Raw genomic sequence first — 57,671 nt, forward strand, 5'->3', positions numbered from 1 at the left:
TAATTTTTCACACAACTCTCTCCTTCAATGATGATTGGCGTAATTGTAACACAATTTAACACACTAGAGGAATGGCTTGTTTTAAAATCTTCCCTTTTGTTGCTTTTTGCCCTATTTAACATACTTTCTTAAAAAAGCTATAAAAAAAGCTTCCTTTTTCAAGGAAGCTTACTTCGAACGGATAATGGAAATCGCCGGGTCTCCTGCGAGCAATTCCATCAATGAAGTCACTTTTTCAATGGATACTTGATCGATCAAACGGAGCACTTCATCATATGGCTGATGCTTTTCCAGCAGCAATTCATTTTTCCCGTTGCGGCTCATGCGGGCACTTGTGCTTTCGAGCCCAAGCATAATATTGCCTTTCATCTGCTCTTTTGAATCGGTCACTTCTTCCAAAGTCAGGCCGTTTTTCCGCATGTCGAGCAGCGAAGAAACGATGACTTCCTGAAGTTCAGGCATTTGCTCATTGGACGTTCCGCCGTAAATAGCAAGCGCACCGTGGTCGGAATAGGCCGAGTGGTAGGAGTAAATCGAATAAGCCAATCCGCGTTCTTCCCGAATTTCCTGGAACAAACGAGACGACATGGAGCCTCCGATGATATTATTCAAAACCACAAAATTATAGATGTTTTCGTCCTTTATGGACAAGCCCGGGTACCCTAAGCAAAGATGCCCTTGTTCGGTTTCTTTATGCTTTAACGAATGTCCCGCTGTAAAGCCGGGGAACCGGTACTGCTTGTCGTGGCTTTTCCGCTGGAATGAACCAAACAGCTGCTCGATCAATTCGATCAATTGAGGCGTGATACTCCCGGCAACCGAAATCACGGTATTTTCCGGTGTGTAATGCCGTTCCATAAAGCGCTCGATTTTGTCTTTCGTAAAACTCTTCAAAGTATGGACGGTCCCCAAAATCGGAGCTCCCATGGAATGATGCGGATACATCACTTTCCATAATTGTTCATGGACGTCATCGTCCGGCATATCTTCCGTCATGCTGATTTCTTCAATGACCACTTGGCGTTCCTTGTCGATTTCAGCCGGGTCCAATTTTGAGTGGAAGAACATATCAGCCAAAACCGCGACTGCGTGCTCCGCATGCTGGTCCAGCACCTTGGCGTAATAGCAGGTATATTCCTTTGACGTGTAGGCGTTGATGTCTCCGCCGATCCGGTCGAATTCCCGCGCAATTTGTTTGGCGGTCCGGGTTTCTGTGCCTTTAAACAGCATGTGTTCGATAAAATGCGTCATGCCATTTTCTTCCGGCAGCTCATCGCGTGAACCCGCTTTTACAAATACACCTACTGCAACAGAACGAAAATGCGGAATCGATTCGGAAACAATTCGAAGCCCGTTGCTGCATACATGTGTAGTTACCAATCCATCATTCCTCCTGATACGAAAAAATTGCCAACATATGCTGGCAATTTCGTTTGCTTATTGATTTGCTTGTTCAGTTGCTTCTTTTTCTTCTTTTAACACCACTTTGCGTGAAAGGTTTACACGGCCTTGGCGGTCAATTTCGATTACTTTGACTTTGACTACATCATCCAATTTCAAGACGTCTTCCACTTCTTTTGTCCGTTCTTCCTGGATTTCGGAAATGTGGAGAAGGCCGTCTTTGCCTGGGAAGAGCTCCACAAAAGCACCGAATTTCTCAATGCGTTTTACTTTGCCTTCGTAGTATTCGCCCACTTTCGCTTCGCGGACAATGTTTTCAATCATCGCTTTCGCTTTAGCGTTCATTTCCTGGTCAACCGAAGAAATGAAGATGGTGCCGTCTTGTTCCGTGTCGATTTTAACGCCTGTTTCATCGATGATTTTGTTGATCACTTTGCCGCCAGGTCCGATAACGTCGCGAATCTTGTCCGGGTTGATCTTAACCATGATGATTTTAGGAGCAAATTTGGACAGCTGTTCCCGCGGTTCTGAAATTGTCGCAATCATTGATTCCAGGATGTGGATTCTTCCGATTTGGGCTTGCGTCAATGCTTCTTCCAGAATTTCACGCGACAATCCGTCAATCTTGATGTCCATTTGAAGAGCTGTAATGCCTTTGGCAGTACCGGCTACTTTAAAGTCCATATCGCCAAGGTGGTCTTCCATGCCTTGAATATCTGAAAGCACCGTATAGTTCTCGCCTTTTTTAACCAATCCCATCGCAATTCCGGCAACCGGTGCTTTAAGCGGAACTCCAGCGTCCATCATGGCAAGCGTTGATGCACAAATACTGGCTTGGGAAGTGGATCCGTTGGATTCCAGAACTTCTGCAACCAGGCGGATTGTGTAAGGGAATTCTTTTTCATCTGGAATAACAGCTTCAAGAGCCCGTTCACCAAGCGCACCGTGGCCGATTTCACGGCGTCCCGGTCCGCGCAGGAATCCAGTTTCCCCTACTGAGAACAACGGGAAGTTGTAATGGTGCATAAAGCGTTTTGTATCTTCGATTCCAAGGCCGTCAATAATTTGAACGTCGCCGAGTGCGCCAAGCGTACAAATGCTCATTGCCTGCGTCTGGCCGCGCGTAAACAAACCAGAGCCGTGCGTGCGGTTTAAAATGCCGACTTCAGAAGACAATGGGCGAATTTCTGAAGGTGTACGGCCATCCGGACGGACTTTTTCATCCGTGATCAAACGGCGGACTTCGTCTTTAACCATTTTATCAAGGATTTGGCCCACTTGTTTTTTCACGTCTTCATCCGCTTCAGCGTATGATTCCATGACACGGTCTTTAACAGCTGCAATCGCTTCGTTGCGCGCCATTTTTTCAGCTGTTTGCACAGCCGCATTCATATCGTCTTCAGAAAGCGCTTTGATCGCTTCTGTTAAAGTAGGATCCAATTCATACAATTGAATAGCCGTTTTTTCTTTGCCGACTTCTTCAGCAATTTGTTCCTGGAAAGCAATCAATCGCTTGATTTCTTCGTGGCCGAACATGATGGCTTCAAGAATCGCTTCTTCTGAAACTTCTTTCGCTCCAGCTTCCACCATATTGATCGCATCTTTCGTACCGGCAACGGTCAAGTTCATGGAACTTTTCTCCAGCTGGTCGTTTGTCGGGTTGATGATGTATTCGCCATCGATCATGCCGACGATCACACCGGCAATAGGGCCGCCAAATGGGATATCAGAGATCATCAATGAAAGAGATGATCCGAACATTGCCGCCATTTCAGAAGGGCAATCCTGATCGACAGACATGACCATTGAAATCACTTGGACTTCGTTGCGGAAGCCGTCAGGGAACAACGGACGGATAGGGCGGTCAATCAAACGGCTTGTCAAAGTCGCTTTTTCAGAAGGGCGGCCTTCCCGTTTAATAAAACCTCCTGGAATTTTGCCGACTGCATATAAACGCTCTTCGTAGTTCACTGTGAGCGGGAAGAAATCGGTATTTTTTGGAGTTTTAGATGCAGTAGCCGTGGACAATACTGCCGTATCGCCATAACGGATCAACGCTGCGCCATTGGCTTGTTTCGCTAATTGGCCAACTTCAACCTGCAATTCGCGGCCTGCCCAATCAAATGTATAAACTTTTTTCGTTTGCTCCATAATCGAGCTCCTCTCTCTTACACTGTTTCATCATTCTCTTTATCCCGCTTTCACGGTCAGCAGGCCTCCCGCAGGAGATCCAGTGGCCGTAAAAGCCCGATTGGATCAACTCGTAATCAGCGGGAACAAAGAAACTTCCTGCTGATTAAAGTTTCTCTTTATGTATCCAATAGTAGTGTATCAAAAAAGCATTCACTGTGCGATTGAATGTTTTAATTTTTATCCATAAAGAAAAAGCGGGACGAATCCCGCTTTTACTAATTGCTATTATCGGCGTAGGCCAAGTTTTGCGATTAACTCGCGGTAACGTTGTACATCGTTTTCGCGCAAGTATTTCAACAAGTTACGACGGCGTCCAACCATTTTGAATAGACCACGACGTGAGTGGTGATCTTTTTTATGAGTACGCAAGTGCTCATTTAAGTTGTTGATGTCTTCTGTAAGAATGGCGATTTGAATATCTGCAGACCCAGTATCTGTGTCATGCACTTTGAATTCATTGATCAATTCATTTTTACGTTCTTGAGTGATTGCCATACTGTTCCACCTCCTAATTTCTAATATCCCCTATTACTGAGCAACCGTTGGTGAATCGATTTGCCAAGCAATGGTTCGTACTTTTAGTACTTTTAAATCATAGCATAACAGCTTTTCAAAATCAACCGGTCACCTTAGTTTAAGCTTTTGAAAAACTGGATCGCTGTTTCCTTGTCTTTCTGAATCTGCGCTTTCAATTCATCAATGCCGGAGAATTTCTGCTCGTCCCGGATTCGCCGGTACCAATCCACATCCACCATTTCGCCGTAGATCGTTTTGTCGAATTCCAGAATGTAGACTTCCACCGTCTGCTTTTTCACATCCGGATTGTTGAACGTCGGTTTGTAACCTACATTGCAGACACCGTTATACTCGATTCCCTGCACCCAGATCCTTACCGCATATACGCCCCGCCCCGGCACATATGATCCGATTTCCGGTTCGACATTGGCTGTGGGAAAACCGATTGTTCTGCCCCGTTTGTCGCCGTTTACGACAGTCCCGGAAATCCGGAATGGCCGGTTCAGCAGACGGCACACTTCGCCTACATCTCCGCTTTTCAGCAAACTGCGGATCCGTGTTGAACTGATTTTCTCTGCTGCGTCGACTTGCTTATCAATCGTGGTCACACTGAATTGGCCTTGGCCGGCTTCTTCCATCACCTGCATATTGCCCTTTCCTTTGGAGCCGAATGAAAAATCAAATCCTGCAGTAACGTGCACGGCGTTCAATTCTTTAATAAACGTTTCAATAAACTGCTCCGGCGTCAGCTGGGCAAAATCAGAAGTGAAACGGACCACGAAACAAACATCCAGCCCCATGTTTTCCAAAATCTCCAGCTTCTGCTGCATCGGCGTAATGTAAAAAACCTCTTCTTTTCTTCCGCCAAGCACTAGAGACGGATGAGGATCGAATGTCATGACAGCGGATTTCACTTGGCGCTTTTCCGCTTGAGCGATCGCTTCTCCGATGACCCGCTGATGCCCTTTATGTACGCCGTCAAAAAAACCGAGCGCCAAGGAAATGGGCCCAAGCTCTTTTTCCGGTTTGATGTGGTTAGGGTAGCTTAAATGAATGATTTCCATATTACACCTCGTCGATACTCGGGATTCCGAACATTTTTTCAGGCTTCATTTTATCCGCTCGCTCAGGATGCTTTTTATAAAGCGCCAATGGCTGTCCGTTGACCGTCAATACGAGAAAATTCTCTGCCTCCAGCAATGGATGCTTATCCAGAACTTGTCCGTTCTTGATGGCAAAGATGTCTTTCTGATCAATTTCGGCAAACGGAAAATTGCTTAACCCGTAGCTCAGCGGTTTTAAAACAGAGCTGATATCTCCATTTTGAGCAAGTTCGGCCACTTCGGCAAGTGTTACGCAGTCTTTTGCCGCAAATTTCCCCGACTCGGTCCGCGTCAACTTCGACATATGTGCAGGGTAGCCGAGTGCTTCGCCGATTTGCACGGCCAAAGTCCGGATGTAGGTTCCTTTCCCGCATTGGATGCGAATCGAGAATTTCAGCTCTTTGCCGCTCCATTCTGCTTGTTCATCCAGCAGTTCAATGGAATCGATCCGGACGATGCGCTCAGGGCGTTCCACTTGAATGCCTTGGCGGGCATATTCGTACAACTTTTTCCCATTTACTTTTACTGCCGAATACATCGGCGGGATTTGCTTGATTTCACCCGTCAAACTTTCGAGTGCTTTCAGAAGATCGCTTCTATTCAGGTGCTTCTCGGACTCGTCGGCATCAACTGTTGCACCGCTTGCGTCTTCCGTTTCAGTAGAGTAGCCGATGGTCACTTCAGCTTCATAGGTCTTGCCCTGGTCTGTAATGTATTCCGCCACTTTGGTCGCCGTCCCGATGCAGATCGGCAGCACGCCGTCCACATCCGGGTCAAGCGTGCCGGTATGGCCTACTTTTTTGGTTTTTAAAATTTTTCTCAGTTTGAACACACAATCATGGGAAGTCATCCCTTTTTCTTTCCATAAAGGCAGCACACCATTCATTGCCATTTGCTTCAGCCCCTTGCTTGATATGTATAAAAAAAGCCTGCTAATCATGAAATTAGCAGGCTCCAGTTTAACCAATGCTTCGCGCCAGCCTAAAATGTCCTGGGCGAATCATTTTTTACTGGTTTTCTTTTGGTTCTTGAATGTCACGGAGTAATGAATCAATTCGATTACCGTATGCGATAGATGAATCAAATTCAAACGACAATTCCGGCGTCTTGCGCAAACGGATCCGTTGTCCGATTTCCGAACGGATAAATCCTTTTGACTTCGACAAACCGAGCAAAGTCTGTTCTTTCACTTTTTCATCACCCAACACACTGATGTAGACAGTGGCCTGCTGAAGATCGCCTGTTACTTCGACATCTGTCACCGTGACAAAGCCGATTCTTGGATCTTTCAGTTTGCGGCTGATGATTTCGCTCAGTTCTTTCTTCATCTGCTCGCCTACACGATTTGAACGCATCGTCATTGTATATTCACCTCGTTCTTACAAATATTCTTGTTGAACTTCAAGGCATTCCCAGGCGGGGTTGCTTTCCAAGTATTGCAATACTTGCGCCATTTCCTTATCCGCCATCTCTTTTGAGGAAGAAACGGTAACAAAGGCGATGCGGGTCCGTTGCCATACATTCTGGTGATCAACTTCCGCAGCTGAAACGTTGAATTTCTGTTTGGTGCGGGTCAGCATGCTTTTTAATACTGACCGTTTTTCTTTCAATGAATGCGCAACCGGAATGAAGAATTCACATTCCATGTATACGATCATTTGCGTTCGATTTCTTCCATAACGAATGCTTCAATAACATCGCCTTCTTTGATGTCATTAAAGTTTTTAATGGTAATCCCGCATTCGTATCCTTTGGCAACTTCTTTTGCATCATCTTTGAAACGTTTCAGCGTATCAAGTTCGCCTTCGAATACCACGATGCCTTCACGGATAACACGTACACCGCTGTCTCGAGTGATTTTGCCTTCCACTACGTAACTTCCGGCAATCGTGCCCACTTTAGATACTTTGAACGTGCTGCGAACTTCAGCCTGCCCAATGATTTTTTCTTCGAATTCAGGGTCCAATAACCCTTTCATTGCGAATTCAATTTCTTCGATTACTTTATAGATGATGCGGTGCAAACGAATATCGACGCCTTCTGCTTCTGCAGCGCGTTTCGCATTTACATCCGGACGGACGTTGAAACCGATAACGATTGCATTCGATGCAGCCGCTAGGGAAATATCGGATTCGGTGATGGCACCGGCTCCTGTATGAATGATTTTCACATTGACGCCTTCTACATCGATTTTCATCAATGAAGCCGCCATTGCTTCAACTGCACCTTGAACGTCAGCTTTGACAATCAGGTTCAATTCTTTCATTTCCCCTTGTTTCAACTGGTCAAACAAATTATCAAGCGTGACGCGTGTTTTTTCAGAACGCTGTACTTGAAGCGCTGAAGTTGCACGGGTTTCACCGACTTGGCGAGCTGTTTTCTCATCTTCAAATACGACAAAACGGTCACCGGCTTGCGGTACATCATTCAATCCTGTAATTTCAACAGGAGTCGACGGGCCCGCATCTTTCACACGGCGGCCAAGGTCATTGACCATCGCACGTACGCGGCCAAATGTATTTCCGACAACAATCGGATCTCCAACATGCAAAGTACCATCTTGGACAAGCAAAGTAGCTACCGAACCGCGGCCTTTATCAAGCTCGGCTTCAATAACCGTACCAATTGCCCGGCGTGCCGGGTTGGCTTTCAATTCGCCAACTTCCGATACAAGCAAGATCATTTCAAGCAAAGCGTCGATGCCTTCGCCTTTCAAAGCGGAGATCGGCACGAAAATCGTTTCGCCGCCCCAAGCTTCCGGCACAAGGCCATGTTCTGTAAGTTCCTGCATAACGCGGTCCGGATTGGCACTTGGCTTATCCATTTTGTTGACCGCAATAATGATTGGCACTTCAGCAGCTTTGGCGTGGTTGATCGCTTCTACTGTCTGCGGCATAACGCCGTCGTCAGCAGCTACAACGATAATGGCCAGATCCGTTACTTTAGCTCCGCGTGCACGCATTGTTGTAAACGCTGCGTGTCCCGGTGTATCAAGGAATGTGATCTTTTTGCCATTTTCAACTACTTGGTAAGCACCGATATGCTGCGTAATTCCGCCTGCTTCTCCAGCCGTCACTTTCGTGTTGCGAATTGAATCAAGCAAAGTCGTTTTACCATGGTCAACGTGTCCCATAATTGTAACAACAGGTGGACGCTCTTCTTGAAGTGTTTCGTCTTCCGGCTCGAAGTAGACTTCCAGGTCGGTTTTATCCACCAGGATTTCTTCTTCCACTTCCACTTCGTATTCCGCACAAATCAATTCGATTGCGTCTTTATCCAATTCTTGGTTGATAGTAGCCATTACACCAAGCATAAATAATTTTTTGATGATTTCAGACGGCTCGCGCCCTAATTTTTTTGCCAGTTCCGCTACAGTCAAAGACTCGCTGAATGTAATTTTAGCCGGCAATTCTTTCTCGCGTTTCGGCATTGGCGGCAGCGGGTTCACTGGCTGCTGCTGTCTGCCTTTGCGATTGCGGTTTTGGCCTCCGCGGCCTCCGCCGCCGCCCGGACGGTTGTTGCGCTGTCCTGGACCTGCAGTCGGTTTTGCTGCTTTAGGCGTAAAGTTCGATCCTTTTGCTCCTGCCGGACGGCTCTGGCCTTGTCCGCTGCTCTGTGGACGAGACTGGCCTTGTCCTGCTGGACGCGATTGCCCTTGTCCGCTGTTTTGGGGACGGGATTGTCCCTGTCCTGCTGGGCGTGATGACCCTTGGCCACTGTTTTGTGGACGGGACTGCCCCTGACCTGATGGACGGTTTTGTGCCTGGTGCTGTTGGCGTGCTTGTGTACGTCCTGCAGCAGGTTTTTTGTAAATGCCGTCCAATTTTGTTACAGCATTGTCTTCCAATGTCGCCATATGGTTGGCCACTTCAATATTAAGCTTTGATAACTGGTCAATAATCTCTTTGCTTGGCTTATCTACTTTTTTAGCGTATTCATGTACTCGAATTTTGGTCATCTGCTCACCCCCGGTTAATTTCTTCAAGCAAACTCGCTAGTTTTTTTGCAAACCCTTGATCGGTGATTGCTACTACTACACGCTCTGCTTTGCCTATTGCATGTCCAAGTTCAAAACGCGTTCCGAATACTTGGAGATCAACATTGTACGAATTGCATTTATCATGCACTTTCTTGCTCGTATTCTCTGATGCATCTTCTGACAATATGACCAATTTTGCATTGCCACTCCGCACTTCAGCCACTGCCATGCCTTCTCCGGAGGTCGTCATCCGGGCTCGGGTAGCCAATCCTAAAATTTGCAGGAATTTCTCTTTGGTCTTTAGTTGTTCAGTGTTCATTACTTCTTCAGCTGCTCTCTTAGGACTACGCGCGTTAATTCGTCGTAGATTTCAGCTGGAACTTTAGCTTCCAGTTGATTGTCCAAAACTTTCTTTTTTCGGGCCAATTCAATGGCGTCCTCCGACTTCGAGACGTAAGCGCCGCGGCCTGACTTTTTGCCAGTCAAATCGACAAACACTTCGCCTTCTTTTGTCCGGACTACACGGATCATTTCTTTTTTAGGATGCATCTCACCAGTAGCGACGCATTTACGTAATGGAATTTTCTTTTGCAGAGCCAACGGACATCACCTTCTCTACGTTATTCTTTTTCCTCATAAAAATCAAAATCGTCAAGCTCTTCACCGGACTCAACCAGTTCGATTGTTGAATTTTCATTTGGGTAAATCCCAAGTTCACGGGCATCCGTTTCGCTCTTGATATCGATTTTCCAGCCTGTCAGTTTCGCAGCAAGCCGTGCGTTTTGTCCGCGTTTACCGATTGCCAATGACAATTGATAATCCGGCACCACAACGGTTGTTGATTTTTCGGCTTCGTTGACTTGAACGTCCAGAACTTTTGAGGGGCTAAGCGCATTTGCGACAAAGATTACCGGTTCTTCGGACCATTCCACGATATCAATTTTCTCGCCGTTCAATTCGTTGACGATTGTCTGAACGCGTGCGCCTTTTGCTCCAACACATGAGCCGACCGGGTCAATATCGTCGCGGTGTGCAACGACCGAAATCTTCGAACGGTCTCCAGCTTCACGGGCAATCGATTTGATCTCGACGATTCCTTCGAAAATCTCCGGAACTTCGTTTTCAAACAAACGGCGAAGCAATCCAGGGTGTGTACGGGATACAAACACCTGAGGCCCGCGCGTTGTGCGCTCCACTTTTGTGATATACACTTTGATGCGGTCATGCGGCTGGTAGGATTCATTTGGCATTTGCTCAGTCTGCGGAAGCACTGCTTCCACTTTTCCAAGGCCTACATATAGATTGCGGGCATCCATGCGTTCAACGATGCCGTTGACGATATCATCGGCACGGTCCACAAATTCTTCAAAAATCAACCCGCGCTCTGCTTCGCGCACACGCTGTGTGACCACTTGCTTCGCAGTTTGGGCAGCAATGCGTCCGAAGTTCCGAGGAGTTACCTCTTCTTCAACGATGTCCGCCAGTTCGTATGCCGGATTGATTGCTTTCGCATCTTCCAGCGAAATTTGCAAACGATCGTCTTCCACTTCTTCGACGACGTCTTTGCGCGAATAGACCAGCATCGTCCCTGTATTCAAATTCAAGTCCACTCGCACGTTCTGCGCCTGGTTGAAGTTGCGTTTATAAGCTGTAACTAGCGCTGCTTCAATCGCTTCAATCAAAACATCTCTTGAAATCCCTTTTTGCTTTTCTAAAGCATCCAATGCATCCAATAACTCATTGCTCATCTTCTTATTCACTCCCATGTTCTTCAATCAAGTTTTGCAGAAAAATCAATGGCCAATCGGATAACAGCGATCTTTTTCCGTTCAATGACAATTTTCTTTCTGCGTGTTTTGATTTTAACTTCAATTTCAACTTCTTCATCGGTATAAGACAACAGGTAACCTTCGAATTCTTTTGCGTTTTCAACGGGTTCATACGTTTTAATGTAAATGAATTTCCCGAGCGCTTTTTCGAAATCTTGTTCTTTTTTCAATGGACGCTCTGCACCAGGTGAAGATACTTCCAAGAAATAATTTTGTTCAATCGGATCCAGCTTATCCAGAATCTCGCTCAGTTTTTCACTGACCAGCGCGCATTGATCGATGTCGATCGGCGCTGCCGGATTGTCTACATAGACACGCAAAAACCAGCTGCGTCCTTCTTTTAAAAATTCCACATCCACAAGCTCCAATTGGAGTTCTTCTGTGATGGGCAAAGCAAGTTGTTCAATTTGTTCGGTAATTTTGCTCATATATGCCTCCCGCGGTTTTTATCCCACTTTAACAGTCAGTAAATCCCCCAGTATTGCACGTGGGAGATTAACTGACGGTAAAAGTTTGATTGGTTGAACCCACACGCAGTGGCGGGTCAAAATATCCACTGTGTGAAGTTTCACTTTATGCCATAACAACAGAAAAGAGCGGGAAATCCCACTCTTCTGCGACAGAGCTATCAGTAAATGTTATTACAATAATACCATAATCCCCGGTGCCGTGCAACTTCCTAGAACAGTGACAGCTGATTGGCATCCGGCATGCCTTCCAAGCAGCCATGGTCATCCATGTATTCGATAATGGTTTTGGAAACGCGCCCTCGCTGCTGCAAGTCCTCTTTCGACAAGAACGTTCCTTGTTCGCGGGCAGCAACAATCGATTTGGCGGCGTTCGTTCCAAGCCCCGGAATTGCGTTAAACGGCGGAATCAGTGTTTTGCCATCAATGATGAACTGGTCAGCAGACGACTTATACAAATCGACTTTCTGGAACGAATAGCCGCGTTCCACCATTTCCAGCGCCAATTCCATAACCGTCAGCAAGTTCTTTTCTTTTGTTGAAGCTTCAAGGCCTTTGGCGTTGATCTCATCGATTTTCGCACGGATGGACTGCGAACCTTTAGCCATCGCGTTGACATCGAAATCTTCCGCACGGACCGTAAAGTACGCTGCGTAGTAAAGGATCGGGAAATGGACTTTGAAATAAGCGATGCGCACAGCCATCAGCACGTAAGCGGCGGCGTGGGCTTTCGGGAACATGTATTTGATCTTTTTGCACGATTCAATATACCAGTTCGGGACCCCTTCTTTTTTCATCGCTTCTTCCATTTCCGGAGTCAACCCTTTCCCTTTACGGACCGATTCCATGATCTTGAACGCTAGCGAAGATTCAAGGCCCTGGTAAATCAGGTAAACCATGATATCATCCCGGCATCCGATTACATCAGACAATTGGCAGGTGCCGTTTTGGATCAATTCCTGGGCATTGCTGAGCCATACATCCGTTCCGTGGGAAAGCCCGGAAATCTGGACGAGCTCTGAAAACGTCGTCGGTTTTGTTTCTTCGAGCATCTGGCGCACAAAACGCGTACCAAACTCAGGAATCCCGTATGTTCCGGTTTTGCAGCCAATCTGCTTTTCTGTTACCCCGAGCGAATCCACACCGGAAAAGATCTTCATCACTTCCGGGTCATCCGTCGGAATCGTCTTCGGATCGATGCCGGATAAATCCTGCAGCATCCGGATCACCGTTGGATCATCGTGTCCGAGGATATCGAGCTTCAATAAGTTATCGTGGATGGAATGGAAATCAAAATGCGTCGTTTTCCATTCCGAATCCTGGGCATCAGCCGGAAACTGAATCGGCGAGAAATCGTAAATATCCATATAATCCGGCACAACGATAATTCCGCCCGGATGCTGCCCTGTGCTTCGCTTAACGCCGGAACAGCCTTGGACAAGGCGGTCAATTTCCGCACCCCTGAACGCTAAATTGTGGTCATTAGCATAACCGCGGACATAGCCGTATGCCGTTTTTTCCGCTACTGTTCCGATGGTGCCGGCGCGGAACACATTGTCTTCCCCGAACAATTCCTTCGTGTAGTTGTGGGCTCTAGCCTGATAATCCCCACTGAAGTTCAAATCGATATCGGGAACTTTGTCCCCTTTAAAGCCGAGGAAGGTTTCAAACGGAATATCCTGCCCTTCTTTTTGGAAAGGAATGTCGCAATCCGGGCAGTTTTTGTCCGGCAAATCGAATCCGGATCCGACAGACCCGTCATCGAAGAACTCAGATTTTTTGCATTTCGTGCAAATATAATGCGGCGGCAATGGATTGACTTCCGTAATTTCCGTCAATGTCGCAACGAGCGAAGAACCGACCGATCCCCGCGAACCTACGAGATAGCCGTCGTCGAGCGATTTCTTCACCAGTTTATGGGAAATGAGGTAAATTACAGCGAATCCGTGGCCGATAATCGATTTCAATTCTTTTTCGATGCGGGCTTCGACGATTTCCGGCAGATCCGGACCGTAGATTTTATGGGCCATATCATAGCTCAATTCGCGTACTTCCTCGTCCGCACCTTCAATTTTCGGCGTATACAGATCATCTTTGATCGGTTTTACCGTTTCAATCATATCCGCTATCTTATTGGAGTTGGTGACCACGATTTCCTTCGCCGTCTCGGCTCCAAGAAAATCGAAAGCTTCCAGCATTTCATCGGTCGTCCGGAAATGGACTTTCGGCAATTTCTGGCGGTTCAGCGGGTTGGCCCCGCCTTGGGAACCGATCAGCACTTGCCGGAAAATGGCATCGTTTTCGTCCAGGTAATGGACGTTTCCGGTTGCCACCAGTGGCAATTCCAGTTTGCGACTGACTTTCACCAGCTTGCGCATGACGTCCTCCAAGTTCCATTCATCACGGATCAATTCTTTTTCGATCAAATGGGAATACACTTCTTTTGGATGGACTTCCAGATAATCATAGAACTTCGCCGTCTGTTCGACTTCTTCCATCGATTTTTGCATCACTGCTTCGAAAACTTCCCCTTTGTCGCAGCCCGAGCCGACAAGCAGCCCTTTTCGGTGGCGCTGCAGCAGCGAACGCGGAATACGCGGCACCCGGTAGAAATAATCGATATGCGAAGCAGAAACCAGTTTGAACAGATTCTTCAGCCCTTCATCATTTTGCGCAAGCAAGGTGCAGTGGGTAGGGCGTGAACGTTTATAAGCATCACCGGCGCCGACATAATCATTCAGCTGGTCATGGTAAAGGATGCCTTTTTCATGCGCTTCTTTCAGCAAATGCGTCAGCAAATAAGAAGTCGCTTCCGTATCGTAGATGGCCCGGTGATGCTGGGTCAATTCGATGCCGAATTTTTTAGCAAGCGTATTTAGCCGGTGGTTTTTCAATTCCGGATGAAGCATACGGGCCAGTTCCAATGTATCGATCGTAGCATGCTTCATATCGATGCCGTATTTTTTATAAGATACATATAAGAAGCCCATATCGAATGATGCGTTGTGCGCGACCATGATGTGGTCGCCTGCCCATTCATGGTACTTGCGGATGACTTCTTCCACTTCCGGCGCATTTTTCACCATGTCATCTGTGATGCCCGTCAGCTCTATGGTTGTTGCGGACAGGTCGTGATGCGGATTGGCAAAGCTTTCGAATTTATCAATGATTTGGCCGCCCTTGATTTTGACAGCGGCAAGTTCGATGATGATATCGTAAACGGCCGACAGTCCGGTCGTCTCCAAGTCAAATACGACAAATGTTTCTTCTTCAAGCAAGGCATGGCGCTCTTCGTAGGCGATCGGCACGCCGTCGTCCACTAAGTTCGCTTCCAGCCCGAATATCGCTTTGATGCCGTATTTCTTGCTGGCAGCATAAGCATCCGGGAAAGATTGCACACCGGCATGGTCGGTAATCGCAATGGCCGGATGCCCCCATTTGGCAGCTTGCGATACTAGGGAATCGACTGATGAAACGGCATCCATAGCGCTCATCGGCGTATGCAGATGCAATTCCACCCGTTTTTCTTCCGCTGTGTCTTTGCGGAGCTGTGGATTGATTTCCACCATATCCTGCGCCATCATCACCAGATCACGTACAAACGTATCGGTTTGGATGGAACCGCGTGCTTTCAGCCACATTCCTTTTTTCAGGCTGCCCATCAATTCGGCGTCTTCTTTGTCGCGTGAGAACATCTTCACTAAAATCGAATCGGTATAGTCCGTCATTTTCACGGTCAGCAACGAGCGGCCGCTCCGGAGCTCGCGGACTTCCACATCAAAGACAAAGCCTTCGATTGTCACTCTGCGTTCTTCATCAATAATCGATTTGATTTCCACAATTTTTTCATCCGGCTTGATGGCCACGCCCATCTGGAACGGACCGGATGGCACACCGTTTTCTTTGCGGTCGGTTTCCCGTTTCTTCATGTCCGCCAACGCCTTGGACGCCATTTCTATTTCTTCGATGCGGCGCTGTTCCATAAAGGCCAAATGCGCTGCTTCCTGGTCGCCTTCAGCGAGCTGGAACTCGATGGCTATACGCGGGAACCCGAATTGTTGAAACGCGCCCGACAATTTATCCGTATACTTCGATTTCAGCGCCATCATTTCATGCTCGTGGCTGCAGCATAACATCAACTTGCTGCCGTTCCATTCCGGCACTTGCGAAAGCAGCTGATCGCGAAGCGGCGGAGCCATATCCGAAAATTCTTCCACGACATAGCGCCAGTATTCCATGACCAGATCGCCATCTGCTGATTGGGCCTCACTTTCAATCGAAAGCTGGACATTCGCAATGGTCGCAAAAGTTGTATTTAGACGTTCTTTTAATAATAGAAATAATTTCAGCGGCAAAGTCTGTTTTACTTTAATCAGAAAACGCCAGGTCCGCTCTTTTTTATGGACCGTCATCCGTGTCAGTTCAGCCTCTTCGAAAAAAGGCATGTGTACATCGTCTGTTAGGTCGAGATGCTGAAGAAGTAGCTTGAATCGCATCTTTGAATCTTGCAGGTTTGTCATAACTATCCCCTTCATAAAAAATTAATTCAACTAAGAATAAAGAAAGGAAAGTACAGTTGTACTTTCCTCTCCATCATATCAGATTTGCTGATTATTTTTTAAAGAATTGCTGCAAGTGATCGAGCAATTCTTCCCGTTTCCACTCAAACGTTTCTCCCGTACGGCGGTATTTCACTTCCAAAATTCCTTCAGAAGCTTTTTTGCCGACGGTGATGCGGACCGGCAAGCCGATCAAATCAGCATCCGTGAACTTAACGCCTGCACGCTCGTTGCGGTCGTCGAGCAGGACTTCGTAGCGGTAGGATTTCAATAATTTATATAAATCTTCTCCAAGTTCGCGCTGCGTTTCGTCTTTCATGTTGACCGGCAAAATATGCACTTCATACGGTGCAATTGCGTCCGGCCAGATAAAGCCATTGTCATCCTGGAACTGTTCAGCAACAGCCGCCATCACACGTGATACACCAATGCCGTAGCAGCCCATGATATAAGGCATCGCTCTGCCCTGGTCGTTCAAGAAAGTCGCTTTCATCGGCTCGCTGTAAGTCGTGCCCAGTTTGAAAATATGGCCGACTTCGATGCCTTTGGCAAATTGGATGGTGCCTTCGCCGTCTGGAGAAGGGTCTCCCTCTTGGACAAAGCGAAGATCCGCATAAGATTCAACAGAGAAATCTTTTTCAGGGTTGACGTTGATGAAATGGAACCCATCTTCGTTCGCGCCTGTCACACCGTTGACAATCGATTGGACTGCCTGGTCCGCGTACACCTTAATCATTGATGGCAATTTCACCGGCCCCAGGGAACCAATTTCGCAGCCCAATGCCTGCTGCACTTCTTCCGGTTCAGCAAGCTCGACGATTGTTGCACCTGTTGCATGCTTCACTTTGACGTCATTGATTTCGTGGTCACCACGGGACAATACCACTACCAATTCCTCATCCGCTTTGAATACCAATGTCTTAATGCATTGTTCCGGGGTTGTGTTCAGGAAGGCTGCAACATCTACAATGGTCTTCTGGTCCGGCGTTGCCACTTTTTCAAGTTCTTTCATCGCTTCATCCGATTTTGGATACTCCATGTTCACTGCTGCCATTTCAATATTTGCAGCATAGGAAGACGTGTCAGAATAGGCAATCGTGTCTTCGCCAATTTCAGAAAGCACCATAAATTCATGGTTGTCTTTTCCGCCGATAGCTCCCGAGTCAGCAATGACGGCGCGGAAGTTTAATCCCAGGCGTGTGAAAATATTCGTATAAGCCTGCATCATATCGTTGTATGTGTCATCCAAACTTTCTTTCGTTGCATGGAACGAATACGCGTCTTTCATCAAGAATTCACGCCCGCGAAGCAAGCCGAAGCGCGGACGTTTTTCGTCGCGGAATTTCGACTGGATCTGGAAAAGGTTCAATGGCAATTTTTTGTAGGATTTGATCTCATCGCGAAGCAGGCTCGTAATGACTTCTTCATGTGTTGCTCCAAGAGCAAATTCACGGTTATTGCGGTCGGTCAGTCTCATCAATTCGTCGCCGTAAGAATACCAGCGGCCGGTTTCCTGCCAAAGTTCTGCTTGCTGCAGCGCCGGAAGGAAGACTTCCACACTGTTGACGGCTTCCATTTCTTCGCGGATCACGTTTTCCACTTTTTGCAGAACGCGTTTGCCTAAAGGCAGAAACGAATAAACACCGCTCGTATTTTGGCGGATAAATCCAGCCCGCAATAATAGCTGATGCGATTTAACATCTGCATCTGCCGGTGTTTCTCTTAATGTAGGGATAAAAGTTGCTGTTTGTTTCATTCCAAAATGCACCTCAACTGACTATTTAATTTTTTAATGCGGTTTTGCTTTTCTAAGTCTAACGCCTAGTCTTTCAAGTTTACTTCATACTTGTCGGAAATGGTAAAGCCCGCCATGGCTCCGTGCCTTCCGGCGCTTGTCGGGGCTTAGCGGGCAATTGTCTGCTGTTCAATCAAAAAAAGAATTTCTGGATATCGTTCCAGGTGACGACAATCATCAGCAGCATGAGCAGCATAATGCCGACAAAATGGACCATGCCTTCTTTTTGGCGGTCGACCGGTTTTCCACGGACGCCTTCAATGATGAAGAACATCAAGCGGCCGCCATCAAGTGCCGGAAGCGGCAATAAGTTCATGATCCCCAAGTTGATGCTCAGCATGCCTGCCCAGCTCATCAACGTGAAAATGCCGTACTTTGCAACTTCTTCAGTCGTTTTATAAATTCCTACAGGGCCGGACAATGCATCAATCGTAAATTGGCCCGTTACCAGCATTCCGAGCAAACGGAAAATTTCCTTGAACCAGAATACAGTTTGTTCAGCGCCATAAGCGAAAGAACCTAAGAAATCCTTTTCAAGCGGGCTTCGGTAAAGCACGCCGATGACGCCCACTTTTTCAGGAGATTCTTCCGACACTTCCGGTGTGATGGTGAAATCAAGCGTTTCGCCGCCGCGTTCCACTTCAAATGGCAATGGATTGCCGGCGTTGTCCTGAACAGATTCCACTAATTCATTCCATGAAGCAATGGACTTGCCATCAATTTCCTTCACCAAATCCCCATTTTGCAAACCGGCTTCAGCAGCTGGGCTGTCTTCGGTTACTTCTGTAATCACCGGTTCATTGGTCGGGATGCCTTGCATCAATCCGATTGCGGTAAAAATGAAGAACGCAAGAATAAAGTTGAACAGCGGCCCAGCCAGTATCGTCATAAAACGGTGGCCAAGGCTTTTCGAATCAAACTGGCGGTCATAAGGAGCAAGAATCGTTTCTCTGCCGTTTTCTTCAACTACAGCATCACGCGCAACTTCAATGCGGACAAATTTGTCTTCTTCGTCATATCCCTTGATGTACAGTTCTTTTTCCAGGTCCGCTTCTTCCACTTCCATCAGCAAAATGTCCGGGTACATCGCTTTCTGGTTCATGATAATTTTTGTAGCTTGTCCATCTTTATTCAACAGTACACCGATGCGGTGCCCTGCCTGCAGATGGATGGTGTCCATGTCTTCTCCGGCCATACGGACATAGCCGCCGATCGGCAATAGCCGCAGCGTATAGATGGTCTCGCCTTTCGTAATGCCCAGAATTTTCGGGCCCATCCCGATTGCAAACTCACGCACTAAGATGCCGGCACGTTTTGCAAACAGAAAATGGCCAAATTCATGAAAAAATACTAAAGCACCGAAAATAATTATAAACGCTAGTACTGTTTCCATTTAAACCCATCCTTATAAACCGTTTTCGGTTTTAATCTTTAGTTATTTTAGCATGTTTTTGACGGATTTTCTTGTTTCAGCATCTACGTATAAAATCGTTTCCAAATCCGGCGCCGAAACCACCTGGTGGCTATGCATCGCGCGTTCAATCAACTCTTCAATCTGCAAAAATGTAATTTCTTCATTTAAAAACATCGCCACAGCCTGTTCGTTGGCGGCGTTCAAAACAGTCGTCATTGTACCGCCAGCCCGGCCTGCCTCAAAAGCCATTTTCAATGCACGGAAACGGTCGTAATCCATTTCCTGAAAATGAAGTTTGCCGATTTCCGCCAAATTCAACCGTTTGGCTTCCGGACGCGGCAATCGATCCGGATAAGTGAGTGCATACTGGATCGGCACCCGCATATCCGGCGTGCCCAATTGTGCCATCACACTCGTGTCTTGGAATTCCACCATGGAATGGATAATGCTTTCACGGTGCAGCAAGACGTCGATGTCGTTGTAGTCAAAATCAAATAAAACGTGTGCTTCGATCACTTCCAGCCCTTTGTTGACCATGGTCGCCGAATCAATCGTAATTTTTGCGCCCATTGACCAATTGGGATGGTTCAATGCTTCTTTTACGGTCACGTTTTTTAAATCGTCACGGGTTGAGTCGCGGAAGCTGCCGCCGGATGCGGTTAGGATCAAGCGGCTGGCCTGTTCTCTTTTTTCTCCGTTCAAGGACTGGAACAGCGCTGAGTGCTCACTGTCGACCGGAAGGATGGTCGCTCCGTATTCTTTTGCGCTTTGCATGACCAAATGGCCGGCAGTCACCAATGTTTCTTTGTTGGCAATCGCTACCGTACGCCCCAGCTTGATCGCTTCTAAAGTCGGTTTCAGCCCGACGCTGCCAAGGACCGCGTTGACCAAAACATCCGCTTCATATGTTGCGGTTTCAATTAGGCCGGAATCGCCCGAAACGACGTGGACACCGGGAAATTCATTTCTCAAGGAAACGGCATCATCATCGTTTTGTACACATACAATTTCCGGATGGAATTCACGGATAAAGTCACGGGTTACCGCCATGTTTTTGCCGGCAGCAAATCCGGTTAATGAAAAATCTTCTGGATGTTCACGGATAATATCGGCTGTCTGCACACCGATTGAACCGGTGGCACCCAGCAAAATAATACTTTTTGCCATTTAAAAAATCCTTTCTTAGATGAAATGTAAAAAGTGCAGCAGCGGCATGACAAACAGAATGCTGTCAAAGCGGTCCAATATGCCGCCATGCCCAGGCAGGATGTTCCCTGAGTCCTTGACGTTGAAATGGCGCTTTAACGCCGATTCCACTAAATCGCCCATTTGGCCAAATATCGAAGCAACAATCGATACCGCGATGATAATCAGAATCGGTTTGTCTAAATCGACAAAGTAATTCAAGATCAAGCCGATGCCAATTGCCCATACAATGCCGCCGATAAAGCCTTCTACGGTCTTATTCGGCGAAATTTCCGGCCATAGTTTGCGTTTGCCGATTTTGCGGCCCGTAAAATACGCCCCGGAATCTGTAAACCAGACGATGAACAACGCAAAAATAATATAAGCAAGCCCATACTCGCGGGTTTCAATTGTGTAGTAAAAGCCCATTCCTAAATACAGCGTCCCAAGCACGGCAAATGCTGCATCATCAAATGTAAAGCTGTTCTTAACGACAACCGTATGTATGAGCAGCAAAATCACTGCTAAAAAAGCGAATTCCACTTTTATGTAACCGGTCCACTCATAAATTTGAGCTGCCCACTGATCCGGCAGCATAAAGGCATACAATCCAAAAAGTGAGATAAGCCCTGGAATGCTCCAAAGTGACCGGCCTTTCATTTTCAATAATTCCTGCAATCCGATTGTTCCTAATGCATACATCAAAAGAATAAATGGCGTTCCGCCGATATACACAAAAGGAATGAAAAGAGCTGCAGCAATAACTCCCGTTATGATGCGTTGTTTCAATTTGCTTCTTCCCCTTTCAATCCTCCAAATCTGCGATTTCGCTTCTGGTAATTCTCCACTGCTTCCAGCAAAGATTCTTCCCCGAAATCCGGCCACAAAGTTTCCGTAAACCACAATTCCGTGTAAGCCAATTGCCAAAGCATAAAGTTGCTTAATCGGACTTCTCCACTTGTGCGGATCAGCAAATCAGGTTCCGGCAAATCATTTGTCATCAAACCTGAAGAAATCCGGTCTTCTGTAATGTCTGCCAAATCCAGCTTTCCTGCTGCCACTTGGGCCGCGATATCTTTGACGGCATCGACGATTTCCGAACGGCTGCCGTAGTTCAGCGCAAAATTCAGCACAAGGCCTGTATTGTGCTTCGTGGCTTCCTTCGCTTTTCTGATTGCAGAAATTGTATGTGAAGGCAAATTGTGATGGTAGCCTATCATTTCAACACGGACATTTTCTTCTATCAATTCAGGCAGAAACGTGGATAAAAATTCTTCCGGCAAGCGCATGAGAAAATCGACTTCCATTTTCGGCCGTTTCCAGTTTTCTGTGGAAAACGCATAAAGGGTTAAAACTTCAACCCCTAAATGATTGGCCAGCTTTGTAATTTTTCGGACCGTTTTCATTCCTTCGTGATGGCCTGCCACTCTCGGTAAAGAACGTTTTTTGGCCCAGCGCCCGTTGCCGTCCATAATAATGGCAATATGGGCTGGAACTCCTTCTTTGGCAACTTCATATAAGCGCTCTTCGTATCCCTGCGCTGCATCTTCCAAAGCTGGATCTGCCATTCGTTTTAATAATTTATTGAACATAGTTTAATCCTCCACCTGTTACAAATCGGCATGTCTATTGCTTATCATATCAAAAAAATCGGCATTGTGCGCTTACTTTCACGATGCAAGACAATTTTTGGCATGAAAAAGCGTCCTGTAATACAGGACGCTCAGCTATAGTGAAAGTTCGGTTTAGACTTCCATTATTTCTTTTTCTTTAGTTTTAGCAACTTCGTCGATTTTGCCGATATAGGAATCCGTCAATTTTTGGACTTCATCTCCATAGCTGCGCAAATCATCTTCCGTAATTTCGCTCTTTTTCTCAAGCTTTTTGAAATCGTCGTTCGCATCGCGGCGAATGTTGCGGATCCCCACTTTTGCTTCTTCCGCTTCTTTTTTCACTTGTTTCACCAAGTCTTTGCGGCGTTCTTCTGTTAAAGCCGGAATCGCCAGGCGAATCACCGTGCCGTCGTTTGAAGGGCTTAAGCCAAGATCCGATTTCATGATTGCTTTTTCGATATCGCCCATGATCGTTTTATCGTAAGGCTGAATCACAATCAGACGAGCTTCCGGTACAGATACACCCGCCACCTGGTTGATCGGTGTAGGTGCGCCATAATAGTCAACTGTCAATTTGTTCAGGATAGAAGGGTTCGCACGTCCTGCACGGATTGAAGAAAGTTCACGTGAAAAAGCTGAAATAGCATTTTCCATTTTCGTCTTCGTTTCGTTCATCACATTTTTCGGCATTATAATGTTCTCCTCACTACTGTCCCGATTTTTTCACCGAGTACAGCCCGTTTTATATTTCCGTTTTCCATAATTGAGAATACTACGAGTGGGATGTCATTGTCCATACAAAGTGTGGAAGCAGTGGAATCCATAACTTGCAAGCCTTGCTGAATTACATCGAAGTAAGACAACTCATCGTATTTGACTGCCGAATCATCTGTTTTAGGGTCTGCAGAGTAGACGCCATCCACATTGTTCTTCGCCATCAAAATAACATCGGCTTCAATTTCAGCTGCGCGAAGTGCGGCTGTCGTATCCGTCGAGAAGTAAGGATTCCCTGTGCCTGCTGCAAAAATAACAACCCGCTTTTTCTCTAAATGGCGAATTGCTCTTCTGCGGATATACGGTTCTGCGACTTGGCGCATTTCAATTGAAGACAGGACGCGTGTTTCGACGCCTTGTTTTTCCAATGAATCTTGCAGCGCCAATGAATTCATGACTGTTGCCAGCATACCCATGTAGTCTGCAGTTGCGCGGTCCATTCCCATTTCAGATCCGACTTTGCCTCTCCAGATATTGCCGCCGCCTACAACGACTGCAACTTCTACGCCAAGTTCCACTACTTCTTTTACTTGGCTGGCGACTGTCTTGATGATTTCAGGAGATAAACCGAACCCTTGTCCGCCTGCCATCGCTTCTCCACTTAGTTTTAGTACAATGCGTTTATACTGTTGAACACTCATCGGTACCCTCCGTTACACTTTTATTGAAAAATAGGGAACACCTTTCAGTGTTCCCCAGGTTGAATCATATAAGATTAGACCTTATTTTTTGTTGACTTGGCTCATTACTTCATCAGCAAAGTTATCTTCGCGTTTTTCGATGCCTTCTCCAACTTCGTAACGGATGAATTCTTTTACAGTTCCACCAGTTGAAGCTGCGAAGTCACGTACTTTTTGGTCAGAGTTCTTAACGAATGCCTGGTCAAGCAAGCAAACGTCTTCGAAGTATTTGCCAAGGCGGCCTTCAACCATTTTAGCAACGATTTTTTCAGGTTTTCCTTCGTTAAGAGCTTGTTCAGTCAATACTTTGCGCTCGTGTTCTACTTCTTCAGCAGAAACTTCGTCGCGTGAAACGTATTTAGGGTTCAATGCAGCGATGTGCATTGCGATGTCGCGCGCTGCAGTTTCGTCTGTAGAGTTTTCAAGAACCACTAGTACGGAGATGCGTCCGCCCATGTGAAGGTATGGTCCGAAAGCGTCAGCGTCCGTTTTTGTGCGGACTTCAAAGCGGCGCAAAGTGATTTTTTCACCGATTTTAGCGATTGCGTTTGAGATGTGGTCTGCAACTGTAACACCGTTAGACATTGTTGAAGCAGTAGCTTCTTCAATCGTAGCCGGTTTTGTTTCGATCAAGTGCTCGCCCAATTCTTTAACCAAAGTTTGGAAGCCTTCGTTTTTCGCTACGAAGTCCGTTTCAGCGTTTACTTCGAAAATAACTGCGTCATTGTCTTTTACAAGGATTGAAGTAATCCCTTCAGCTGCAATGCGGTCAGCTTTTTTAGAAGCGCTTGAAAGGCCTTTTTCACGCAAGAAATCGATTGCTGCATCGATGTCGCCGTCTGTCTGAACTAGTGCTTTTTTGCAATCCATCATACCTGCGCCTGTTTTTTCGCGCAATTCTTTTACCATTTGAGCTGTAACTGCCATGATTAATTTCCTCCTTAGAATATCTGCGTTTTCTCAAAAAAAGGTGATAAGTGGGGTTGGCCGCTTATCACCTGTACTACTTGTGAATTACTCAGCAGCAACAGCTGGAGTTTCTTCGTCTTCTTCCGGTTTAGACTCAAGCAAAGCGTCTGCCATTTTACCAGTTAATAGTTTAACAGCACGGATTGCATCATCGTTTGCAGGAATTACATAATCGATTTCATCCGGATCACAGTTAGTATCAACGATACCTACGATTGGGATGTTCAATTTCATTGCTTCTGCTACAGCAATGCGTTCTTTGCGTGGGTCAACTACGAACATTACGTCCGGAAGTGAACTCATATCACGGATACCGCCAAGGAATTTAACAAGACGTTCGTGTTGTTTCTTCAATTGAACAACTTCTTTTTTCGGTAGAACTTCGAAAGTTCCATCTTCTTCCATGCGCTCGATTTGTTTCAAACGGTTCACACGTTTTTGGATTGTACCGAAGTTAGTAAGTGTTCCACCCAACCAACGTTGGTTGATGTAGTAGTTGCCAGAGCGTTCTGCTTCTTCTTTGATCGCGTCCTGAGCTTGTTTTTTCGTTCCAACGAATAGTACTTTACCGCCTTCTTCGCCCACTTGTTTCATGAAGCTGTAAGCTTCCTCCAATTTGCGAACTGTTTTTTGAAGATCGATAATGTAGATACCGTTACGCTCAACGAAAATATATTTTTTCATTTTCGGGTTCCAACGGCGAGTCTGGTGGCCAAAGTGTACCCCAGCTTCAAGCAATTGTTTCATAGAAATTACTGACATGTGTGTTTCCTCCTGATAGGTTATTTTTTCCCTCCGCATTCTTCTTCTCTGAACCGTTACTTTTAAAAAGCACCTGCGGAACAAATCGGAATGCGTGTGTATTTAACACCATTTGAAATTATACCACGGCTGTTCTCTGTTCTGCAACAAGTTTCTCTTAAAAGTTGCAAGCAAATGCCGACGCTTGTTCAAGTCTCGAATTCTGCACGCCAATATCGATAGATTAATACGGGTTTACTAGGGGCGCCTGAAAGTCTCAACCTGGATTTCGGCAGGTTAACGCTCACCAAGTGCAGGTGCAAGTTCAACTCTATGCTCAAATCTCTTGAACCGATCTTCCCGTTGCTTTTATCGAACGCAAACTAAAAAAAGGCGCCGGAATGGACCGGCGCCTTTTGGTTTTGATTAGTTCATTTTCAATTGTTCTAGTTCAGCTAGGAATTTTGTGTTCAATACTTTAATGTATGTCCCTTTCATTCCTAGAGAACGGGATTCGATAACGCCGGCACTTTCAAGTTTGCGCAATGCGTTAACGATAACTGAACGAGTGATGCCCACACGGTCAGCGATTTTTGAAGCGACCAGCAAACCTTCGTTGCCGTCCAATTCTTCAAAAATGTGTTCAATTGCTTCAAGTTCACTGTATGAAAGTGAAGAAATCGCCATTTGAACAACTGCTTTGCTGCGTGCTTCTTCTTCGATGCGGTCGCCTTTTTCGCGAAGGATTTCCATCCCTACTACTGTCGCGCCGTATTCACCCAAGATCAAATCGTCGTCTTCAAACGGCTCGTTTACACGGCCAAGAAGAAGTGTGCCTAGACGCTCTCCTCCACCAATGATCGGAACGATTGTTGTCAAACCGCCTTTGAACAAGTCACGTTCTTCCACAGGGAAGATTGTGTGTTCGCTGTTAACATCCAAGTTAGCAGATGTTTCGTGGATGTTTGAAAGGTTTTGCGTGTACTCAAGCGGGAATTGACGCTCTTCAAGCATTTTTTTCATGCGTTCGTTTTCGATTTGCTGGTTAATTGCAAATCCAAGCAATTTACCTTTGCGGCTAACTACAAAAGCGTTGCACTCGATAACTTCGCTTAATGTTTCAGCCATGTCTTTAAAGTTTACAGGTTTTCCTGCTGCTGCTTGCAGCATTGAGTTAATGCGTCTTGTTTTTTCCAATAAATTCATTTAAATGAACCTCCTACAGTTTTCAAGCACTATTTATTAAATATTCTAAAGGTTTTTACTCTTTAATGAAACTCTTTTGCCTCGAATTACAGGATAAATTGTGACAAATCTTTATTTTTCGCCACATTTTCGAGTTTTTCGTTCACATATTGGGAAGTAATGTCAATTTGTGCCGGCGAAATCTCAGATGCTTCAAAAGATAAATCCTCAAGTAAGCGTTCCAATATCGTATGGAGCCGGCGTGCTCCAATATTATCGGTATCCTGATTCACTTCATACGCAATTTCCGCGAGTCTGACAATAGACGCATCATTGAAGTGTACCACAACTCCCTCTGTTTCGAGAAGGGCTTTATACTGATTTATCAAAGAATGTTTTGGTTCTGTTAAAATTTTGACAAAATCATCGACTTCCAACTTCTGCAGTTCCACCCGGATCGGGAAACGCCCCTGCAATTCAGGAATCAAGTCTGACGGTTTTGTCATATGGAAGGCACCTGCTGCTACAAACAGCACGTAATCGGTTTTGACTGCACCGTATTTCGTAGAGACTGTTGATCCTTCGACAATCGGCAAAATATCACGCTGCACTCCTTCCCTCGAAACATCCGCTGACGAAGAACTGTTTTTGCTCGCAATCTTGTCCATTTCATCGATGAAGATAATTCCCTGCTGTTCAGAGCGCTGGATGGCTTCCATTGCAACTTCTTCATCGTCCACCATTTTTGCTGCTTCTTCAGCCGCCAAAATCCGGCGTGCTTCTTTTACTTGCAAGCGGCGCTTTTTCTTTTTCTTCGGCATCAGCGAAGACAAAGCATCCTGCATGTTTGCGCCCATTTGTTCCATTCCCGAACCTTGCAGGGCATCAAACATGGAAGGGATATTCTCGTCAACTTCCACTACGACCCATTCATCTTCCAGCTTGCCGGCTTTTAAATCTGCCGCAAGCTCTCTTCTCTTCACGCGGACTTCCACTTCAGCGGTTGTGTCCTCTTCTTCCGCTTCCATTTTTTGCCCGAAAAGAACTTCCAGCGGATTTTGGCTGTTTTGCTTTTTGCGGCGCGACGGCGCCAGCAATTTGACGATTCGTTCGTTCGCTGCAGCTTCGGCCTGTACCTTCACAGCTTCAAATTTTTCTTCTTTTACAATGCGGACAGCCGCTTCCACCAAGTCGCGCACCATAGATTCCACATCACGCCCGACATAGCCGACTTCCGTAAATTTCGTAGCTTCTACTTTTACAAAAGGTGCACCGGTCAGTTTTGCAATGCGGCGGGCAATTTCGGTTTTCCCGACGCCTGTCGGCCCGATCATCAAAATGTTTTTCGGAATTACTTCTTCGCGCAACTCCTCATCAAGCCGGCTGCGGCGGTAGCGGTTGCGCAATGCAATGGCAATGGAACGTTTCGCATCTTTTTGACCGACGATGTAGCGGTCAAGATGATCGGTAATTTGCCTTGGAGTTAAATCCTGCTGCTTATTCATTTGTCCAGCTCCTCCACAATGATTTGATGGTTGGTGTAAACACATATATCAGCAGCTGTTTCCAACGCCGCTTTCGCGATTTCTTTGGCTGTTAACTGGTCGCCCGAATACTTCTTCAACGCTCTTCCAGCAGCAAGGGCAAAATTGCCGCCGGAACCGATTGCCAAAATGCCGTCATCCGGTTCGATGACTTCCCCGGTTCCTGCCACCAGCAAAAGTTCGTCTTTGTTCATGACAATCAGCATCGCTTCCAATTGGCGCAAAATCTTATCTCCGCGCCATTGCTTGGCCAGTTCAACTGCTGCACGCTGCAAATTGCCGTTGTATTCCGTCAGTTTGCCTTCAAACATCTCGAAAAGAGTGAAAGCATCCGCAACGGATCCTGCAAATCCGGTCAGCACTTGGCCATTGTATAATTTTCGGACTTTTCGCGCGGTGTGTTTCATGACCACTGCATTGCCGAAAGTGACTTGGCCGTCCCCGGCCATGGCACATTCGCCGTTATGCTTTACTGCAAATATCGTTGTTGCATGAAATTCCTGCATATACATGTCCTCCCTAGGCTCTTGGATGTGAATTTAAATAGGTTTTTCTCAAATGCTCTTTCGTTACATGCGTATATACTTGAGTCGAGCTCAAGTGCGAATGCCCAAGCAATTCCTGTACAGTCCGCATGTCAGCTCCATTATTCAATAAATGAGTCGCAAATGTATGGCGGATCATATGGGGATAGATAGATGAGTTGACGGAAGCTTTTTTCATGCATTCGCTTAAAATATGGCGAACCCCTCTGTCTGTCAGCTGTTCGCCTCGGTTATTAACGAATAAGCCTTGATGGTCCTGCTTCTTCATCAATTTAGGACGAACTTCCTCGATATAATGTTCCAACGCATCGTGGGCAAACTGGCCATACGGGATGTACCGTTCTTTCCGCCCTTTCCCCATCACTTTCACGATCTGCATTTGCCGGTCCAGATCCTGCATGCGGATGGAGACACATTCGCTGACCCGCATGCCCGTGGCATACAGCAATTCCAGCAGTGCGGTGTTGCGGATCGACAATTTATCTTCGCCTTGCACGGACGCAAACAAAGCTTTCATTTCTTCTTCATAGAAAAATTGAGGAAGCCTTTCTTCTTTTTTCGGATGGTACAACGAACGGAACGCCGCTTCATTTAGAGCAAATTCCCGGTTGCCGTATTTGAAAAATGAACGAATTGATGAGATTTTCCGGGAAATTGTCGTGCGCGACAATTTGGCTTCATAAAGTTGAGTCACGTAATTCCGGGCATGCAAATATTCCACTTCTCGGATATCCTGCACATTTTCTTGATTCAGAAAAAGAAAAAAATCCTCCAAATCTTTCTCGTAATGGTGGACGGTGTGTTTAGAATAATTTTTTTCAAGTTGAATGTAAGCCATAAAAGATTTGAGCATTTCTTCTTTCTGCATCCAATGCACCCACCTTTTTTTGCAAATACAAAAGCCTCTAAATTATACCAACATTTAGAGGCTTTTTTCAAATTAAACAGTCACTGTATTCATATAATTGTGAATGGCAGCAAGCGCACGTTCAGCATGCTTTTCTGCACGCTCCTGCTTTGAACGGATGCGTTCGCCAAGATCTGGGAACAAACCGAAGTTCACATTCATCGGCTGGAAGTTCTTGCTGTCCGCTTCGGTAATATAGCGGGCCATGCTGCCAAGAGCCGTTTCCGCCGGAAGCACAACCTGTTCTTCGCCCAATGCCAATTTCGCTGCATTGATGCCGGCAAGCAAGCCGCTTCCTGCTGATTCCACGTATCCTTCGACGCCCGTCATTTGGCCGGCAAAGAAAATATTCGGATTTGCTTTCAGCTGGTACGTCGGCTGTAAAACGCGCGGCGAGTTGATGAACGTATTGCGGTGCATCACTCCGTAACGCACGATTTCCACGTTTTCAAGGCCCGGAATCATCCGCAGCACTTCTTTTTGCGGCCCCCATTTCAAATGCGTCTGGAAGCCGACGATGTTGTAAAGCGTACCTGCAGCGTCGTCCTGGCGCAATTGCACGACTGCATAAGGGCGTTTGCCGGTCTTCGGATCTTCAAGGCCAACCGGTTTCATTGGACCGAACGTCAAGGTCTTTTCGCCGCGCGCTGCCATGACTTCAATCGGCATACAGCCTTCAAAGTAAATTTCTTTCTCAAATTCTTTCAACGGCACCACTTCCGCTTCTACTAAAGCGGTACGGAAACGGTTGAATTCCTCTTCCGTCATCGGACAGTTCAAGTAAGCCGCTTCCCCTTTGTCGTAACGGGATTTCAAGTAAACTTTGTCCATATCAATGCTGTCTTTTTCCACAATCGGAGCCGCTGCATCGTAGAAGTACAGGTATTCTTCCCCAGTCAGTTCACGGATTTTTTCAGCCAGCGCCGGAGATGTCAGCGGACCTGTTGCAATAATGGTGATGCCTTCCGAAATTTCCGTTACTTCTTCGTTGATGACTTCAACAAGCGGATGGTTGCGGACTTTGTCGGTTACCATACCGGCAAATTCGTGGCGGTCTACTGCAAGCGCTCCTCCAGCCGGAACAGAAGCACGATCCGCAGATTCAATAATGACCGAATCCAAATGGCGCATTTCTTCTTTGATGACACCGACTGCATTGGTTAAGGAATTGGCACGCAGCGAGTTGGAGCAAACCAGTTCGGCGAATTTGTCTGTATGGTGGGCTGGCGTCTGTTTGACCGGGCGCATTTCATAAAGGCGCACGTTGATGCCCCGTTTTGCCACTTGCCAAGCTGCTTCGCTTCCTGCAAGTCCAGCTCCGATAATGTTTACGTATTTTGTCATGTTAAAACACCTCTATCAATTATTGAACTTCTTCTTTGTAATCACAGTTTGTACAGTTGATCTGCACGCCTTTTTTCACTTTCTTTTCTACAAGCAGCTGCGCACATTTCGGACATGGCCGCTCAATCGGTTTGTCCCATGACACAAAGTCACATTCCGGATAGCGTTCGCAGCCGTAGAAAATCCGGCGTTTCTTGCTTTTCCGTTCGACAATCTCGCCTTCTTTACACGTCGGGCATGTCACGCCGATGTGTTTGACGATTGCTTTTGTATTGCGGCAGTCCGGGAAATTGCTGCACGCCATGAATTTGCCATAGCGCCCTAGTTTAAAGACCATCGGTGAACCACATTGTTCACAATCTTCTCCGGCAGGCTCATCTTTGATCTGCACTTTTTCCATTTCTTCTTCTGCGACTCGGAGATCTTTTTCGAAATCCAGATAGAACAAGTCGATAATGGCACGCCAGTCAATTTCCCCATCTTCTACGCTATCGAGGTCATTTTCCATTTTCGCGGTAAACTCGATATTCAAGATATCCGGGAAAAACTCACTGACCAGACTGTGGACGATTTCTCCCAGTTCGGTCGGAATAAAGCGCTTAGCATCCAACGCCACATAGCCGCGCTTCTGGATGGTATCCAGTGTTGGCGCATACGTTGACGGACGGCCTATGCCCAGTTCTTCAAGCGTACGGACCAAACGGGCTTCTGTAAAGCGCGGAGGCGGCTGTGTGAAATGCTGCTTCGGTTCAATGGCCACCGCTCTAACCGTATCACCTTCGGCCATTTCCGGCAAAATATTGTCTTTGTCTTCCGTTTGGTCGTCAGTTCCTTCAATATAAAGCTTCATAAAGCCGGGAAACTTCACTTGTGAACCGTTGGCACGGAAAACAGCATCTCCGTTTTGGAGTTCCGCCATCACGGTGTCAAGCACAGCCGGCGACATCTGGCTGGCGACAAAGCGGTCCCAAATCAGCTTATACAATCGGTACAGGTCACGGGACAAGATGCTTTTCACCGATTCCGGCGTCCGCAGCACGCTTGTGGGGCGCACGGCTTCGTGGGCATCCTGCGACTTGGCGGACTGCTTGGCAGCGGCTGCTTTTGTGACATAATCTTCGCCGTAATTATCGACGATAAAATCAAGTGCATCTTTTTTCGCGGTATCGGAGATGCGGGTCGAATCGGTACGCATGTACGTAATCAATCCCGTTATGCCTTCTTTGCCGATTTGAATGCCTTCATACAATTGCTGAGCAAGCATCATTGTCTTTTTCGCACGGAAATTTAATTTGCGGGCTGCCTCCTGCTGGAGGGAAGAAGTTGTAAAAGAAGGGGAAGGATTTCTCTTTCTTTCTTTTTTCACAACACGGTTTACCGAAAAGTCTTTGCCTTTCATCGATGCCATTACTGCTTTTACATCGCTTTCATTTTGCAATTTGACCTTTTCGTCTGCAGTTCCATAAAATTGTGCTTCAAATTTCTTTTTCGCTTTTTCAAATTCGCCTGTAATGGACCAGTATTCTTCCGGTTCGAAGTTTTTAATCTCATTTTCCCGGTCGATGATCAAGCCGAGAGCGACCGATTGGACGCGTCCAGCCGACAGTCCTTTTTTCACTTTTTTCCAAAGCAGCGGACTGATGCTGTATCCGACCAGACGATCGAGTATCCGCCGGGCTTGCTGGGCATCAACTAAATCCATGTCAATTTTCCGCGGGTGTTTAAATGATTCTTTAATGGCGTCTTTTGTAATCTCGTTGAACACGACTCGGCATTCAGTGCTTTGGTCAACGCCGAGGGCATTGGCCAAATGCCAAGCAATTGCTTCCCCTTCGCGATCCGGGTCAGCTGCGAGAAAGACTTTCTTCGCTTTTTTCGCTTCTTTTTTTAAGTCTTGTAAAATTGGGCCTTTGCCTCTGATGGTGATATAACGGGGTTCGTAGTTATTTTCAACATCCACACCCATTTGGCTGCGGGGCAAATCCCGCAAATGCCCAAGAGATGCACGGACTTTGTACTTTTTCCCTAAATATCGTTCAATTGTTTTCGCCTTGGCAGGCGATTCAACAATTACCAAATAATCCGACATGAATATTCCTCCTCGTAGAGGTTTCTTAAAATATATAAAAGAATTACCTGTTGCAAAATGTATAACAGTTTTTAGCGGAATGCAAGGCTTTTCATTTAATGCTGCTCATTTTTTCCAATTAATTGCCTGTATTCCTCAAGAATATGGCTGCCTTTCCAGACCGGTTTTGCACCTTCAGCGATCAATTTATGCGGCCCGGCAGACAAGTCCGAAAATATATTTCCCGGTACAGCAAAAATATCTTTTCCGTGGTCCAAAGCGTGCTCCACCGTGCTCAAGGTACCGCTTTTCACTTTTGCTTCCGTCACGAGAACGCCTTGCGACAACCCGCTGATAATGCGGTTTCGCATGGGGAAATTCCAGCGCTTCGGCTGCATATAAGGCGGATATTCGGTCATGGATAAATATTTTTCTTCTATTATATTATGCAAGCCGGCATTTTCTTTCGGATACGGATGCAAAAAGCCGCTGCCTGTTACAGCGATGGTCTGACCGCCGAGCTCAATTGCCGCTGCGTGGGCCATGGCATCCGCCCCTTTAGCCAGACCGCTGATAATGACCATATTTTGTTCGATCAAAGAAGGCAGCAACGCATGGATGGCTTGCCGGGAATAGGAAGAAGCGTTCCGGGAGCCGATGACCGCTATTTTTTCGGGGGCCAGCAGCAATTCGGTCCGGCCCTTTGCATACAGGACGGCCGGCGGATCGATCAGCTCCAACAGGGATTCGGGGTAGTGTTGGTGGCGATAAGATATGGGGGTTATCTTATGTTTTGCGTAAACTTCGCAAAATGGAGTCTTTAAGGCTTTTAGGTAGGCGTTCTTCAACTGGTTTGCCTGGGCAAACTGCATTTCCAGACGGCTGGCGAGTTCAGACGGCTTTTGAGCTGCCAGCTTCTCCAGTTCCGGGTCATCGGACAGCAATCGCTGCAGCCGGTTCAGCGGTTTTGGGTAAACGTAATGCAACGCCAGCAGCCGCTGCAAGAAATCATCTTTCATCATATTCCTCCTTTTTTTAAACAAAAATAAGGCGCATCAGCAAGATGCGCCTTATCTTTTATATTAATGCGTTTTGCACTTGTCGTACAAGCCTTTTTCTCTGATTACTCGGATTAAAGTCTCGCCGATAACGGAAGGAGTTTCTGCAACTTCGATTCCAGCAGCGTTCATTGCTTTGATCTTGTCTGCAGCTGTCCCTTTACCGCCAGAAATGATCGCACCGGCATGGCCCATACGTTTTCCTTCTGGGGCAGTTTGTCCGCCGATAAAGCCGACAACCGGTTTTGTCATGTTTTCTTGGATCCATGCAGCAGCTTCTTCTTCAGCTGTTCCGCCGATTTCACCAATCATAACGACCGCATAAGTATCTTCGTCTTCGTTGAAAGCTTTCAGTACATCGATGAAGTTTGTTCCGTTAACCGGGTCTCCACCAATACCAACAGCTGTAGACTGGCCAATGCCTTCTTCAGACAATTGGTGAGTCGCTTCATACGTCAACGTACCAGAGCGGGAAACTACGCCGACATGGCCTTTTTTATGGATGTAGCCAGGCATGATGCCAATTTTACATTCGTCAGGCGTGATAACTCCTGGGCAGTTTGGTCCGACCAGGCGGGTTTTCTTGCCTTCCATGTAGCGCTTCACTTTTACCATATCCAATACCGGAATATGTTCAGTGATGCAAATTGCCATATCAAGATCAGCGTCAACCGCTTCAAGAATTGCATCTGCAGCGAAAGGAGCTGGTACATAAATTACCGATACGTTTGCTCCTGTAGCTTTCACAGCGTCTTCAACTGTATTGAATACAGGTACGCCTTCAACTTCAGTGCCGCCCTTGCCAGGTGTTACCCCAGCAACGATTTTAGTTCCGTATTCGAGCATTTGCTTTGTATGGAAAAGGGCAGTTGACCCTGTAATCCCTTGTACAAGCACTTTTGTGTCTTTGTTAATATATACACTCATTTTTGTCCCTGCCCTTCTTTAGCCTACAAGTTCTACAATCTTTTTAGCGCCATCAGCCATTGTGCCGGCTGCGACAATATCAAGACCTGATTCGTTAAGCAGTTTTTTGCCCAGTTCTACGTTTGTTCCTTCAAGGCGCACAACTAGAGGCACATTCAAGCTAACTTCTTTAGCAGCTTGGATAACGCCTTCTGCGATGATATCGCACTTCATGATACCGCCGAAAATGTTAACGAAAATTCCTTTTACATTCTTGTCAGAAAGAATGATTTTGAAAGCTTCCGTTACTTTCTCAGCAGTGGCACCGCCCCCAACGTCAAGGAAGTTAGCGGGTGTTCCGCCGTAGTAGTTGATGGTATCCATCGTTGCCATAGCAAGTCCGGCACCGTTAACCATACAGCCGATATTTCCGTCAAGGGAAATATAGCTCAAGTCATATTTTGAAGCTTCGATTTCTTTTGCATCTTCTTCGTCGTAATCGCGCATTTCCATAATGTTCTGGTGGCGGTATAAAGCGTTTGCATCGAAATTGAATTTCGCATCCAATGCTACGACTTGTCCGTCTCCAGTCACTACTAGCGGGTTGATCTCAACGATGGCAGCATCTGTATCAACGTAAGCCTGGTAAAGGCCCAGCATCAATTTAGCTGCTTTGTTGACAAGTTTCGCCGGGATGTTCATGTTGAATGCCATACGGCGGGCCTGGAAGCCAGTCAAGCCGACAACCGGGTCGATTTCTTCATAGAAAAGGCGCTCCGGATTGTTTGCGGCCACTTCCTCGATGTCCATTCCGCCTTCTTCTGAACCCATAAGAGTTACACGAGAAGTTTCGCGGTCAAGCACCAAACCTAAGTAGTATTCCTTCTGGATGTCGCTTCCCGCTTCTACGTACAAGCGTTTCACTTCTTTTCCTTCCGGACCTGTTTGATGAGTCACAAGCACTTTGCCAAGCAATTCTTTCGCAATTGTGCGCACTTCATCCAAGTTTTTCGCAAGTTTGACTCCGCCTGCTTTGCCGCGGCCACCTGCGTGGATTTGGGCTTTTACCACAACAACATCAGTACCTAGTTCTTTAGCCGCTTTCACTGCTTCTTCTGGAGAAAAAGCTACATGGCCTTCAGGAACTGCTACTCCATATTGTTTAAGGATTTGTTTTCCCTGATATTCATGGATATTCATCTGTCATCCTCCAATCAAACATCTTGTTCTTTATGTAGTGCCTTTATCATTGTATTAAAGTTGTTCCAAAATGTCCACAGTTGACGGCTATCCTGAAAAAAACTTCAGTTTATCGCACGGCTTAAGAATTTAAGTCCAGTGAAAGCGGCGGTTCGACCATTGATTTTACAGGTTCGAACGTCTTCCGGTGAATCGGGCACGGACCATTTTTCTCCAACGCACTCAAATGCTCTTTGGTTCCGTATCCGGCATGCTTGTCGAAACCGTATGCCGGATATTCCAAAGCATATGCCGCCATAATGGCGTCCCGGCCGGTTTTTGCTAAAATCGACGCGGCCGCGATGCACAGGCTTTTGGCATCCCCTTTGATAATCGATTCACATCGGATTCCCGCCTCAAGCTGCATGGCATCTGCCAGAATAATATCAGGTCTTGGGTTTAGCTGCAAAGCCGCTTGGGTCATTGAGCTTCTGGTGGCCTGATAAATGTTTTGGGCATCAATTTCTTCCGGCGGCTGGATGTGCACGGCGTAGCTGACGGCGATATCTTTGATGAGCGCCGCATACTGGTCGCGCTTGGCTTTTGACAGTTTTTTGGAATCATCCAGCCCAAGCAAAGCGGAACAATCTTCAGGCAATATTACAGCGGCCGTTACAACCGGACCTGCCAGCGGACCCCTCCCTGCTTCGTCAATGCCGCAGACAAGATCTTCCCTGTTCTCCTTAAAAGAAGCGTCGAACTCGATTTTTTGATCATGGGCGTGCTGCTGCTTGTCGCGCAGATTTTTTTTGCGCTGCCAGGCCGCCAGCGCCGCTTGGACATTTTTCCGTGGATCTTGGCGGATATCGTCCATCCACGCTTCCCAGTCAGCGGTTTCTGCCAGGCGTTCTTTGATTTCTCCAATTTTGATCATGCTTCCATCCCTTTTCTTCTGTAAAATAAAAAGGCTGGACTCAATCGCTTGAGCCAGCCTTTTCCCTCATTCTTCCTCAACAATCATTTCATCATAATAGTCAAAAGTGACACGGCCAAGGTATTGATTCCGGATATCGCGGACAATCGCTTCAGCCGTCATATCGTAATCAATTTCTCCGCCCGGCAATACAAAACTCCGTCTCTTGGCTATGATTTCAAATGCAACAGCGACATTTTCATCTACTTGTTCAATGCCGTAGCGTTCTTTCAAACGTTCCGGATAGCGTTCTTCAAGAAACTTCAAAGCGTAAATCGCCAGTTCCTGCATCTGGATGACCGAGTCTTTGATCGCTCCGGTAACAGCCAGTTTAAAGCCGGTTTCCGGATCTTCAAATTTCGGCCACAGAATGCCCGGTGTATCCAGCAGTTCGATTTCTTTGCCTACTTTGATCCATTGCTGCGCTTTTGTTACACCGGGCATATTGCCGGTTTTCGCGAGGCTTTTCTTGGAGAGGCGATTGATGAGCGTCGATTTGCCGACGTTCGGTATCCCAACGATCATGGCACGGATTGCCCGTGGTTTGATCCCTTTGGCAATCATCCGGTCCCATTTTTCCGCCAATATTTCTTTCGATGTTCTAGTTACTAATTGCAGCCCTCTTCCATCCAGGGAATTAATCGCGACTGCGCGGGTTCCTTGCTCTTCAAAATAACGAATCCACTTTTTCGTTTCAACTTCATCGGCCATATCCATCTTGTTTAAAATGATTAAACGCGGTTTTTGCTGAATCACTTGATCAATCATTGGATTTCGTGAAGATAAAGGTAACCGGGCATCCACAAGTTCGAAAATGATATCCACCAATTTCAGTTTTTCGGTAACTTCTCTTCTTGCTTTTGCCATATGCCCTGGAAACCATTGTATCGTCATAAAAACACTCCTTAGTTAACGACTCCCGCTTCCGGCATCGGCCAGAATACAAAATTGGTGCTGCCGATGACTTCATCCATCGGCACTAAGCCAATATGGCGGCTGTCTTTGCTGGCTCTGCGGTTATCGCCCATTACAAATACATAGCCTTCCGGGATCGTACTTTCATTGGTTCTTTCTTCTAATGTAAAATCTTCTGTCAACGTTCCGGTAATGCCTTGTTTATAGGCATCCAAATAAGGTTCTTCCACCGCTTCGCCGTTTATATAGAGCTGATCATTTTCGTAGGCCACGTGGTCCCCTGGCAAACCGATGATCCGCTTAATATAGTCTTTTTCTTCAGGTGCATGAAAAACGATAATATCAAACCGGTCAGGATCCCCGACGGTATAGCCGATTTTGTTAACGATCATGCGATCGCCGTGCTCAAGAGTCGGCATCATCGATTCACCGTCAACGACAATTGGCGTGAAAAAGAAAAATCGTATAATTGCAGCAAGCCCAAATGCAATCAGTAGAGCCTTAGACCATTCCCATACTTCATTTTTTTTCTTCACTTCAGGTTCCATACCGTGTTCCTCCCTAAACTTTCTCATCTAATTGTACAAGGATTCCCTCTTTTTAGCAAAGAAAAGCGGAAGCGGCCGTCTATACTTGCCCCTTCAAATCGAAGAGGCTGCAGCGTTCTCCAGGCGAGCAGCTGTGCAGCTTCCCGAAACCTTGTATACCCACCTGAAAGACTTCAATAGCGGAAATTTTAAAATGCTTGCAAGTGCCGGGAAAACAAAAAGAAAGAGGGCGCTTCCGCCCTCTTTCATTAGTGCAATCTTATCGAATTTCTTTGATGCGCGCTGCTTTACCGCGTAGGTTACGCAAGTAGTACAATTTCGCACGACGTACTTTACCACGACGAACAACATCAAGTTGTGCAATTTTTGGCGTGTGTACAGGGAATGTACGTTCAACACCAACACCATAAGAGATTTTGCGGACTGTGAATGATTCACTGATTCCGCCTCCACGGCGACCGATTACAACTCCTTCGTACATTTGAATACGTTCGCGAGTTCCCTCGACAACTTTCACGTGTACACGAACAGTGTCTCCCGGACGGAAATCTGGAAGATCCGTGCGAAGTTGTTCTTTAGTAATGTCTGCAATAATGTTTTGCATGTTTTTTCTCTCCTTCTACAGATGCTCTTGCACACATTGGCTGTTGCAGCGGAACACCGTGATCCTGTACTTCACATAAAAGTACAGACTCCATAGTATCACCAAACACTCGCTTATGCAAGAGACATTCCAATTAATTTTCTTGTTTTTTTAGTTCATTCAACAGCTTTTGCTGGCTCGCCGACAACTCGATATATTCCAACAAATCGGGACGCCGTTCGAGTGTCCGTTTCAAGGCCTGCTGTTCTCTCCACTGGTCCACTTTTGCATGGTTTCCGGATGTCAGCACAGCCGGAACCTTCCAACCTCTGAAATCGGCTGGACGGGTGTACTGAGGATGTTCAAGCAGCCCGGTCGAGAATGAGTCACGCACAGGAGAGTCCGCATTGCCAAGGACGCCTGGAAGCAGTCTGACGACGCTGTCGATGACAGTCATTGCCGCCAGTTCACCGCCGGTCAATACAAAATCGCCGATGGATATTTCATCGGTTACCAAGTGTTCCCGGATGCGTTCATCATAGCCTTCGTAATGGCCGCAGATAAACACCAGCTCTTCTTCCTGAGCAAGCTCTTCCGCTTTTTGCTGCGTGAAGCGCTCTCCCTGCGGACACATCAGGATCACGCGGGCTTTTTCGCTTTTGGCAAGGGATTCCACTGCATTGAAAATCGGTTCCGCCTTCAGCACCATGCCGGCGCCGCCGCCGAACGGATAATCGTCCACTTGGCGTTTGTTGTCAGCAAACTCACGGATGTCCGTGACATTGAGCGAGACCGCATTTTTTTCTTGCGCTTTTTTTAAAATTGACTGGTTGAAGACCCCTTCGAACATGGGTGGAAACAAAGACAAGACGTTTATCTTCATTCGTTCAACAAACCTTCCAATACTTCAATGACCACTTTCTTTTCATCCACATCGATTTCTTTCACGACGTCTTCGATATACGGAATGTAATGCTTCTTGCCGGCTTGCGGCGTAACTTCCCATACATCATTCGCGCCTGTTTCAAGAATTTCAGTGATTGTGCCAATTTCCCGGCCTTCTTCTGAAAAGACGATGCAGCCTAAAATTTCATGGTGGTAATATGCATGATCTTCCAATTCCGTCAAATCATGCTCCGCAATACGCAAATAGGAATCTTTGAATTCCACTACGTCATTGATGTTCGGATACCCTTCAAACGTCAGCAATTCGAAATTTTTATGCTGGCGGTGGCTGGCAACCGTTACCATGATCGGTTTTTTGGCATCGGGTTTAAAGAGGCCGAGTTTCATCCCGATTGCAAAGCGTTCTTCCGGGAAATCCGTACGCGATAAAACCCGAACTTCTCCTCGGATTCCGTGGGTATTAACGATTTTCCCTACATTAAACCATTCCACTCAAAAACACCCTTTCACTTTCTTTTGCAACTGGATTGCGCATTGAAACATCACTTTCACTTGTTGCATTTCCTTTTAATCTGACAAAAAAGGAAGGAACCAGGGCTCCTTCCTTTTTTGCTTAATCCACAATATCGACGTAAGTCTTTTTCTTATGATAGTTGCTTGCTGCTGAATACACGATGGAGCGGATGGCTTTCGCCACACGTCCTTGTTTCCCGATCACTTTCCCTGTATCTTCTGAATGCACGGAAAGCTTGTAGACAATACGGCTTGCATTTTCGTCAGTTTCGACTCGAACTTCATCCGGATGATCAACCAGCGGTTTCACAATGGTTTCAATCAGCTGCTTCATAAGAAAAACTCCCTTACTTGCTTAATTTTTCGTTATGGTATTTCTCCATAATGCCATTTTGAGAAAACAAGTTGCGAACAGTGTCAGATGGTTTTGCACCATCGTGAAGCCATTTCAACGCTAATTCTTCGTCGATTTTAACTTCAGCTGGAACTGTTAGCGGGTTGTAAGTACCTACTGTCTGGATTTGACGGCCGTCACGTGGTGAACGTGAATCAGCAACTACGATACGGTAAAAAGGAGATTTTTTAGCTCCCATACGTTTTAAGCGAATTTTTACTGCCATTTCTTAAAGCACCTCCGAATAGTTTCACACAAGATATTATATTAGCAAGCTTTAAATAGTTTGTAAAGTATTTTTTCTTAACACCTTAAAAATTATTTAAAAAGCGAGTCCAATCCGGGCATAGACATTTTCTTTTTGCCCTTTTGGTTCATGCCGGACATTTGTTTCATCATTTTTTTCATGTCTTCAAATTGCTTTAACAGGCGGTTAACGTCCTGAATGGATGTGCCTGATCCTTTGGCAATCCGCTTGCGGCGGTTAGAGTTGATGATTTCAGGAGTGATTTTCTCCTGTTTGGTCATCGACCGGATAATCGCTTCGACGCGGCCCATCTGGCTTTCGTCCACTTTCGCATTTTCAAGGCCTTTGATTTTATTGGCGCCCGGGAGCATTTTCAAGATTTCATCGAGCGGCCCCATTTGCTTCACTTGGGTCATTTGGTCAAGGAAATCATCAAATGTAAACGAAGAAGTCCTGAATTTCTCTTCCAGTTCCCGTGCTTTTTCTTCATCGACATTGGACTGCGCTTTTTCGATCAGCGACAGCATATCGCCCATGCCAAGAATCCGCGATGCCATGCGTTCTGGATAGAAAGCTTCCAGCGCATCCATTTTTTCGCCCATCCCGACAAATTTAATCGGTTTCTCGGTTACGGAACGGATGGAAAGCGCCGCACCGCCGCGGGTATCCCCGTCAAGCTTCGTCAAGACGACGCCCGTAATGCCCAGCGCTTCGTTAAAGCTTTGTGCAACATTGACTGCATCCTGCCCGGTCATGGCATCGACAACAAGGAAAATTTCATCCGGTTCTTTTAACGCGCGAATGTCTTTCAGTTCCTGCATCAGATTTTCATCCACATGCAAACGTCCGGCGGTATCAATTAAGACCGTATCCATATGTTCCTGTTTTGCGTATTCAATGGCTTGGCGCGCAATTTCCACCGGGGAAATATCTGTACCCTTCGAGAAAACCGGAAGAGACAATTGCTTGCCGATGGTTTCCAGCTGCTGGATCGCTGCCGGACGGTAGACATCCGCTGCCACCATTAACGGTTTGCGGTTATGTTTTTTGCGGAGCAAACTTGCGAGTTTCCCCGTAGTGGTCGTTTTCCCGGCCCCTTGCAGTCCGACCATCATGATGACAGTCGGCTGTTTAGCCGAGAATTCGATTTTGCTTTGTTCGCCGCCCATTAACGTCGTCAATTCGTCTTTAACGATCTTTACGACTTGCTGGCCAGGCGTCAAACTTTGCATGACGTCTACCCCAACTGCGCGTTCACTGACTTTTTTAACAAACTCTTTGACGACTTTTAAGTTAACATCCGCTTCGATTAATGCGAAACGGACTTCACGCATCATCTCTTTCACATCTGCTTCAGATACTTTCCCTTTGCCTTTGATGCGCTGGATCGTGCCTTGCAGGCGTTCGGATAATCCTTCAAATGCCATTGTTTCCGCCTCCTAATCCCATTCTTTCAGCTGGTCCAGCAATTCCCGGACCCGTTCTTCTGAGAATGGCTGTTTTTCAAATGACGAAACCAATTGCTGCCGTTTCTGGAATTTCTCGAAAAGCTGCAATTTCGCTTCGTATTCTTCAAGCATCGCTTCTGTCCGGCGGATATTGTCGTAAACCGCCTGGCGCGTAATGTTATAAGTTTCAGCAATTTCACCTAAGGAATGATCATCTAAATAATACAGCATCATGTAACTGCGCTGTTTTGGCGTCAGCAATTCTTGATAGAAATCAAACAAATAATTCATGCGTGTTGTCTTTTCTAACCCCATCATCGCTGTTCACCCCCACTGACTCTACTGTTTAGAATACTGAAAACCGCAAGTAGCGTCAAGTAATTTTACTTGTCTGCTTCTGCGTTTTCTGTTTCTTCTTCTTTATCCAAGCCTTCGGCAAATAAACCATACACATATTTCTGAGGGTCAAACGGCTGCAGATCATCCATCTGTTCGCCAAGGCCGACAAATTTCACAGGGATATTCAGTTTGCTGCGAATCGCCAAAACGATCCCGCCTTTTGCCGTACCGTCCAATTTTGTCAAAACAATGCCGGTTACATCCGTCGCTTCTTTAAACATTTGGGCTTGAACCAAGGCATTTTGGCCAGTTGTAGCATCCAGTGCAAGCAGCACTTCATGAGGAGCTCCCGGAATTTCGCGTGAAATGACGCGATATACTTTTTCCAGCTCGTTCATCAAGTTCACTTTGTTCTGCAAGCGCCCTGCTGTATCACAGATCAAGACATCAACGCCGCGTGATTTGGCAGCACGGACCGCGTCGTACATAACAGCTGCCGGATCGGACCCTTCGCTTTGTTTGATCACGTCAACGCCGACGCGCTGGCCCCAAATATCCAATTGTTCAATTGCGCCGGCACGGAATGTATCGCCCGCAGCCAACAGCACTGATTTCCCTTCATTTTTCAGGCGATGCGCCAATTTGGCGATGGTCGTCGTTTTGCCGACGCCGTTGACGCCGACAAATAAGATGACCGTCAAATCATCTGCGAATTTAAGTTCATTGATTTCCTCTTCACCGGCTTGGTAGATTTCCACTAATTTCTCGGAAATAACCGACTGTACCGTGGAAGTATCTTTGACGTTCTTGCGCTGCACTTCATAGCGCAGCTGATCCATCAATTCCATCACGGTATCAAATCCAACATCCGCCTGAAGCAGGATATCTTCTAATTCTTCAAAGAAATCTTCATCCACTTTGCGGTACTTCGCCACTAAATCATTGATTTTCGAAGTGAAGCCGGTGCGAGTTTTGGTTAAGCCTTCTTTATATTTTTCGGTCGACTCTTCAGCCTCCGGATTTCCTGCAAATTTATCTTTTAGCTTTTTAAAGAAACTCATGTAACCACTCCTTTTATAGTTCTTCCTGCAGTTTAACAGAAACCAATTTTGAAATCCCTGATTCCTGCATGGTGATGCCGTATAAGACGTCTGCGCCTTCCATTGTGCCTTTGCGGTGCGTAATGACGATGAATTGCGTGTCTTCGCTGAATTTCTTCAAATACTGGCTGTAGCGGACAACATTCGACTCATCAAGCGCTGCTTCCACTTCATCCAGCACACAGAACGGCACCGGACGGACTTTCAAAATCGCAAACAATAAGGCAATCGCTGTAAGAGCCCGTTCCCCGCCTGACAAGAGACTCAAATTTTGCAGTTTCTTGCCAGGAGGCTGTGCGATGATTTCGATGCCGGTCATCAGCAAATCGTCCGGATCGGTCAACACCAGATCTGCTGCACCACCGCCGAACAACTCCTTAAAGACGCGCTGGAACTGTTGCCGGATTGCATGGAACGTATCATCAAAACGGCTCGTCATTTCTTCATCCATTTCACTGATGACGGTGCGCAGCGTTTCTTTCGCTTCGTTCAAGTCGTTGCGCTGCTCCGTCAAGAAGCCGTGGCGTTCGGAAACATGTTCGAACTCTTCAATCGCTCCGATGTTGACCGGCCCTAATTCTTCGATGGATTGCTTCAACAATTTCACTTTTTTGCGGACAACCGATTCTTCATCTGCCAATTCATAGGCTTTCGCTTCTTCGAGCGTAATTTGATAGTTGGTTTCCAACTGCGCAAGGAAGCTTTGGATTTGAACTTCAACGCGCGTCGATTTCACTTCACATATGCGGATGGCTTCTACATAGCCTTTGTAAATGCGCTGCATTTCTTTCAATTGTTCTTCCAGCGCAGTCATTTCGGCATGGCGCTCCGTACGCTCCTGCCGCAATTTCTGGGTGGTTTCCTGTTCAAGCACTTTCTTTTCCGTCCATTTAGCGATTTCCTGGATAATTTCTTCATCGGAGTAGACTTTCGTTGCCTCTTCTGACTGGATCCATTGGAGCTCTTTTTGGATTTCTTCCAGTTTGCGGTCGCTTTTCAATTTCCGCTCAAGAAGTTCCGATTCGCTCCGCATCAACTGGGCAACCCGTTCTTTCATGACCGCGAGCTGGGATTTTTGGTCCGACAGCTTGCCCAGCACCAAATCGCGCGCCGATTCGTTTTGCTGTTTGAACTGCGTCAATTCCTCTATATGTTGGGAAATGGCATCCAGTTCCCCGCCGATTTCATCTAGCCGTGCAGCCGCCGCTTCTTTTCTTGATACCACCGAAGTCAAATCAAAATCCCGGTTTTTACGTTCTGCTTGGAAAAGCAGGAACCGGTCTTTCGTCGTTTTCAGTATGGCTTCAATTTCTCTTAGCGTCATGGCACGCTCGGATTCCAAGTCGCGGTATTTTTCACCTTCAGAACGAAGATTGTTTAACCGTTGTTCCTTGGCATGCACTTCGGCTTGTTCTTTTTGGACCGTTTTCTCCGCATTTAAAATCGTTTCCGCCAGTTCTTTCGATTGGGCAATCAATTGTTCAAGCTCTGCTTTGCGGGTAAAGAAAGAAGCCTGGGATTTGCTCGCTCCCCCGGTCATCGATCCGCCGGCATTGACCACATCGCCATCCAATGTGACGACGCGGTAACGATTCATTGTCAGTTTTGCAATTGCAGAAGCACCTTTCAAATCGGATGCAATGATGACGTTTCCTAACAGATTTTCAATGATCATGCCATAAGCCGCATCATAGCCAACCAATTCATATGCCATTTTGACAAATGACGGATGCTTTTCAATCGAAGCGATTGTCTGTCCAGAAATTTTTCTGGATTTCATCACGCTCATCGGCAGGAAAGTCGACCGGCCAGCGCGTTTATTGCGCAAAAACTCAATGGCTTCACGTGCATGCTGTTCCGTTTCTGTCACGATGTGCTGGCTGGCTGCACCAAGCGCCGTTTCAATCGCCTTGGCAAAGCCCTGTTCTACTTGAACGATTTCCGCGACCGCTCCGACAACCCCGTTTAATTGGCGTTTATCACGTGCAACGAGCACTTCCCGCACCCCTTGGAAAAACCCGGAAAAGTCCGCTTCCAGTTCTTGAAGCGTGTCCACGCGTGCATTTAATTGTTTCTGGGACTGATACGCCTGGAAAAGCATCGATTGCTTTTTATCAAAGGCTTCTTTCATGTCCCGGAAGGAAATTTCCGTTTCTTTGTACAAAGCCCTCTTGTCTGCAAGCAATTTTTGGATTTCATCCATTTTCTGGTCCGCTGCGGCTTTTTCCTTCTCCAGCTTAGCGATTTCCGCTGTAAAGTCTGCTTGCTGCACGGCGATCCGGCTGCTCGAAGCAGACAATTGCTGCTCCTGCAAGCCGATGTTTTTCAGCTCGTTTCTTACAGTTGCCTGCTCGTTCATCAACTCGATGTATGTCGATTTCTGGCTTTCGATATCGTTGTCGATATCAGCCGGCGTCCGGTTCAGCTGCTCTTCCAGCAATTTGATGCTTTGGCGGATGGAAAGCTGCTCCGCTTTTTGTTCTTCCAGCAAAGCGGATTGTTCGCTGTATTTCTTATCCAGAAAATCGTTTTCTGCTTTTTCCGCTTCCAGGCTGTCCTGCAATTGCTGGGCTTGGCGGTGCGCATTGCTTTTTTTCTCAGACATCAGCAATTTGCGGCCTTCCCATTTTTCGCTCTCGCTGCTGGCTTCCACAAGCTGGTTCTGCGATTTTTCAATCTGATGATCCAATTTGGACAAGGCAGCCCGTATGCCTTTAACGGCTATTTCTTTTTCATCGATCTCTGCCGCTAATTCTTTTTCTTTTTCTTCATGCGACGCCGTCTCTGAAGACAGCGCAGACAGTTCCTCTTCAAGCGCTGTCAAATCAAATGCCAGCAAAGCAATGTCTGCGTCTTTCAATTGTTCATTCATATCAATATAATCTTTTGCAGCTGAAGCCTGAATCTGCAGCGGCTCCATGCGCCCGTCCAGTTCATGCAAAATATCCAGAACCCGGTTTAAGTTTTCATCGGTTTCGTTTAATTTCACTTCGGCTTTTTTCTTGCGCTGTTTGTATTTCAGCACGCCTGCCGCTTCTTCAAAAATCGAACGGCGTTCATCTGCCTTGCTGTTGAGGATTTCATCCACCCGGCCTTGCGAGATGATGGAAAAAGCTTCTTTTCCAAGGCCCGAATCCATGAATAAATCCGTTATATCTTTCAATCGGCAGTTTTGCTTGTTTAGCAAATAAGCGCTTTCGCCACTTCGAAAAACCCTCCTCGTTACGCTGATTTCGCTGTAATCGAGAGGGACTCTGCCGTCTGTATTATCCAAAATTAAAGTTACTTCCGCAAAATTAAGGGGTTTACGCGAGTCACTGCCAGCAAAAATAACATCTTCCATTTTTGCGCCCCGCAGGGATTTTGCCGATTGTTCGCCGAGCACCCAGCGGATGGCATCTGTTACATTGCTTTTGCCGCTTCCGTTTGGCCCGACAACAGCCGTTACGCCCGGCACAAAGTCAATGCCGATCCGATCGGCAAAAGACTTGAATCCCATGACTTCTAATCGTTTCAAAAACATGTTCTAATCCTCCATTGCTTCCTGCAATTTTTGGATTGCCAGCTGTGCGGCTTGCTGTTCAGCCTCTTTTTTGGACCGGCCATTCCCGATGCCAAGTTCTTGATCAGCCAGCGATACCCGTGTGACAAAAATCCGGCTATGTGCAGGCCCTTTTTCATCAATGATTTCGTATATTAATGCGCCGTTGTTTTTTTGCTGAACCAATTCCTGCAATTGGCTCTTATAATCCATCACATGCGAAAAAGCACCGGTGCCTACTTTCGGAAACAAAACGACTTCCAAAAATTTGACCACTGGCTCCATTCCCTGATCTAAATACAAAGCCCCGATATACGACTCGAAAACGTCGGCGAGGAGTGCTGGGCGCGTACGTCCGCCCGTTTGTTCTTCGCCCTTCCCAAGCAGGATGTATTTGCCGAAATTAAGTTCATTGGCAAACAACACAAGCGACGGTTCACAAACGATGGCTGCACGCAGCTTCGTCAACTCGCCTTCGCTCATTTCAGGGTATTTTGCATACAAGAAATGGGATACCGACAACTCCAATACTGCATCCCCCAAAAATTCGAGGCGCTCGTTGTCCGTGTAATGTCTTCTTCGATGCTCATTCACATAAGATGAATGGGTAAAGGCTTGGTATAGCAGTGCAGGGTTTTTAAATTCGATATTCAGCTCTTTTTGCAGCTGTTCAAAAGCCAAGCGTGCGCTTTCTTTGATTGAACCCGGCTTTTGCGGGTTTGGTTTCTTTTTCATTGCCATTTATAATCTGCCTTCCTTTGACGTTCTTCCTTTGATTTTACCTGTTTTCAGTGGATAGTGCAAAAAGAGAATCGGCGCACAGCCGCTTTGGATAAGCGATTGTGCGCCGATTAGTGGTATTAAGTGTTGGAAACGACTAACAACGGCCGCTTCCGCTTTTCGCATTGTCCAGCTTCAGCGCCTAGACCCTCGAGGTCTTAAGCCAGTCCACCTGCACGGCACAAAACGCCGCTTCGGTGAACCGCCTTAAGCTTGTCGGGTCTTTACAGGCGCTTCCGCTTTTCGTTGATTATGCTTGTTTCTTTTCGATATATGTTACTGCGTCTCCTACTGTTGCCATACCTTCAGCGTCTTCGTCAGAGATTTCCATATCGAATTCATCTTCAAGTTCCATAACCAATTCAACTACGTCTAATGAATCTGCACCAAGGTCGCCTGTGAATGAAGCTTCAAGTTTAACTTCGCTTTCTTCCACACCTAGACGATCCACGATTACTTTAGTTACGCGCTCTAATACTGTTGCCAATGCCGTCACCTCCCCTCAAATCAGTATACAGAATTTCTTGTTACATGACCATGCCGCCGTCAAGATGAAGCGTTTGCCCTGTCATGTACGAAGCTTCATCTGAAGCTAAGAACAGTGCAGCTTTTGCCACTTCTTCGGCTTCCCCGAAACGTCCAAGAGGAATTTGGGCAAGCATGGATTTTTGAATGTCTTCGTTCAATTTGTCTGTCATGTCGGTCGTAATAAACCCGGGCGCGATGGCATTCGCCGTAATGCCGCGGCTTGCAAGTTCACGAGCCGTCGTTTTTGTCAGCCCGATGACGCCGGCTTTCGCTGCTACATAGTTCGCCTGTCCGGCATTCCCCATGACCCCGACGATCGAAGAAATATTGACAATCCGCCCTGAACGCTGCTTCATCATTTGGCGGGTAACCGCTTTTGTGCAGATAAAGACGCCTTTCAGATTGGTATTGATGACATCATCCCACTCGTCGTCTTTCATGCGCATCATCAGATTGTCGCGCGTAATCCCTGCGTTGTTTACCAGGATATCGACGGATCCAAAAGCATTCATCGCTTCGTCCACCATCGCTTTTACCGCTTCTGCATCCGATACATTGGCTTTTACTGCAATCGCTTCTCCGCCACCAGCTTGAATTTCCGCGACTACTGCTTCCGCTTTCTCCTGGCTGCCGCTGTAATTGACGACTATTTTCGCGCCGGCACCAGCCAATTTGCGGGCGATTTCCGCGCCAATTCCGCGCGATGCGCCCGTCACAATGGCTGTTTTTCCTGTTAACGTGGTCATTTTGACAGCTCCTCTACCGCTTTTTCAAAGGATTCCAAATCGAAGACCGGCAAAGTCTGCACCGACCGATCGATTTTTTTCACTAATCCGCTTAGCACTTTGCCCGGACCGACTTCTACAAACACCGTTACGCCGAGGTCGATCATTTCACGGACCGATTGCTCCCAAAGAACCGGGGAATACAATTGGCGCACCAATAGTTCCTGGAACTGGGAAGCGTGCGTTTCGCTTTTCGCCGTTACGTTGGTCACCACCGGAATCTCAGCGTCTTCCAGAAAAGCGTTGCTTAACACTTGAGCAAGATCTTGGGACGCCGGGCGCATCAATTCGGAATGGAATGGACCGCTGACATCCAAGGGAATTGCACGTTTCGCTCCGCGTTCTTTGGCGAGCGCACACGCTGCTTCGACACCTGCTTTCGTGCCCGAAATGACAATTTGCCCCGGGCAGTTCAAATTGGCGAGCTGGACGACACCGGTTGAATCCGTTACTTCATTTGTCACTTTTTCCAGCGTTTCGCTGTCCATGCCGAGAATGGCTGCCATGGCGCCTTCTCCTGCCGGCACGGCTTCGTTCATAAACAAGCCCCGTTTATGGACAATGTCGACCGCTTTCTCGAATGGCAGTACACCTGAAGCGACTAATGCACTGTATTCACCGAGGCTGTGGCCAGCCGTGTAGTCCGGTTTAATGCCTGCTCGGTTCAACCGTTCGGTGATCATTGCGCTCACAGTAAGGAGCGCAGGCTGTGCATGATATGTAAGCGTCAAATTTTCCTGCGGCCCTTCAAGCATCAATTGGGATAAATTAACGCCAAGCGCTTCATCGGCGTCATTGAAATATTGGCGGCTCTTTTCATCAGCGAGGAAAGTTTCGCCCATACCAATTGCTTGGGAACCTTGTCCTGGATAAATAAAGGCAATTTTAGTCATTTGGGTTCTCCTTTTTCAACGTACTGTAAATCGTGCCGGTTACATCATATTCGACCATGGTCCGTGTCTGGCGGATGGCGTTGAATAAGGCATTCGCATTAGAAGAGCCGTGGGCTTTGATGACTGGGGCTTTCAGCCCGAACAATCCGGCGCCTCCGTACTCGCTATAGTCCAGCATGCCTTTCAGGCCGTTCAAATCATTTTTCACTAAAAGCGCAGCCAGTTTTGTCTTCGTGGATGACATAAAGACATCTTTAATCATCGCAAAGACATTCATCGCGGTGCCTTCAATCGTTTTCAACACCATGTTTCCAGTAAAGCCGTCCGTCACAACCACATCCGCAGCACCGTTCAGCAAATCACGCGATTCCACGTTGCCGATAAAATTCACAGGCGCTTCTTTCAGCAACGGAAAAGCGGCCTTCGTCAAATCGTTGCCTTTTTTCTCTTCCGTGCCGATATTGAGTAAGCCGACTGTCGGATTTTGGATGCCCCGTACTTTTTCGGCGTAAATGCTGCCCATTACTGCATACTGCACAAGATGCTCCGGACGCGCTTCGGCGTTTGCGCCCATATCAAGCATGACAAATCCTTTGCCATCAATTGTCGGCAAGGTTGGAGCCAATGCCGGACGGTCTACACCGTCAATGCGCCCAACCACAAATAGCCCAGCTGCCATCAGTGCACCGGTATTGCCGGCAGAAACGCAAGCATCCGCACGGCCGTCTTTCACGGCTTGAGCCATCTGGACCATCGATGCCCCTTTTTTTCGGCGCACTGCGCGGACAGGATCATCCGTTGCTTCAATAATTTCCTCGCAATGGATCACATTCAGCCGCTCGTGCTGTTTTAAAAAAGGCTGCATTTTTTCCTGGTTGCCATAAAGCTGCACCGATATATCGCCAAACTCTTCCAGCGCCTTATAGACCCCTTCAATAATCTCTTTCGGGGCATTGTCGCCGCCCATTCCATCTACTGCTATAATCACTTTTCGTCACCTTCACTTTGTTCCGTCATGCGGTACATCTCAAATGTACCGATAAATACAGTCGCCAAATCCACCGATGAAACGACTTTTACGTATGCCCGGTTTTTCTCGGGATTGCGGTCGACTACCTGGGCTTTCGCCACTACCCGCTGGCCGGCTGTCACCGGACGCAGGAACTGGAGTTCCGACTTAACCGTCAGCGCCAGTTCATCGTTCATCACCGCTACAGCAAGAGAGTTTGCCTGGGCAAATAAATGGTGTCCCCGTGCAATCTGGTTGCGCTGGAAAACGTGTTCCGGTTTCACATCGAATATCGAAATGGCCCGTTCATCGAGTTCAATATCTATAATTTCACCGATGACTTCGTCAATCGGCAAAGATTTCACTTCATCTTCAAATGTTTTGACGGCCACATGTTTGATACGCTCCCGCAACTCCGGAATTCCGAGTTCCATGCGGTCAAGACGGATCGTCTGGACGCTGACATCAAACTTGGTAGACAGCTCGTCATCTGTGACAAATGGATTGTCATTGATGGACTCTGTCAACGCACGCTGCCGCTCTTTTTTTGGTTTCCTCACTCTGTCACCGCCCGCTATTAGCACTTGGTACTAATATGAGTATATAAATAACAAAAAAAGAATGCAAGGATTATCTGAATCCCGCATTCTTAATCCAGCCTTCCTGCAGCAAGCGCTCCTGATTCTTCCAGGTGCTCACGCAGGCATCTGGTTTCATCGCCTGTCCAAAATTCATCGCTGTTGACCAATGCTTCTGCGTCCCGTCTGGCAGTTTCCAGCGCCCGGTAATCATGGACAAGGTCCGCCATTTTAAATTCCGGCACACCGCTTTGCTTGCGTCCGAAGAAGTCGCCCGGTCCGCGCAGCTGCAAATCTTTCTCAGCCAAAACAAAGCCGTCATTCGTTTCCGTCATGGAAGCCATGCGTTCTTTCCCAATTTCGGTTTTCGGATCCGCCAGCAGCACACAATAAGACTGGTCGCTGCCGCGTCCAACCCGGCCCCTTAATTGATGAAGCTGGGACAACCCGAACCGCTCAGCGTCATAAATCAGCATGAACGTCGCATTCGGCACGTTGACCCCGACTTCGACAACCGTAGTGGAAACCAGAACTTCAATTTCGCCTTCGGTGAACGAACGCATCGTTTCTTCTTTTTCGTCCGAAGACAACCGTCCGTGCATCAGACCGACTGTGTGCTTGCCATGAAAATAAGTTGATAACTGCTGGAACAGATCTACCGCATTCTGGTAATCCAGTTTGTCGGATTCCTCGATCAACGGGCAGATGACATACGCCTGCCGCCCGGCAGCCAGTTCTTTTTCCATGCGGCTGACGATTTTTCCGAACATATCCTTTTTCATCCAGAATGTCTGAATTTCTTTTCGACCGACCGGCATCTCGTCAATCACGGATACATCCATTTCGCCAAAAGCGGAAATCGCCAATGTCCGCGGAATTGGGGTAGCGGTCATGAACAGGACATCCGGGTTATACCCTTTGTCTTTTAAAACCCGGCGCTGGTCCACGCCAAAACGGTGCTGTTCGTCGGTAATGACCAGCCCCAGCTTCTTGAACCGGACATCGGGTTGAATCAGGGCATGGGTACCGATCAAAATATCAATTTCGCCAGCCGCCAGCTGTTCCTGGATCAGCTGGCGCTTTTTGCCTTTAACCGATCCGGTCAGCAATGCAATATTCACCGCAAAAGGCTGGAACCATTGCGCTAGTGTATTGGCATGCTGTTCCGCCAGGATTTCAGTCGGAGCCATCAATGCCCCTTGCTGTCCGGCCGTTACAGCCGCATACAACGAAATTGCTGCGACAACCGTTTTACCGGATCCCACATCGCCCTGCAGCAGGCGGTTCATGCGGAAAGGCTCTTTTAAATCCCTGCAGATTTCATTGACCACCCGTTTTTGGGCATCGGTCAAATCGAACGGCAAGGTCTCAATAAACTGTTTTAAGCGGTCCAAGTCATAATCGATGAATGAACCGCCTTCTTCTTCACGGGTCTTTTTGCGCAAGGCCTGCATCTTTAATTGGAACATCAAAAGTTCTTCATAAACAAAGCGGCGCCTTGCCTGTTTCAGTGCTTCCCCGTTTGTCGGAAAATGGACCCATTCCAGTGCGTCTTCGATGGACGGCAAATGGTATTTGGTCCGGAACCTTTCAGGCAGGCAGTCTTCTATATCGCCTTTTGCCAGATCAAGCGCTTGCCGCATCAGTTTCCGGAAAGTTTTCTGGAAAATGCTTCCCTTCAAACTATAGACAGGTTCAAAGTCGGCTCCGTCTGTCCGCGGTCCGATGGTATGGTTGGACACCGTAATGACTTGGCGCCCGCGATCCCATTTTCCGGTCAAGGTCACTACTTCACTGATCCGCAGCTTCGCTTTTACGTAAGGCTGGTTAAAGAAAATCGCTTTGATCAAATGGCGGCCGACCATCACTTGTACAGTCGTACGCGATTTGTTTTTCCCTAAAAAAAGGACGGAAGGTTCGCTTTCGACCCTTCCCTCCACAGTCACCCGTTCATTATGCGGCGTATCTGCCAAGTCCTTCAGCTGAAAATCTTCATGGCGGTAAGGGAACGTCATAATCAAGTCATGGATCGTCTCGATTTTCATTTCCTGTAAAGTTTCAGCTGCTTGTTTTCCTACTCCTTTTAAAACGGAGACAGGATCTTTACTGCCCACTGCCAACCACGGCTCCGCCAAAGATTTTCGCTTCCAGCCATTTTCCGGTTGGAGTAGCGGCAAGTCCGCCTTTTGCCGTTTCTCTTAAAGCACTCGGCATCGATTGCCCGATTTCGTACATCGCACTGATTACTTCATCGCAAGGAATGCGGCTCGTGACGCCTGCTAAAGCCATATCAGCAGCTACAACCGAGTTGGCCGCGCCCATGGCATTTCGTTTAACACAAGGCACTTCCACGAGGCCCGCAACCGGGTCGCATACCAGGCCGAGCATATTTTTCATCGTAATCGCAAATGCTTCGGAACTTTGTTGAGGCGTTCCACCCGCCATTTCCACGATGGCTGCTGCCGCCATTGCGGCGGCTGAACCGACTTCCGCCTGGCATCCGCCGGCAGCTCCTGAAATCGAGGCATTGTTGGCAACGACAAATCCGAAAGCTCCCGCCGTAAACAAATAACGGATCATTTGCTCGCGCGTCGGGTTCAATTTATTTTTTACCGCAAACAGTGTACCCGGCACGACCCCGGCAGATCCTGCAGTCGGCGTTGCACAGATTGTTCCCATGGCAGCGTTTACTTCATTTGTCGCAACAGCTTTGCTGACCGCGTCCAACAGCAAATCTCCGGACAAGGAATTACCGGACTCCATGTATTTTTGCAGGAGCACTGCGTCGCCTCCTGTTAAACCGGAAACCGAATGTACGCCTTTTAAGCCTTTTTCAACCGCTTCCTCCATGACTGTCAAGTTGCGGTCCATCTGTTTCATGACTTCTTCACGCGGCCGGTCGGTAATCATAATCTCTTGTTCAATCATGATTTCCGAGATCAGCTTGTTTTCCTTCTCAGCGCGTTCAACCAGTTCTCTTACATTGTGAAATAATGGTTCCACTGTATAATCCCCTTTCTCAATCAGCGATCCGCGTCACTTGAGTAATGTTAGGGAGCTCAGCTAGCTCATCCATCACTTCTTTGTCGACGTTTTGATCCACTTCTATTACCATAAGCGCCATACGCCCCTTTTCCTTGCGGGAAACTTCCATATGGCCAATATTGATGTCGTATTTGTATAAGCAGTTTGCCACATTGGCAATGCATCCTGAACGGTCATCATGGACCACTAGTATCGCCGGATGTTCCCCTGATAAACGCAGCGGGAAACCGTTCAATTCCGTGATCTCGATTTTGCCTCCGCCAATGGAAATCCCCATCAGCGACATTTCCGCTTGGTCATCGCCAAGAACAATTCTTGCCGTGTTGGGATGTTCAACATGGCCTGTTTCCGGTATGAACTCAAATTCCATGCCCACTTTTTGCGCTTCTTCAAACGACGTTTTGATGCGCTCATCAAATGTATCGTAGTCAAGCAGACCTCCCACAATGGCGACGTCTGTGCTGTGTCCTTTGTATGTTTCGGCGAATGAACCGTATAAATGGATCTTTGCCCATTTTGGCTGGCGCCCGAATAAATCTCTCGCTACTCTTCCAATACGTGCCGCTCCCGCGGTGTGTGAAGAAGAGGGACCAATCATGACCGGTCCTATGATATCAAAAACAGATTTGAACTTCATTGCCCAAACCCCTTCCCTTCAGTACTTGAATCTCATTTTACATGATATTGCCACAATTAACAAAAATAAAAGGCGCATGCCGAAGCATGCGCCTTTTCCAGGCTGTCGAAAAACATTCCATTTTCTAAGCCACTTCGCTCCAAGTGGACGCTTTCCGCGGGCACGGCTTCAGCCGCTTCCTTCGCTGCGCTCCGTCCAGGGTCTTCAGCTCGTGCTGCTCCCGCAGGAGTCGCCACTTTCCGCTACATTTGAATCACTCTTTCAATAAAGAATTGTTTTTATCAGAAAGAGTAGAAGAGTAAATATGCTATTTATTCATTACTCTCCCTTGATATGGAGCAAACCAGCGGAGACGCCTGCGGGAAAGCGAGACAGCCGAGACCCCGCAAGACGCGAAGCGGCTGAGGAGGCTTGGCGCTCGCCCGCGGCAAGCGCAGCTGGGTTGCGGAATATCAGAGATATTCTAAAGGGATTTTTCTATATCTTTCTCAACAAGCTGTAAAAGGCGCATGCCGGAGCATGCGCCTTTTGTCTCTTATTCAACTGATAAAATATAAGGGTAAAGCGGCTGTTTGCCGTTGTGGATTTCGACTTCCACTTCTTCATTTAATGTTTCGATGAATCCGGCAAGTTTTTCAGCGTCTGCTTCGGTCACGTCTTCTCCGTAAAGGATCGTCACGATTTCAGCTTCTTCATCCACCAATTTTTTCACCAATTCTTCTGTTACCCGTTCCAGGCTCGTGTCAGAAATGACAATCTTGCCTTCGGAGATGCCCATAAAGTCATCTTTCTTGATTTCAACGCCGTCAATCGCTGTGTCGCGGACTGCAAATGTTACAGAACCGGTTTTCACTTGTTTTGAGGCTTGCGTCATTGTTTTGTGGTTGTCTTCGACAGTTGCTTCCGGATTGAATGCCAGTAAAGCAGCCATTCCTTGCGGCACATCTTTTGTCGGGACTACGGCCGCTTCAATTTCAAGAAGTTCTGCCGCTTGTTCTGCTGCCATGATGATGTTTTTATTGTTCGGAAGAATCAGCACGCGCTCCGCTTCGATTGATTTGACGGCATTGACAATGTCTTCCGTAGAAGGGTTCATCGTCTGGCCGCCTTCAATGACGTACGATGCGCCGATGCTGCGCAATAAGTCCGCGATGCCTTCGCCCATCGCTACGGTCACTACAGCGTAAGGATGCTTCACCGATTCTTTCGGTGCGTTTTTGTGGAAGTCTTCCCCTACAATGTCGATGTGCTGCTGGCGCATATTTTCAATTTTCATCGAAATCAAGCTGCCGTAATTTTGGCCATATGTAAGTACTTTTCCAGGCTCTTCGGAGTGGATGTGGATCTTGGCAATTTCATCATCTGAAATGACAAGCAAAGAATCGCCGTAAGCGCTCAAGTCTGTCCGGAATTCAGCTTCGTTGAATTCTTTTTTTCCTGATTCGAACTTAACCATAAATTCTGTGCAATACCCGAATTCAATATCTGCCGTATCCATAAAACCGGCGATGTTTTTATGGTGCTCTGCACTGACCAGGTCGTCCATTGTATTATGGGCATGCTTTTCTGGCAGCGCTTCCCCTTTTAATGATGCCAAGAAGCCTTCATAGACATAAACGAGCCCTTGGCCGCCGCTGTCCACTACTCCAACTTCTTTCAATACCGGAAGAAGGTCAGGTGTGCGCTCCAATGAAGCTTTGGCTTCTTCTACAACCGCTTCAAACAAAACGATAATGTCTTCTTCTGTTTTGGCCAGTTCCATGCCTTTGGCAGCTGCATCTTTCGCTACTGTCAGAATCGTTCCCTCTACCGGCTTCATAACAGCTTTATAAGCCGTTTCAACGCCGTGTTGAAGCGCTTCCGCAAGTTTCGCCGCAGACAGCTCGGATTCATTTGCAATGTATTTGCCGAATCCACGGAATAATTGAGACAAAATAACGCCAGAATTTCCGCGT

General features: G+C 47.0%; 53 protein-coding genes (1 of these 53 running past the window's edge). All 53 read right to left on the reverse strand.

The window, feature by feature from the left end; all coding sequences use genetic code 11:
- Window positions 1-168: 168 nt before the first annotated feature.
- Complete coding sequence (locus BLQ32_RS06270; RefSeq protein WP_074509515.1) at window positions 169-1,380, reverse strand: M16 family metallopeptidase; 1,212 nt, start codon at window positions 1,378-1,380, stop codon at window positions 169-171.
- 57 nt (window positions 1,381-1,437) lie between these two features.
- The gene (gene pnp / locus BLQ32_RS06275) at window positions 1,438-3,552 is read right to left on the reverse strand and encodes a polyribonucleotide nucleotidyltransferase (protein ID WP_074509516.1); all 2,115 of its coding nucleotides are present in this window, start codon (window positions 3,550-3,552) and stop codon (window positions 1,438-1,440) included.
- Window positions 3,553-3,819: 267 nt separating this feature from the next.
- Entirely contained in the window at window positions 3,820-4,089 is a 270-nt protein-coding gene (gene rpsO, locus BLQ32_RS06280) for a 30S ribosomal protein S15 (RefSeq protein WP_074509517.1), read from the reverse strand.
- Window positions 4,090-4,223: 134 nt separating this feature from the next.
- A complete protein-coding gene (locus BLQ32_RS06285; protein ID WP_074509519.1) occupies window positions 4,224-5,174 on the reverse strand; it encodes a bifunctional riboflavin kinase/FAD synthetase in 951 nt (316 codons plus the stop codon).
- A 1-nt stretch (window position 5,175) separates the two neighbouring features.
- Window positions 5,176-6,105, reverse strand: coding sequence for a tRNA pseudouridine(55) synthase TruB (gene truB / locus BLQ32_RS06290; RefSeq protein WP_083335271.1), 930 nt, complete (start codon window positions 6,103-6,105; stop codon window positions 5,176-5,178).
- Window positions 6,106-6,220: 115 nt separating this feature from the next.
- On the reverse strand, window positions 6,221-6,574 hold the full coding sequence (rbfA, locus tag BLQ32_RS06295; protein ID WP_036806631.1) for a 30S ribosome-binding factor RbfA: 354 nt from the start codon (window positions 6,572-6,574) through the stop codon (window positions 6,221-6,223).
- 18 nt (window positions 6,575-6,592) lie between these two features.
- Window positions 6,593-6,871 carry a DUF503 domain-containing protein gene (locus BLQ32_RS06300; protein ID WP_036806634.1) on the reverse strand — a complete coding sequence of 93 codons (279 nt, stop codon included), beginning with the start codon at window positions 6,869-6,871 and terminating at the stop codon, window positions 6,593-6,595.
- Complete coding sequence (infB, locus tag BLQ32_RS06305; protein WP_036806637.1) at window positions 6,868-9,171, reverse strand: translation initiation factor IF-2; 2,304 nt, start codon at window positions 9,169-9,171, stop codon at window positions 6,868-6,870. Before infB ends, BLQ32_RS06300 begins: the two co-directional genes overlap by 4 nt.
- A 4-nt stretch (window positions 9,172-9,175) precedes the next feature.
- A complete protein-coding gene (locus BLQ32_RS06310) occupies window positions 9,176-9,511 on the reverse strand; it encodes a YlxQ family RNA-binding protein (RefSeq protein ID WP_036806640.1) in 336 nt (111 codons plus the stop codon).
- Window positions 9,511-9,792 carry an RNase P modulator RnpM gene (gene rnpM, locus BLQ32_RS06315; RefSeq protein ID WP_036806643.1) on the reverse strand — a complete coding sequence of 94 codons (282 nt, stop codon included), beginning with the start codon at window positions 9,790-9,792 and terminating at the stop codon, window positions 9,511-9,513. Before rnpM ends, BLQ32_RS06310 begins: the two co-directional genes overlap by 1 nt.
- A 20-nt stretch (window positions 9,793-9,812) precedes the next feature.
- On the reverse strand, window positions 9,813-10,940 hold the full coding sequence (nusA, locus tag BLQ32_RS06320; RefSeq protein WP_036806646.1) for a transcription termination factor NusA: 1,128 nt from the start codon (window positions 10,938-10,940) through the stop codon (window positions 9,813-9,815).
- Window positions 10,941-10,963: 23 nt separating this feature from the next.
- Entirely contained in the window at window positions 10,964-11,449 is a 486-nt protein-coding gene (gene rimP / locus BLQ32_RS06325; RefSeq protein ID WP_036806649.1) for a ribosome maturation factor RimP, read from the reverse strand.
- A 251-nt stretch (window positions 11,450-11,700) separates the two neighbouring features.
- Window positions 11,701-16,008 carry a PolC-type DNA polymerase III gene (locus BLQ32_RS06330; protein ID WP_074509520.1) on the reverse strand — a complete coding sequence of 1,436 codons (4,308 nt, stop codon included), beginning with the start codon at window positions 16,006-16,008 and terminating at the stop codon, window positions 11,701-11,703.
- Window positions 16,009-16,099: 91 nt separating this feature from the next.
- Window positions 16,100-17,803: a proline--tRNA ligase gene (locus tag BLQ32_RS06335; RefSeq protein ID WP_074509521.1), complete on the reverse strand. Its 1,704-nt coding sequence runs from the start codon at window positions 17,801-17,803 to the stop codon at window positions 16,100-16,102.
- Window positions 17,804-17,975: 172 nt separating this feature from the next.
- A complete protein-coding gene (gene rseP, locus BLQ32_RS06340) occupies window positions 17,976-19,235 on the reverse strand; it encodes an RIP metalloprotease RseP (protein WP_074509522.1) in 1,260 nt (419 codons plus the stop codon).
- Between the two features lie 42 nt (window positions 19,236-19,277).
- On the reverse strand, window positions 19,278-20,423 hold the full coding sequence (gene dxr / locus BLQ32_RS06345) for a 1-deoxy-D-xylulose-5-phosphate reductoisomerase (protein ID WP_036806662.1): 1,146 nt from the start codon (window positions 20,421-20,423) through the stop codon (window positions 19,278-19,280).
- A 15-nt stretch (window positions 20,424-20,438) separates the two neighbouring features.
- On the reverse strand, window positions 20,439-21,230 hold the full coding sequence (locus tag BLQ32_RS06350) for a phosphatidate cytidylyltransferase (RefSeq protein ID WP_074509523.1): 792 nt from the start codon (window positions 21,228-21,230) through the stop codon (window positions 20,439-20,441).
- Window positions 21,227-22,033 (reverse strand): undecaprenyl pyrophosphate synthase, encoded by an 807-nt coding sequence (locus BLQ32_RS06355; RefSeq protein ID WP_036806668.1) that lies wholly within the window; start codon window positions 22,031-22,033, stop codon window positions 21,227-21,229. The genes BLQ32_RS06350 and BLQ32_RS06355 overlap by 4 nt, the downstream gene beginning before the upstream one ends.
- 153 nt (window positions 22,034-22,186) lie before the next feature.
- Complete coding sequence (gene frr, locus BLQ32_RS06360) at window positions 22,187-22,744, reverse strand: ribosome recycling factor (protein ID WP_036806671.1); 558 nt, start codon at window positions 22,742-22,744, stop codon at window positions 22,187-22,189.
- A complete protein-coding gene (gene pyrH, locus BLQ32_RS06365) occupies window positions 22,744-23,469 on the reverse strand; it encodes a UMP kinase (protein ID WP_036806674.1) in 726 nt (241 codons plus the stop codon). Before pyrH ends, frr begins: the two co-directional genes overlap by 1 nt.
- 81 nt (window positions 23,470-23,550) lie before the next feature.
- Window positions 23,551-24,435, reverse strand: coding sequence for a translation elongation factor Ts (tsf, locus tag BLQ32_RS06370; RefSeq protein WP_036806677.1), 885 nt, complete (start codon window positions 24,433-24,435; stop codon window positions 23,551-23,553).
- An 87-nt stretch (window positions 24,436-24,522) separates the two neighbouring features.
- Entirely contained in the window at window positions 24,523-25,239 is a 717-nt protein-coding gene (rpsB, locus tag BLQ32_RS06375; protein WP_036806680.1) for a 30S ribosomal protein S2, read from the reverse strand.
- A gap of 405 nt (window positions 25,240-25,644) precedes the next feature.
- Window positions 25,645-26,424 (reverse strand): GTP-sensing pleiotropic transcriptional regulator CodY, encoded by a 780-nt coding sequence (codY, locus tag BLQ32_RS06380; RefSeq protein WP_036806682.1) that lies wholly within the window; start codon window positions 26,422-26,424, stop codon window positions 25,645-25,647.
- Window positions 26,425-26,510: 86 nt separating this feature from the next.
- Window positions 26,511-27,908, reverse strand: a complete 1,398-nt coding sequence (gene hslU / locus BLQ32_RS06385; protein WP_074509525.1) for an ATP-dependent protease ATPase subunit HslU — start codon at window positions 27,906-27,908, stop codon at window positions 26,511-26,513.
- A complete protein-coding gene (gene hslV / locus BLQ32_RS06390) occupies window positions 27,905-28,453 on the reverse strand; it encodes an ATP-dependent protease subunit HslV (RefSeq protein ID WP_036806686.1) in 549 nt (182 codons plus the stop codon). Before hslV ends, hslU begins: the two co-directional genes overlap by 4 nt.
- Window positions 28,454-28,466: 13 nt before the next feature.
- A complete protein-coding gene (xerC, locus tag BLQ32_RS06395) occupies window positions 28,467-29,360 on the reverse strand; it encodes a tyrosine recombinase XerC (RefSeq protein WP_074509527.1) in 894 nt (297 codons plus the stop codon).
- 72 nt (window positions 29,361-29,432) lie between these two features.
- Entirely contained in the window at window positions 29,433-30,743 is a 1,311-nt protein-coding gene (trmFO, locus tag BLQ32_RS06400) for an FADH(2)-oxidizing methylenetetrahydrofolate--tRNA-(uracil(54)-C(5))-methyltransferase TrmFO (protein WP_074509529.1), read from the reverse strand.
- Window positions 30,744-30,762: 19 nt separating this feature from the next.
- Entirely contained in the window at window positions 30,763-32,832 is a 2,070-nt protein-coding gene (gene topA / locus BLQ32_RS06405) for a type I DNA topoisomerase (RefSeq protein WP_074509531.1), read from the reverse strand.
- A gap of 95 nt (window positions 32,833-32,927) precedes the next feature.
- Window positions 32,928-33,830 carry a DNA-processing protein DprA gene (gene dprA / locus BLQ32_RS06410; RefSeq protein ID WP_074509533.1) on the reverse strand — a complete coding sequence of 301 codons (903 nt, stop codon included), beginning with the start codon at window positions 33,828-33,830 and terminating at the stop codon, window positions 32,928-32,930.
- Between the two features lie 63 nt (window positions 33,831-33,893).
- Entirely contained in the window at window positions 33,894-34,796 is a 903-nt protein-coding gene (sucD, locus tag BLQ32_RS06415) for a succinate--CoA ligase subunit alpha (RefSeq protein ID WP_036806696.1), read from the reverse strand.
- 18 nt (window positions 34,797-34,814) lie between these two features.
- The gene (gene sucC / locus BLQ32_RS06420; RefSeq protein WP_053166442.1) at window positions 34,815-35,975 is read right to left on the reverse strand and encodes an ADP-forming succinate--CoA ligase subunit beta; all 1,161 of its coding nucleotides are present in this window, start codon (window positions 35,973-35,975) and stop codon (window positions 34,815-34,817) included.
- Window positions 35,976-36,096: 121 nt separating this feature from the next.
- Entirely contained in the window at window positions 36,097-36,888 is a 792-nt protein-coding gene (locus tag BLQ32_RS19680; protein ID WP_074509535.1) for a ribonuclease HII, read from the reverse strand.
- 66 nt (window positions 36,889-36,954) lie between these two features.
- Entirely contained in the window at window positions 36,955-37,821 is an 867-nt protein-coding gene (ylqF, locus tag BLQ32_RS19685) for a ribosome biogenesis GTPase YlqF (protein ID WP_036806702.1), read from the reverse strand.
- An 11-nt stretch (window positions 37,822-37,832) separates the two neighbouring features.
- Window positions 37,833-38,390 (reverse strand): signal peptidase I, encoded by a 558-nt coding sequence (gene lepB, locus BLQ32_RS06435; protein WP_036806704.1) that lies wholly within the window; start codon window positions 38,388-38,390, stop codon window positions 37,833-37,835.
- Window positions 38,391-38,649: 259 nt separating this feature from the next.
- Window positions 38,650-38,994 (reverse strand): 50S ribosomal protein L19, encoded by a 345-nt coding sequence (gene rplS / locus BLQ32_RS06440; protein WP_036806705.1) that lies wholly within the window; start codon window positions 38,992-38,994, stop codon window positions 38,650-38,652.
- 133 nt (window positions 38,995-39,127) lie between these two features.
- Window positions 39,128-39,856, reverse strand: a complete 729-nt coding sequence (gene trmD, locus BLQ32_RS06445) for a tRNA (guanosine(37)-N1)-methyltransferase TrmD (protein ID WP_074509537.1) — start codon at window positions 39,854-39,856, stop codon at window positions 39,128-39,130.
- Window positions 39,853-40,371, reverse strand: a complete 519-nt coding sequence (gene rimM, locus BLQ32_RS06450; protein WP_053166440.1) for a ribosome maturation factor RimM — start codon at window positions 40,369-40,371, stop codon at window positions 39,853-39,855. Before rimM ends, trmD begins: the two co-directional genes overlap by 4 nt.
- Window positions 40,372-40,492: 121 nt before the next feature.
- Entirely contained in the window at window positions 40,493-40,726 is a 234-nt protein-coding gene (locus BLQ32_RS06455) for a KH domain-containing protein (protein WP_036806711.1), read from the reverse strand.
- A 13-nt stretch (window positions 40,727-40,739) separates the two neighbouring features.
- The gene (gene rpsP, locus BLQ32_RS06460; protein ID WP_036806713.1) at window positions 40,740-41,012 is read right to left on the reverse strand and encodes a 30S ribosomal protein S16; all 273 of its coding nucleotides are present in this window, start codon (window positions 41,010-41,012) and stop codon (window positions 40,740-40,742) included.
- A gap of 92 nt (window positions 41,013-41,104) precedes the next feature.
- Window positions 41,105-42,460, reverse strand: a complete 1,356-nt coding sequence (gene ffh, locus BLQ32_RS06465) for a signal recognition particle protein (protein ID WP_036806715.1) — start codon at window positions 42,458-42,460, stop codon at window positions 41,105-41,107.
- A gap of 12 nt (window positions 42,461-42,472) precedes the next feature.
- Window positions 42,473-42,796: a putative DNA-binding protein gene (locus BLQ32_RS06470; protein WP_036806727.1), complete on the reverse strand. Its 324-nt coding sequence runs from the start codon at window positions 42,794-42,796 to the stop codon at window positions 42,473-42,475.
- 68 nt (window positions 42,797-42,864) lie between these two features.
- Entirely contained in the window at window positions 42,865-43,881 is a 1,017-nt protein-coding gene (gene ftsY, locus BLQ32_RS06475; RefSeq protein ID WP_036806717.1) for a signal recognition particle-docking protein FtsY, read from the reverse strand.
- A gap of 13 nt (window positions 43,882-43,894) precedes the next feature.
- Window positions 43,895-47,443 carry a chromosome segregation protein SMC gene (gene smc / locus BLQ32_RS06480; protein WP_074509539.1) on the reverse strand — a complete coding sequence of 1,183 codons (3,549 nt, stop codon included), beginning with the start codon at window positions 47,441-47,443 and terminating at the stop codon, window positions 43,895-43,897.
- A 3-nt stretch (window positions 47,444-47,446) separates the two neighbouring features.
- Window positions 47,447-48,202 carry a ribonuclease III gene (rnc, locus tag BLQ32_RS06485; protein ID WP_036806721.1) on the reverse strand — a complete coding sequence of 252 codons (756 nt, stop codon included), beginning with the start codon at window positions 48,200-48,202 and terminating at the stop codon, window positions 47,447-47,449.
- 289 nt (window positions 48,203-48,491) lie between these two features.
- Window positions 48,492-48,728 carry an acyl carrier protein gene (gene acpP, locus BLQ32_RS06490; protein ID WP_036806740.1) on the reverse strand — a complete coding sequence of 79 codons (237 nt, stop codon included), beginning with the start codon at window positions 48,726-48,728 and terminating at the stop codon, window positions 48,492-48,494.
- Between the two features lie 40 nt (window positions 48,729-48,768).
- Complete coding sequence (gene fabG / locus BLQ32_RS06495; RefSeq protein WP_074509541.1) at window positions 48,769-49,515, reverse strand: 3-oxoacyl-[acyl-carrier-protein] reductase; 747 nt, start codon at window positions 49,513-49,515, stop codon at window positions 48,769-48,771.
- Window positions 49,512-50,447 (reverse strand): ACP S-malonyltransferase, encoded by a 936-nt coding sequence (gene fabD / locus BLQ32_RS06500; protein WP_074509542.1) that lies wholly within the window; start codon window positions 50,445-50,447, stop codon window positions 49,512-49,514. The genes fabG and fabD overlap by 4 nt, the downstream gene beginning before the upstream one ends.
- Entirely contained in the window at window positions 50,440-51,435 is a 996-nt protein-coding gene (plsX, locus tag BLQ32_RS06505) for a phosphate acyltransferase PlsX (protein WP_036806749.1), read from the reverse strand. Before plsX ends, fabD begins: the two co-directional genes overlap by 8 nt.
- The gene (fapR, locus tag BLQ32_RS06510; protein WP_053166435.1) at window positions 51,432-52,016 is read right to left on the reverse strand and encodes a transcription factor FapR; all 585 of its coding nucleotides are present in this window, start codon (window positions 52,014-52,016) and stop codon (window positions 51,432-51,434) included. Before fapR ends, plsX begins: the two co-directional genes overlap by 4 nt.
- Window positions 52,017-52,105: 89 nt before the next feature.
- Entirely contained in the window at window positions 52,106-54,148 is a 2,043-nt protein-coding gene (gene recG, locus BLQ32_RS06515; protein ID WP_036807001.1) for an ATP-dependent DNA helicase RecG, read from the reverse strand.
- On the reverse strand, window positions 54,138-55,037 hold the full coding sequence (sdaAA, locus tag BLQ32_RS06520; protein ID WP_036806754.1) for an L-serine ammonia-lyase, iron-sulfur-dependent, subunit alpha: 900 nt from the start codon (window positions 55,035-55,037) through the stop codon (window positions 54,138-54,140). Before sdaAA ends, recG begins: the two co-directional genes overlap by 11 nt.
- A 16-nt stretch (window positions 55,038-55,053) precedes the next feature.
- Window positions 55,054-55,716 carry an L-serine ammonia-lyase, iron-sulfur-dependent subunit beta gene (gene sdaAB / locus BLQ32_RS06525; protein WP_036806757.1) on the reverse strand — a complete coding sequence of 221 codons (663 nt, stop codon included), beginning with the start codon at window positions 55,714-55,716 and terminating at the stop codon, window positions 55,054-55,056.
- 535 nt (window positions 55,717-56,251) lie between these two features.
- Window positions 56,252-57,671: the 3' portion of a DAK2 domain-containing protein gene (locus tag BLQ32_RS06535; RefSeq protein WP_074509545.1), read on the reverse strand. It continues 233 nt past the right edge of the window; only the last 1,420 of its 1,653 coding nucleotides appear in the window; its start codon lies off the right edge, out of view; the stop codon is at window positions 56,252-56,254.

The organism is Planococcus glaciei (assembly GCF_900099655.1).
In the GTDB taxonomy this organism is placed as follows: domain Bacteria; phylum Bacillota; class Bacilli; order Bacillales_A; family Planococcaceae; genus Planococcus; species Planococcus glaciei.

Coding starts and splice junctions, on each gene's coding strand:
- truB (WP_083335271.1), bottom strand. CDS start 6,105: ATGGCAATGAATGGTGTGCTGCCTTTATGGAAAGAAAAAGGGATGACT.
- BLQ32_RS06330 (WP_074509520.1), bottom strand. CDS start 16,008: ATGACAAACCTGCAAGATTCAAAGATGCGATTCAAGCTACTTCTTCAG.
- BLQ32_RS06310 (WP_036806640.1), bottom strand. CDS start 9,511: ATGAACACTGAACAACTAAAGACCAAAGAGAAATTCCTGCAAATTTTA.
- trmFO (WP_074509529.1), bottom strand. CDS start 30,743: ATGACAAAATACGTAAACATTATCGGAGCTGGACTTGCAGGAAGCGAA.
- trmD (WP_074509537.1), bottom strand. CDS start 39,856: ATGAAGATAAACGTCTTGTCTTTGTTTCCACCCATGTTCGAAGGGGTC.
- codY (WP_036806682.1), bottom strand. CDS start 26,424: ATGAATTTATTGGAAAAAACAAGACGCATTAACTCAATGCTGCAAGCA.
- smc (WP_074509539.1), bottom strand. CDS start 47,443: ATGTTTTTGAAACGATTAGAAGTCATGGGATTCAAGTCTTTTGCCGAT.
- rimP (WP_036806649.1), bottom strand. CDS start 11,449: ATGAGCAAAATTACCGAACAAATTGAACAACTTGCTTTGCCCATCACA.
- pnp (WP_074509516.1), bottom strand. CDS start 3,552: ATGGAGCAAACGAAAAAAGTTTATACATTTGATTGGGCAGGCCGCGAA.
- BLQ32_RS06470 (WP_036806727.1), bottom strand. CDS start 42,796: ATGGGGTTAGAAAAGACAACACGCATGAATTATTTGTTTGATTTCTAT.
- BLQ32_RS06300 (WP_036806634.1), bottom strand. CDS start 6,871: ATGATCGTATACATGGAATGTGAATTCTTCATTCCGGTTGCGCATTCA.
- sucC (WP_053166442.1), bottom strand. CDS start 35,975: ATGAATATCCATGAATATCAGGGAAAACAAATCCTTAAACAATATGGA.
- topA (WP_074509531.1), bottom strand. CDS start 32,832: ATGTCGGATTATTTGGTAATTGTTGAATCGCCTGCCAAGGCGAAAACA.
- fabD (WP_074509542.1), bottom strand. CDS start 50,447: ATGACTAAAATTGCCTTTATTTATCCAGGACAAGGTTCCCAAGCAATT.
- BLQ32_RS06285 (WP_074509519.1), bottom strand. CDS start 5,174: ATGGAAATCATTCATTTAAGCTACCCTAACCACATCAAACCGGAAAAA.
- rpsB (WP_036806680.1), bottom strand. CDS start 25,239: ATGTCAGTAATTTCTATGAAACAATTGCTTGAAGCTGGGGTACACTTT.
- sucD (WP_036806696.1), bottom strand. CDS start 34,796: ATGAGTGTATATATTAACAAAGACACAAAAGTGCTTGTACAAGGGATT.
- ftsY (WP_036806717.1), bottom strand. CDS start 43,881: ATGAGTTTCTTTAAAAAGCTAAAAGATAAATTTGCAGGAAATCCGGAG.
- BLQ32_RS19680 (WP_074509535.1), bottom strand. CDS start 36,888: ATGATCAAAATTGGAGAAATCAAAGAACGCCTGGCAGAAACCGCTGAC.
- rseP (WP_074509522.1), bottom strand. CDS start 19,235: ATGGAAACAGTACTAGCGTTTATAATTATTTTCGGTGCTTTAGTATTT.
- rplS (WP_036806705.1), bottom strand. CDS start 38,994: ATGCAAAACATTATTGCAGACATTACTAAAGAACAACTTCGCACGGAT.
- hslV (WP_036806686.1), bottom strand. CDS start 28,453: ATGCAGGAATTTCATGCAACAACGATATTTGCAGTAAAGCATAACGGC.
- tsf (WP_036806677.1), bottom strand. CDS start 24,435: ATGGCAGTTACAGCTCAAATGGTAAAAGAATTGCGCGAAAAAACAGGC.
- fabG (WP_074509541.1), bottom strand. CDS start 49,515: ATGACCACGTTAACAGGAAAAACAGCCATTGTGACGGGCGCATCGCGC.
- hslU (WP_074509525.1), bottom strand. CDS start 27,908: ATGAATAAGCAGCAGGATTTAACTCCAAGGCAAATTACCGATCATCTT.
- BLQ32_RS06355 (WP_036806668.1), bottom strand. CDS start 22,033: ATGTTCAATAAATTATTAAAACGAATGGCAGATCCAGCTTTGGAAGAT.
- infB (WP_036806637.1), bottom strand. CDS start 9,171: ATGACCAAAATTCGAGTACATGAATACGCTAAAAAAGTAGATAAGCCA.
- dprA (WP_074509533.1), bottom strand. CDS start 33,830: ATGAAAGATGATTTCTTGCAGCGGCTGCTGGCGTTGCATTACGTTTAC.
- BLQ32_RS06335 (WP_074509521.1), bottom strand. CDS start 17,803: ATGAAACAAACAGCAACTTTTATCCCTACATTAAGAGAAACACCGGCA.
- sdaAB (WP_036806757.1), bottom strand. CDS start 55,716: ATGAAGTTCAAATCTGTTTTTGATATCATAGGACCGGTCATGATTGGT.
- rpsO (WP_074509517.1), bottom strand. CDS start 4,089: ATGGCAATCACTCAAGAACGTAAAAATGAATTGATCAATGAATTCAAA.
- dxr (WP_036806662.1), bottom strand. CDS start 20,423: ATGGCAAAAAGTATTATTTTGCTGGGTGCCACCGGTTCAATCGGTGTG.
- xerC (WP_074509527.1), bottom strand. CDS start 29,360: ATGCAGAAAGAAGAAATGCTCAAATCTTTTATGGCTTACATTCAACTT.
- ylqF (WP_036806702.1), bottom strand. CDS start 37,821: ATGACGATACAATGGTTTCCAGGGCATATGGCAAAAGCAAGAAGAGAA.
- nusA (WP_036806646.1), bottom strand. CDS start 10,940: ATGAGCAATGAGTTATTGGATGCATTGGATGCTTTAGAAAAGCAAAAA.
- rpsP (WP_036806713.1), bottom strand. CDS start 41,012: ATGGCAGTAAAAATTCGCTTAAAACGTATGGGAGCTAAAAAATCTCCT.
- ffh (WP_036806715.1), bottom strand. CDS start 42,460: ATGGCATTTGAAGGATTATCCGAACGCCTGCAAGGCACGATCCAGCGC.
- frr (WP_036806671.1), bottom strand. CDS start 22,744: ATGCCGAAAAATGTGATGAACGAAACGAAGACGAAAATGGAAAATGCT.
- rbfA (WP_036806631.1), bottom strand. CDS start 6,574: ATGACGATGCGTTCAAATCGTGTAGGCGAGCAGATGAAGAAAGAACTG.
- BLQ32_RS06455 (WP_036806711.1), bottom strand. CDS start 40,726: ATGAAGCAGCTGATTGAAACCATTGTGAAACCGCTGGTTGATCATCCG.
- pyrH (WP_036806674.1), bottom strand. CDS start 23,469: ATGAGTGTTCAACAGTATAAACGCATTGTACTAAAACTAAGTGGAGAA.
- rnc (WP_036806721.1), bottom strand. CDS start 48,202: ATGGCAATGAAAAAGAAACCAAACCCGCAAAAGCCGGGTTCAATCAAA.
- lepB (WP_036806704.1), bottom strand. CDS start 38,390: ATGGAACCTGAAGTGAAGAAAAAAAATGAAGTATGGGAATGGTCTAAG.